Raw genomic sequence first — 57,671 nt, 5'->3', positions numbered from 1 at the left:
AATCCACATGACGATTTGTATAATTGGCCACCTGCTCTGAGATCACATTAGACTTGACGCTCTGAGACATGAGATCCAGCCACTTTAAATAGTGTTTATCACTTTCAGGTAAATAAGTATCAGATGTAGCGCGTAATTTTTCACGATAGTTTTCATACAATGCAACCTTCCTTTCAATCAACGCCGCGCCAAGTAAATTAACAGTTACTCGTGTCGCATTGCGGTGATGATTGTCCATCAGGTAATATTGTCGAGCCGCAATAAAGTATTCAACAGCAGACTTGGAGTCACCCAACACAATTGCAGTATTGCCTTTAACCACTAATAAACCGGCTTTTCTTCTTCCATTGAGTATCGCTTCATCAACACTTTGCAGAATTTGAAAACTAATAGCAGGTTGATTATCCATACGATAAGCGATGGCCAAATTAACCTTAGCAGTCATTTTTTCTACGTTATTTTGACTGTGCTTTAGTGCACACTTATAGGTTTTAATCGCATCATCAAGTTGCCCAATTAGGCGATAGGCTACACCTATCACATTTACTACAGTGAACGTGTAAGGCTGGCTGTAAGGCACGAGTCGCTCGTCTGAAAGGTGTTGTGCTAGCTCTTCAATTAATTCTATATCCTGAACCTTACTCGCCGCAGCGAGTAAACTACTATAAATAGAAAGAGCCTCAGCACTGTTTAATTGCAACAATTTCGCTGAATTCTTTTTATAGTATTCAACTGCTTGAGTTGGGTAATTTAGTGCAAGGTGTTTCACTTCTTTGGGTTCGACTTCAAATTTTGAAGCCGATATTTCAGTGGCGAATACATCACTGTGTGTGATCAATAACATCGCCAGCAGGTAATTTAAGTACTTCATTCGGTTTGTCGAATCGCTTTAATGAGTTAACCATAGTACAACATTGCATTTTTAGAAACATTGATTTAAATACGAAAATCGACTAGAAACCCTAAAAACTGCGGGCAAATAACGAACTAAACTATGGCGAATATGACACAGCCACGCAGAACAGTATATTCAATTTGTAGATCTCTCTTATGAAGTCAAACGTTTAGAATCAAGTTACCAACGCTCATCAACTCGAGCATAAGCTATCGTACAACCAGTGGTGCCTTCTTTTACTCGAAGTTGCACACGCTCTCGCATAGAGTATGCAGTCAGCAACAAAGAGTATATTTCTTGCCTGTTCGTACTACTATTTGAAATCGTAAAATAAGTCCCTTCTACCGGACTACAATTTGCCAGCTTTTCGTTTCCAGGCGTTCCAACGTATATCTGACCACCCTCGTTGACAAACAAAGTTTCCACAATATCAGTACATCCACTTTTAATACATGTATTTGCCTGTGAAAAAAAAGCGGCACTGCCAAGTACCATTGCAGCAGCGTGTTTAATCATATTATTTCTCTATTTTATTCCCAAATATAAAAGGAAGTGGGTTTGTACCATAAATGGAACAAAACAGCGACCAACTCTTTAATTTAAAAATAAAAAAAAGCCGCACTAGGTGCGGCTTTTTGGGTGTGATTCGCTTTGTTTTAGGCGTGTCTCCAAAACTCTGCGATTACGTTACCAAGGAACTGTTCAAGCAGCGTTGCAATAACACTGCTTTAAATTAAATTGATTCTAATGCAATTTTAACCATTTCATTGAACGTGCTTTGACGCTCTTCAGGTGGCGTTGCTTCGCCTGTGATTACGTGGTCACTTACCGTAAATAATGCCATTGCTTTTGCACCGTATTCCGCTGCAACACCGTACATGCCCGCAGTTTCCATATCTACAGCTAGGACACCTAACTTGTCTAACTCTTGATAGAAACTTGCGTCAGCTTGATAAAATGTATCTGTTGTAAATACGTTACCTACTTTTGCATCAATACCTAGCTTTCTTGCTGCATTAACGCCATTTTCAAGTAAGCCAAAGTCAGCAATAGCAGCCATATCGTAGCCACGTACACGTGCTCTGTTTACGTTTGAGTCCGTACTTGCACCTTGTGCAAAAATCACATCGCGGATTTTTGTGTCTTGGCTGATCCCGCCACACGTACCAATACGTATTAGGTTTTTAACACCAAAGCTTACAATTAACTCTCGAGCATAAATAGACATTGATGGAATGCCCATACCTGAGCCCATAATGCTCACTGGTTTACCTTTATATGTACCAGTAAATCCAAACATGTTACGAACGTCAGTAACTTGGCGAGCGTCTTCTAAGAAGTTCTCAGCAATATACTTTGCACGTAGTGGATCACCAGGCATCAATACCGTTTCAGCAAAATCACCTGGGTTTGCATTAATATGCGGAGTACTCATAACATGTTTCCTTTAACTTAAGCTGTAACCAACTTGTCGGCAAAGCCGTCACCATATTCTAATGCTTCAAGGTTAAACCACTGGGCAAGCGTTTGACCTATGTCTGCGAAGCTGTTTCTTTCACCTAATGGAGTATTGTTCATTCCATTACGGTATGCCAATACAGGCACATATTCTCTTGTGTGGTCGGTACCAGGTGCTGTAGGGTCGCAACCATGGTCCGCAGTTATAATCAGCACATCGTCATCTTGTAGTTTGCCCAATATCGTCGGCAAATACGCGTCGAATTCAGCTAACGCCTCGGCATAACCGACGGCATTGCGTCGATGACCAAACTTTTCATCAAAGTCCACTAAATTAGTGAAGATCAAACTGTTGTCTGGCGCTGAGTCAATCACTTCACTGGTTTTATTCAGTAAATTCATTAAACCAGGCGCTTTATGTTTTTGAGTGATACCTTGGTGTGCATAAATATCTGCAATTTTACCAATGCTGATCACCTCACCACCATTGGCAGCTAACTTGTCTAACACAGTTGGCGCCGGTGGCAACACAGAGTAATCGCGACGATTACCTGTACGAATAAAGTCGGCACTCGAAGTGCCTATAAACGGCCGCGCAATCACTCTACCTATGTTCATTTCATCAAGCAGTGCCCGTGCGATTTCACATACTTGATAAAGCTTTTCTAGGCCAAATGACTGCTCATGAGCGGCTATTTGAAATACACTGTCAACTGAGGTGTAACAAATTGGCATGCCGGTTTTGACATGCTCCTCACCCAGTTGCTCTAAAATCACTGTGCCAGAGCCGTAACAATTCCCTAAAATGCCCGGGATGTCTGCTCTTTTACACAGTTCTTCTATGAATTCTTGCGGGAAACAAGGCTGAGTATTTGGAAAGTAACCCCAGTCAAATAAAACCGGTACGCCTGCCATCTCCCAATGACCAGACGGTGTATCTTTACCACTCGAAAGCTCTTTTGCATAACCCCATGCAGCTGTAGGTTGCTGACGTTCAGACACTTGACAAGTCTCACCACCTGCGGCTTCACAGGCATCAACCAATCCTAGTTTGCTCAAATTAGGGATTGCTAACGCTTCTCCTTTTTCCTCTTTATATGCTTGCAAAAGATGAGCTAGCGTATTGGCGCCTACATCACCAAATTTATCTGCATCTGGTGCTGCTCCAATTCCAAGGCTATCTGCCATTAATATAATTGCTCTTGCCATATATCACCTCTCATCTTTTGTCTGGGCCGTATTTTGTTTTTATAAAGCACTTGTGCTCCCAGAGGTCGTTACTTTATTGCTACCTAAATATATCGTACAGGACATTAGTCCGCTGTCACAAAACCATAATAAATCTTCTTAGTACCCATTTTAAATAAATAAAAAATCTGGTTATACCAGAGGACATAAGTCCTGTTTTGAATAGACCAAAACATTTAAATTTGATCCTTAAGCGAGGCAAAAGAGATTAATCGTGTCTTTTTTGCTATTGTGATCTTCCAACGTTAACAATAGCTGGGTGTGAACTTTAGTGACACGAACAATTATAGCCATAGCTGGCGCTTCTGCGTCCGGTAAGTCTCTTTTTAGTCAAACTATATATAACGAGCTAGTGAATGAACTTGAGTCAGGCACTATTGCTGTTATAGAAGAAGATGCTTACTATAAAGATCAATCGCATTTGCCATTTGAGCATAGAACTCAAACAAATTATGACCATCCGGATGCGTTTGAGCATGCGTTGATGAAAGAGCACCTTGGACAGTTACGTCTAGGTAAATCAGTACAAGTCCCGACTTATGATTATGCTCAACACACACGCAGTAGTGAGACGCGTACAGTGAATCCGGCAAAAATTTTAATTGTCGAAGGGATTTTACTGTTAAGCGACCCAGCATTAATAGAAGAATTTGATATAAAGGTATTTATTGATACCCCGCTTGATATTTGTTTATTACGTCGTATGCAGCGTGATATCGAGCACCGAGGCAGAAGCATTTCTTCTGTTGTTGAGCAGTATCAAGCAACGGTAAGGCCGATGTTTTATCAATTTATCGAACCATCGAAGCACAATGCCGACTTGGTCGTGACCCGTGGCGGTATGAATCGCGTTGCGATTGATATTATTAAAAGTAAAATAAAATATTTGCTGCAAGAATAAAACGGGAACATTTTGGCATGACAACAATAATGAGCCTAGTCGGCATGATGATGCTACTAGGTATTGCTTTCGCGGCTTCAACGAACCGCAGCGCAATAAACAAAAGAACTGTAGGCATCGCATTTTTAATGCAAGTCGTTATCGGCGGCTTTGTACTATTTATAGAAGCAGGTAAAAACGCACTGGCGGCAATGTCCGCTGCTGTGTCATCGGTTATTGGTTATGCCAATGACGGGATCAGCTTCTTATTCGGCCCTCTGGCCGCTCAAGAAACAATTGGATTTGTATTTGCAATTCAGGTGCTACCTGTAATTGTATTTTTCTCTGCGCTGGTTGGTGTTTTATACCACGTAGGGATTATGGAATGGATAATTAAAATTTTAGGTGGTGGATTACAAAAACTGCTTAAAACATCACGCCCAGAGTCTCTGTCTGCAACCGCGAATATCTTCGTGGGTCAGACTGAAGCACCTCTGATTGTGAAGCCATTCATTCCCAAAATGACTCAGTCAGAATTATTTGCCGTCATGGTAGGTGGTCTTGCAACCGTAGCAGGCTCAGTTATGGCTGGTTATGTTGCGATTGGCGTAGATTTAAAATACCTAATTGCAGCAAGCTTTATGGCCGCACCAGGTGGTTTTTTAATGGCCAAGATGATTGTGCCTGAAACAGAAAAAACCAAAGAAAATCTAGCTGAAGTAGACAGTGGCGAAGACAAGCCTGTTAACGTCATTGACGCAGCTGCGGCTGGTGCTTCAAGTGGTATGCACTTAGCACTGAATGTCGGTGCGATGCTATTAGCTTTTGTAGCTTTAATCGCGCTGATGAACGGTTTACTTGGCGGCATCGGCAGCTGGTTTAATCACCCAGAGCTGACGTTGCAAGAGATTTTAGGCTATGTCTTTGCACCGGTTGCTTGGATGATTGGTGTACCATGGGCAGAAGCTGTAACTGCTGGTAGCTTTATTGGCCAGAAATTAGTAGTCAACGAATTTGTTGCTTACTTAGACTTTATGAATTATCGCGATGGGTTATCTGAACATACTCAAGCAATTGTCACATTTGCGTTATGTGGATTTGCTAACCTGTCGTCGATTGCAATTTTACTAGGTGGACTAGGCGGTATGGCCCCTAGTCGTCGAAAGGATATCGCACGCTTAGGGCTCAGGGCGGTTTTAGCAGGGTCAATGGCTAACCTAATGAGCGCAGCAATAGCAGGTTTTTTCCTCTCGCTAGCTTAGAAACTTAACGAGATATGCCGCTTTTGCAAAACAATTGGTTGGTTGCCTTAAGGGGTTAGGGTAACCATACTAACTTGAACGATACTTCACCAAAGGGCCTATATGGCCCTTTTATCGTTTCTATATATCATTTTTTCTTATCGCATTACTTCTGAAAAATACCTTCTATATAAAAACACCCCAAACATGATTACGCTCATTTTTCTCATCTTAACGCACTTTTAATTCACATTTAATAAACATATAATTATAAATTAATAAACAGTTGATAGATTGCAATACGATCTCTTGAGTCATGGATGTTGAGCGTGTTGCCATGTACATCGACTCAATGTTTGATTTTTTACTGACTAATTTGTGTGATTAAGGAAGTTTAGTGTTATCTAGTAAAAAACCTAACATAGCTGCTTTCTCTATGGCGATAGGCGTAAGTTGCATATGTAAAGCAAGCGATATATCTGTACCTGAACTCTCCTCGACAATCAAAAGGCAGGGTCATACAAACCATACCGATATCGAGCGCATAGCTGTCATCGGCTCTCACCTAACGCAGGGGCGAAACCACAGTACACATACACTCGTGACTATTTCAGATAACGCGATTGATCATTCTGCATTTTCCTCACTATCAGAAGTTTTAGTCAGTGAAGTACCGCAAATAAATGAAGGGATCAGTCACTCTAATTCTCAAAATAGTACTCACAACACCGGGCTCTCTACCATCGACCTACGCGGTTTAGGGCTCAACCGTACACTTACATTGATTGACGGCCGCCGGGTCGTTTCTAACAGCTATTCCGGAGATTTAGTCAGCCTATCAACTTTGCCCAAAGGCATAATTGAACGAGTTGAGATCATCACCGGAGGTGCTTCCGCTGCCTATGGTTCAGGCGCAATATCCGGTGTTGTCAATATCCTGACCAAACAGGCGAAAGACGACATGTCATTTTCGGTGCGCTTCGGAGAAAGTACATCTGGCGGCGATCGTGAAGTCGCCTTTAATGGAGATATCGGCACGCACTTCGCGGATGGACAAGGTATGCTATTGCTGAGCACCTCATATTTGGAACAATTTGGCTTAGATTATTGGGATAGGTCTCGCGCACAACAGCAAGATGATTGGCGTTATGATCATAAAAGAATGTGCAATACCATGCTTACAGCCACATATGATAACCATCATCGAACTGCTTATCGGTGTATGCGTGACATCGAACAATCAGAATGGACTTCACTAAGTGACGCATTACCCGGCGGCGTGTTCAATGAAACCAGCAGCTTTCAGCCAAACTCTGGCTTTTGGTATGACGGTCAAACTTTGCGCCAAGACTGGCAAGAAGAAGCGCACGGTATACACTATAATCAATTTAATAAATTAAAAATCCCAAATAAGCAGCTCAATATAGCTATAAAAAGCGAGCTTGATTTTAATTTAGACAATCGCGCTTACTTGCAAATACACCACAGCCAAAATGATGCCCACAATATAAAATCACCGGAAAACGAAGATGAATGTGATACGGTCATCACCTTCAATCCATCCCAGCAGCAGTTCGGTTCTGATTGTATTGGGGCAATCCCCTTTGATAACCCTTTTGTTCCTCCCCAGATCCGTGCACAAGCCAACCAAGTCGATATCAAGTGGGATCGCTTATTTCACGAGGTCGGTTTCGTCACCAATGACAACACGAGGGAAACCACTCGTGCTTGGGCTGGTCTCAATGGTTTTTTCACCAATGACTGGCAGTGGGATGCAGCCATCGGCTACGGTATGTTTAAGCAAAAGCAAACTCGATTTAATGAGATAAGAGTTGCCAATGTTAGGCAGGCCTTAACTGTCGAACAACTCGAAGATGGTTCAATACGTTGTCAGGACCCAGAAGCAAGAAAGTCAGGGTGTGTTCCCATCAATTTATTTGGAGAAGGGGCAATAAGTGGCGCAGCGGCCGATTACATTAGAGCTAATCCAACCCTAGACACTGAGATCTCTCTAGTTTCGCTTTCAGCAAATGTCTCTGGCCCCCTTGCGGTATTGCCAAGTGGTCCAGTAAATGCGGTTTTCGGTTTTGATTATCGCAAAGACACACAATCAGTGTCGACAAATGTCCCAAATGGCGGCGTTACATTCAATTATATACCGAACTTTTCAGGCGATGTTTCTAGCTATGAAGTATTTACCGAACTATCCGTCCCACTTCTCAATGATCTCCCGTTTGCCAAACATTTAAATCTATCACTCTCAGCACGTGCTGCAGATTACAGTTGGGCAAAAATGGGGTTAATTCAAAGCTATAATCTTGGTTTGAACTATCAACCCACATCAAGCTATTCATTCAAATTAAACTGGGCAAAAGCAATGCGTGCCCCTACCATCACCGAGTTAATGTCGCCCATTAGAGGTGATTACAACGCGTTTTATGATATTTGTGATGGCGTGACAGCCACTTCAATAAAGGCTGGACACGAAAACTGCCGAAAAAACGCAGGAATACAATCGGCCATCGCGCGAGACGGCGTGTTCCATGACAATAACAATAGCTACTCACCTAACATAGGTAATCCGTTTTTAAAGCCTGAAACCGCATACACATCTACTATAGACGTTGTTGTAACTCCACAAGCCACCCCAAATTTGACCCTCAGCGCCAGTTTATATCAGATAAAAATCGAAGATGTGATCACCACGTTGTCACATCACGATATCATGATGCAGTGCTATCAAAGCAATGATTCAAATAGTACCGAAAACCACCTGTGTCAAGATATAAAGAGAGACCAAGACGGGCAAATTATTGAACTAAAACAACGCTTGACCAATGCCAATGAGCTGATCACTAAGGGCTATGATGTAACCGCCCAATATATTTTCCCACTCAACAATCTTGGGCAATTTAATTTCAATCTCACTTGGAATCATGTTATAGAACACGCTCTAGTGTCTTCAAGCATGCAAGAGAACAAGTATGAAGCTCACGAAGGTTATTTAGATCACAATATATTTGAAGATACGGCTACTGCTTCTGTTGTTTGGCAAAAAAAAGATTGGCGAGTTCGTTGGAGCACATATTACAAAGGGCCGATAAAACGTAGCAAACGAGTGTATCAAAATTGGCTCAATAGTATGGCCATTAACACCGAAAATTGTATGAGAAGTATAGATTCTTGTGTTGAAGCCCCTGAATTGCTCTGGGGTAATGATCTCCCTTCATTCACCACTCACGCGCTCAATGCCTCATATCGACATCAGCTCAGCTCAACGAGAGTGTTAACCTTTACCGGAGGCGTTCATAACCTCTTCGATAACAAAGGGCCCTTTATTATTGGCGGAAATGGTAACTTTCACAGTGCATACGGCGGTGGGCGTGGGCGCTATGCCTCCCTCAAAGCACAATATTCATTTTAATGTATCGCAATAAAAGCCTTTTTAAGCGGTTTTTATTGCGACAACAAGATGGACCCAAATAGGGCTACTTGTTCAACTGCGCTTTTGCAGCTTCGACTTTCGAATAATCAAGCCCTAGCTCAGCAACCGCTTCTTTAATCAAACCCGGGTTTTGCATAACCAACCCCATGAGCTGCTGTAACTTTTCAGGTGGAATAGCAAGCTGCTGCACAGTCGCCATAGCCATCAAAGGGTTTTCAGTTAATGCCTGAAATACCTCTTTAATTTGTTCATCAGAAATATTGTGCTCTTTTAGCAATGAAATGATTGGATTCATTCTCAAACCTTTAACGAATAAAATGTTGGCAGTACTCACATAGCACATGCTTAATAACTTGTATTTATGTCTGTTGGGTCAAACTATCAAAACTTCAACCCAATGCACTATGAATTATCATTTTTAACCAGCAATGCGCCGTAAAAACCGTCAAACGCAGAGCTAACCCCGGGCATTAAGCTCAGTTCTTTTTCTAGACGCCAATTTGGGTTATTGGCTAAAAACCTTTCAACCTGATTCGCATTTTCAGATGGTAAAATGGAACACGTTGCATAAACAAGCTTGCCACCCACGCGACACATTTGACTATAACGTTGTAAAATATCTTGCTGCAAAGCGACTAGGTTTTCGATATTTTTTTCTGTTAAATGCCATTTCGCATCTGGATTTCGTCGAAAAATACCAGTACCAGAGCATGGCACGTCCAATAATACACGATCGAACTTTTCCTTTTGTCGCTTTATCGTTTTACTGTTTTGGATCAGACGTGTTTCAATGACATGGGAGCCTGCACGTTTTGCGCGCTTTTTTAAAGTGTCTAACTTGTGTTGATGAATATCTAGTGACAACACACGCCCTTTATTTTCTAATAGTGCCGCAATATGTAAACTCTTGCCCCCTGCTCCCGCACATGCATCAACCACTTTCATACCAGGTTGTACATCAAGCAACGTAGCCAATTGTTGAGATCCAGCATCTTGCATTTCAAAGTGCCCTTGTTGAAAGGCATCAGTACGGAAAAGGTAACCCATTTGTTCGACTTTGAGCGCATTTTGCAAACCGTCTACTGGCACTGCTTTGATCTGCTCTTTGGCTAAACTCTTTGTCAGTGACAAGGCATCACTTTTAAGAGAATTGACTCGGATAAAATGCTCCGCGCTCTGATTTAATGCGGTCGCTACCGTTGGCCAGATATCACCCAGCTCTTCGTTTGCTCGCTCATGTAACCAAGTAGGCATACTTAACATTACATCTTGCGGTGCAGATGACAATGCCGATTGGACCTCAGCTAAGTTTAGAGAAGATACTTCAGGAAAATCCGGTAGCGATTGCTCATTCAATAATGTATACGCCCCCCATATATTCCATACATCAGCAGCAGTTAACTGAGAGAAGGAGTCCATTAAATCGCTGCGCCCGATGGCCCAGCACAATTTGCGACTGAAGCGGATCATATTGTAGAGAGTTGTAACAAAATATGCGCGTTGTTCAATAGTCCAAGCAGCATTCATCATTAAGTGCTGTTGTACCACTTTGTCGGCATATTGCTCCAAAGTTGAAGCTTGTAGAAATGCACTATTCAAGCACTCTAACAGTTGACGGGATGCAGTCACGGTGATTCTCATCTTGTAATACAAAGCGCGAATTGTAGCTTGTTTACCTGTCTTACACCACTGCATTAAGAGCGACTTTAGACTTTAACTGATCACAATTAATTACATCCTTTGCATTGCAGAAAATATAGCCCTCAAATAGCATCTCATTCAACATAGATAGTATTGAATGTAACCAACATACTTTACTTTATAAAAACAAAAGCATGTCATGTTAGTGATCTATATCTGAATAGATAATGTACTCATAAAAGTCTTTTAACCGTGACAACTGAAACAGGATTTGGGAGATAAAAAATGAAGCAAAAAGCCATCTTTGCGCTGAGTTTGCTGGCCGCCAGCCAAGGCTACGCCACTGAGTTTGCACTTAAACTAGATACCAAAAACCCACTTATACTCACTGAATCTCCAGTTGTATTCGCGGTAAATGAGGAGCTAAAAGCGCTCGAGCGAATAGACCTTAGCCAAAATAAGTCTCAATTACTGCACATTACCCCAGAGTCCAAAGGTTTTCATTATGGAACCACCGCGAACTCAAAAGAAGTACAAGCCTTCATTTTAGATAGTAAAGGCGTCTATGTTACCACCCAAACAAAGACCAAACGCTTAGTCAGCTCCAACAGTCTACTTACGCGATTAGAGACTGATGACTTTGAAAAGATTGAATTCGTTTTAGATGTAAATAAAGATGGGCTCAGCGACATATATTTACCCGGTTTTACGCGAAGTGAACTCTATATCCAGCAGGAAAATGGCCAGTTTAAACAACACTTTTTTGACTACAACCTCCCCCTTCGCAGTCATACATATAGTGAAAGTGAAGAACTAGAAATCAGTACAAACTTCACATCGTTACCAATTGTGCACGACTTTAACGCTGACGGTATAAACGATCTGGTCTTTCGTACGCGCAAACAAGTTGCCGTTTTATATGGCGCAAAGAATGGCTTTGCTAACGCGGTCGACCTTGTTCACCTCCCAACAGACTTTGGTAAACTGAAAGGAAAAAAAGTACGCACGACTCAGGAGCTAGTCGATATCAATCAAGATGGTCATCTTGACTTAATAACCAGAACGAGACCAATCACAGAAGGGATTTCTGCACTTGAAGCCAAAGTTGAATACGATTTATATCTAGGACAACCAAAAGGCTTTAATTCCGGGGCAATTAAACTACCACACACTTTAGGCGTTGGTGGCATGCGAGTGGAGTACGACTTCGATGGAGATGGACTACTGGACTTGCAAACCATGGATGTCGACATCGGACTAACGACTATTGCTGCAATCGCGCTTGGCGGCGGCAAAGCAGATGTCGATGTTGAAATGCGCTTTTTCAGGCAAAAGCCACATACTTTATTCGATAAAAGCCCTAGCACTGAAAAGGAAGTTGAATTAGAAATTGATATGACTCGCTCAATGAGAGGCCTGCCGTTTTATACCGGAGACCTCAACGGAGACAATAAACATGATATTGTTTTTAAATCGAGTAATAAGTCACTTTATATTTACTATGGTTCAACTGGAAAATTACTAAGAAATGAATATAAAAAAATCAGTCGAACATTACCAGATAACCCACATGACATTGCGCTAATTGATGTAGATCGAAACGGTAGGAAGGACTTTGTATTCAAGTATGAAAATAAGCAAGGCCCAGCTCGAATTGAAATGATATTAAACTAAACTATATAAAGCCTATTCATTTTATGTATAGGCTTTACCACATTAAGTTAAAAATAGAATTTTTACTTCATGCTTTTATTCATAACTTAAATCATTAAGTTTAAAAAACACTCAATAAAATATATAGTCTTCTTTTGGGATACTGTTTGTCTATTAAAGGAACTATATTATGAAGCTTAAGTTTAGTGGTGCATTTCTCGCTGTTTTCGGTATATTAACCCTCTCTGGATGTGGCGGAGGCAGTGGAAGCGATGCCAACACAAAGAACGACCAGCCAGACGTTATGAAACAGCCTACACCATCCCAAATTATATTGCCTAGTGTGTCACTTAAAGCAATTAAAACAAATGCGTGTAGTAACGAGCCTATCATTGCGGATGTCGTTTATCACACAGTAGATGGTAATTTTATTTCTTCAGATAAAACCCTTATCGATGGCAAGCTCAACTCGACATTGCCTGAAAATACGCAGCATATTTCGCTTTTATACCACTCTACTGATAATAACGGAAAAAAGTATTTGCAAATTCAAACGCTGTTAAACGTGCAAGCTGGATTTACTGTAGATTCACTTAGCTTCGAGAATAAAAGCAACTGTGCTTGCAACAGTATTAAATACCAATTGGCATCTCTTAAGGCCGAAGCTCCAGACTCAACGATATTTAATATCGGTGCAACCCCTATGCTTTTAAAGGATGCAGAGAATACGCATTCCTCTTGCGTTATTGAAAAGAAAAAACTGATATTTACACAGTCCAAGTCAGCACACATAGGTACGTTAATAGACACATCTGAGCAGGCGACTGTTGAGTTAACAGCTGCTCAATTCACAGAACAAGGCACACCACTAGACTTATCTGGCTTAGATATACAAGCAAGAGGCGTCATTAGCTTATCATCGTATATTGGCAATGATGAAGTCCATGCAACCGTGGTCAATAACGCGGCTTACAACCATCCATCATACCAAGAGCAAAATCAACTGGTCATTTACAACGGGCTCAACACCACCAGCTATTTGTCTATCAGTCAGACAGGATCAAGCCTTGATTTTAGCGAGGACGTAAGTACACACTCATATGTTTTAACGTCAGTAGACAACACTGGAAAAGTTGAAAACGTACAGCCTATCAATGAAGATAGTTCACTCACTTCTGCGTATAAGGGGCTTTCAGACTCTTTTGGAGGCCCAAATAACAACCATACTGCAGTACTGGATTTTAGCGCTATTGATCCACGCGTTAATATGGCAACCTTAACTTACTCTTGGGAAAACGACTTGCAGGGAGAAGTGAGTTGGCAGATTATCACAGATGGTCAAGAAACCATTCCATTGTTCACGTATGGCGACATATACCAAGCGGTCGAACCTGAAAATCTATCGATTAAACTGACGTTAACTGCATTAAATAGTGAACAGGAATTCAATGATTTAAGAAGCGCTTACTTGAGTAGTTTGGAAAGTTTTGAAAAACGCGCCGAATCAAAGCTATTCGATACTTTTGCTAGCTACAGTATTTCACGCCGTCACTAAATTACACACAGAGGGAGCGGGGAAAGCAATTTGCTTTCCCTGCCCCCTTTAAGACTAATTAATCAACTTCCAAGGACCATTGGTGTTTGTAGGGCTTGGCGTATTGCCTTTTGTCCACCATTTTGCTTCATAGATTTTATCTTGGTAGCTGGCTTTGTCGCCTTTGAGATAAACTTTATTGCTGTCCCATGCTTTAACACCCCCTACAGGCGGTTTCACGTCAATCGGAGGTAGGGTATCAACAGCTGTAACACTTGGCCAACCAGTATGAGATTGATAGAAATTGGTTACGCACTTTTCATAATCTCCCGGTACTAAAGCGGAATATGCAGTTTGATAACCAACCAGCTTACATTCAAATGAGTGGCCGCCAGGTCTGTCAGAATAATGTGCCCAGTTAGCTTCCCAGTTTGTATACAGAACGCCACTAGCGCCATCTAAATTCAAGCTACCAAATGGAGTTTGCTGCCAACATGTGTTCTCTTCGTCCGCTTCAATTGGAATATTATAGTAGTGCGAAAGTCCTTCCCAGTAACGAATGCGATTTACCGGTTGACCTTTGTAGCGGTTGTGCTCACCACACTCGATGCCACCATTGATCACGTTGATAGTCGTACCAAAGCCGTAACCAATACCTGCATTTAACTCAACTTGAGAAGGCACCCAAGTTCTATCAATAACATGCAACATAGCAGGCTTAGGCGCTTGTGGCGTTAAGAAAAACCAAATGGCGGATGCGAGGTTAAGCCATGAATCAGCCACTCGGCCGGGATCGTTTAGCAGCACGGTTGCATCACCATCAAACATGACTTCAGAGAACATGCCATAGTTAAAATGGTAGGAAAGCTGCTTAGCACCTCTACCAAAATACCCTTGCCCTTCACCACAAGGCCAACGGCGATTTTGCCAATCATTTTGGCCACAGCCCGTTCGATAACCACCTTGGCCTTCTGACCAACCCATTTCTCGAACATGAACAAGTGCTTGCTGCCACTCTTCTAGTCCATTAGGGTTGTCTGACGTATTGTCCTTAGAAATATGACCGCCAGTTTCTTGCGCAAAATGCGCAAACGCTGTCACGATAGACTTTTTACAGATGGCATCTGCATCACGCCCATCCGTGTATTCACCACAAAACGCAGGAAACTTACCAATTGCTCGTAAGAAGCGAGTATAGGTGTATTCTGGTGCAGCCATCTGAGTTAAATAGTCCCACTCAGTCTGGCCAAAAACACGCTCTACACGCTTTACGTTGCTCGGATTTGCCGCAGCCCCAGGCACAATTGCTTCAACAACCACATTATTGCGAGTTTCAAGCGCTTTTGACCAAATTGCGTACATAGGATCTGCTGTAAGAGTCTGTTCAGCCGCATTTAAATCAGCTCGTGAAACGAGGTAACCTCCGGGGTTATTGGGATCCGGCTGTACGTTCATTCCGTGAGAGAATGGACTAGCACACAATACAGTCACACACAGTGCAGCGAGTTTGCTGACCTTTATTTTGCAGTTATTCATAATTTACCTTTACATGTTGTTGAATTAAATAGAATTAGAATTCAATTTCTCTTTATATGTTGTATCTAAAAAGCAGTAACCAGCTGCTTTTATCTTGATGAATATCAATACTCATCAAATTAACAAATATTACACATTGACATCGCTGTCAATGTGAATTACCTATTTTTTGAACAATTGCAAACTTGATTATCACACGATGTTCTGCAAAATAGGGAAATATTATTAGAAAAAAGAACAAGTAAGATGATCAAACTTACACAACTTAGTCATGATTATTTTTCTCAAGTTATTTCATTGGGAAATTTGGTACATGGCGATAACTACCTTGATAGCGAACGGCTAGAGCAAATTTATCAAATGGGGCTCAAGAAATCGCTCAACGCCTCCTTTGTTGCAATCAATGAGTCAAATCAAGTAATTGGCTTTCGACTAACTTATTGTGCTGATCAATGGCCTATCGATAAATGGTGCACACCCGCAGATTGGCCTGTCGATATCGAACAAATGGCTTACTTCAAGTGCATCGCGATAGATCCAAGAGCACAAGGCCAAGGGATAGGCCCTAAATTATTAGCGGCATCAATTGAAGTATTGAAAAAACAGGGGGCAAAAGCCGGCGTGGCTCATTTATGGCAACAAAGTCCAGGCAATGGTGCTGTAAAATATTTTACTAAATCGGGAGGGAAGCTCATCAAACTTCACGATGATCGCTGGCTAGAAAACTGTATCAACGATGGCTACGAATGTCCTATCTGCGGTAACGAGTGCCACTGTCAGGCAGCAGAGATGGTGATCGAGTTCACATGAATACATACGACCCGCTATACAACAATCATTGCCAAGGGCAACCTTGCCCCGACACCTATTGGGCAAGCCTAGGTGTATTGGACAATACAATTCGCCAACCGAGGCAATCAGACTGCTATGACGTCATCATAGTTGGCGGCGGATTCACTGGGTTATTAAGTGCTTACTTTCTTTCAAAGCTATATGATCAGAAAGTATGTGTACTTGAAGCCAACCAAGTTGGTTTTGGCGCCAGTGCTAGGAATGCAGGATTTGCGCTGCCAACTACTGGACGCCTAGGTGCACTAGACATGTGTAAAAATTGGGGAGAGGACATAGCACGACAAGTATATCAAGAATACCAAAGTGGCGTTTTAAGGTTAGATGAATTAATACATGAGCACAAAATTGATTGTGACAAACAAGAACACGGCTATTTGAAAATTGCGCATTCTGAAAAAGCGATGGCTTCATTACAAGCTGGACTTGAATTCGCAAAACGGACCTTTTCAGATACAAAGCTCTCTTTTATCAGTCAGCATGAGTTAAAATCAAAATACATCGACATGCCCAACGTTTATGGCGCAGTTCGAAATCAGCATGGGTTTGGTTTAAATCCATTAAAACTACTGCAAGCCTATAAAGAAATTGCCATATCTGCCGGCGCTGACATCTTTGAAAATAGTCTAGCTGAACGGGTGTTCAAAGATCGCGAAACACATGTTGTATCTGTTCACGGTCAACAGCTTAGAGCCAATAAACTGCTAATAACAGGCAATGCATATAATAGTCAAAATTTTCACTCTACCATCAACAAAAAGTACATCCCCATATTAAGTAGTATTTTAGTGACACGACCACTTACTGCGGATGAACTAGCCGCCACGGGGCTCAAAACTCATCAAGTGATGATGGATACTCGTACACTCAAATACTATTACCGTTTATTACCAGATAATAGATTATTGTTTGGCGGTAGAGGCGCTGTATACGGTAAAGATCAAAACAAAAAAAAGTATCAAGAACACCTCACTAGTGCCATGCACGCAGGGTTCCCATCGTTAAGTGCACTGCGTGCTCAATACTATTGGCATGGATATATCGCAGCAACACTGGATGACCACCCGCATATACATTTCAATGACAATGTTGGTTATGCAATTGGCTATTGCGGCGCTGGCGTCGCTTTCAGTGCACAAGCGGCATTTCGCCTATCTCAAATGACAGTTACTAAATCAACGCCGACATTACCAATCTACCGAAAAGCCGCTCCCAGCGTGCCATTTGCCCGGCTCAGTCGCATAGGACAGCTAGGTTATTATAACTACGCTCAATTTAAAGACCGCCTGTTTTAATAGCAGGCTCTCTTAGCATCACATGCGCTCTGTGTAGAAAATTAAAACTGAATAAAAAATACACAAAAATCACATCTTAATTCAATATTTGAACCGTTTAATGGAACAGGCAATTAAAATCAAATAAGGAAAATAAAATGAAAAAGTTAGTGAGCGCGAGTGTTTTTGCTGGTCTTTCGGGTGTAGCTGCAGCTAATACAGTTGAACTTGAAAGCGCTGAAAATAGTAACGTAGCATTTGAGAAAGCAGAAGTAACAATTGCAGCAAGCCAAGGCGTATTCGCTTCAGGCGTTGTGACTTACTACAGTCCTCGCGTATGGGTAAATGGTCGCCTACAACAGTTCTTTGTTGGTCCAACAAACGGTAACCAGTTTTGTGAAGAGCGCGGCCACAATCAAGAAGTAAGTGGTAGCACAATCACTTGTGGTGAAGATGAGTCATCATACGCAAATTACGATTGGTATGGAAAGTCATGGACTTACAAAAGCACTGGTAGTAAAAACCAGTGTTATCAGCTATATGCAACAATTAAGTGTCAGTAATTACGACGTTTAATTAAAAAGCCCGCATCATCTTGTGGGCTTTATCTTTGCTATTTTGGTATCAATGCTTACCAGTAGTATTAAACCCAAATCATCAAACAAAACTAAGCTGATTAGGTTACTTTTTTTCAACCTGATCAAAGCCACGCAAAAATCGACAATAATTGTCTATTGATGACCCGCAAATCATTAATATGTCTAAAAGTTTTATAAATGGGATTGCTGTTTTTCCACTGTCCCAATTGCAGTTAGTGACTTGGTTTTCAAAGACCGCCATCGTTTTACCCAACTGCGCTTGAGAAAGCTCTGTTTCATTTCTTAAAGTACTCAGTCCATATTGCACTTTTAGCTGAGCTTGATTTGATCGCAGCTTCCCTTCTTGATTACATGTGCTCAAAGTGTGTCCCATCATAGATAAGCTTTTCTTAAATGCAATGCTACACAAACATCAACTTCGTGTAAAACAAAAGCTAATATTTCTTTTAAATATTAATGAGTTACAAATAAATATTTTTATAAAAAACGTCTAAACACACATAACTAAAGGCGAAAATAATTTCTAATTAAATTTTCACTTTGGTAAAGAAATTTCTAAAAATTGACGGCCTTATTTGGGTTTTTATTAGGTACGCCATATTACCCTTCACAAGTTTACCAAGGGATATGGCTACCATCGAAACTTAAGAAGCCTCCACTGTCGGAATCGGATAAGTTATCTATGACACGTTTAAGTCCCAGAGCTGACTCTTGTGCTGATATAAGTGCATTTGGCCCACCCATTTCTGTTTTAACCCAGCCGGGGTGTAGTGCAACAGTTTTGATCCCCTCTGGTAATAAATCATTTGACAAACTTTTAACGACAGAGTTTAAAGCAGCCTTTGAGCTACGATAAATATAACCGCCACCTTTGGTATTTTCCGTATGACTGCCAACCCGTGAAGAAAGTGCCGCAAAAATTTTACGCTCACCCAAGCGTAAATTCGGGTAAAACGCTTCAGCAAGCTTTGCTGGGGCAATCGCGTTGACCTCCATGACACTGCGCCACGCATCCACATCACAGTTGCCAAAACCATAGCCTTTAGGCCCGTACAAACCTGCATTATTGATTACTACGTCAATAGGGCGATCGGCTAAAGATAGGGCTAGATGACGAAGCTGTTCGTAATCGGTGACATCTAAAGGGAAAATATCTAACCGCTCGTCTTTTTGTTGGGAACGTAATTGCTGTAACTCTATAGCTGAAGCTGGGTTTCTTACCGTCGCTAATACATGCCAGCCACACGTTAGATAAACATTCACCAACGCCAAACCGATCCCTCGATTTGCACCGGTGATCAATACACTTGCCATCGCAAACTTCCTCTATACCTGTAATGTTTTTGCTATTTTGGTCGGAAAAAGTATTCTAAATCAAGAGCGGCGCTCTCGAAAATCAAAATACCTTTCAGCGGTGATTCAACCACTTTTGCGCGGCGTGTACTTCAGAAAAATAACGGGTTTTTCCTCCTAAAATCCAGCCACCCAGAATAGACGTGACGCGCTGCCATTTAGTGCAGCCGATCACAGCTGTTTTCTTAAACTGGTCACTGTATTGAAAGGCAAGACGAATGTCAGTCACAGCCTCTCCCATTTCCCACCCGGTCAATTCAGTTATATCTATCAGCACGTAAATTTCGCCACTTCTATATTGCGATACGACTTGATCAACAATAGGTAAAACGACGACATAGTCTTTGTGAGTCAATCGACCAACCGCCTTAAAACTGAGTAATAGTCCAAAGTCCCGGCGTTCCGTGCCCACTGAAATACCGTGGAATTCGCTCATTGCCCGTCCCAACTTGAAAAGTAAAAATTAAGTAAACAATGTCCTTTTTACAATAGTTCATAATGGACTATCACGCACATTTTATTAAATGGACTATCACGCACATTTTATTAAATGGACTATCATTAAAGTTAAACGCTCTCATCAAACTGTACATTAAACAAAGTATAAGAAATGGTAAACTCTTTGAAATTACTAACAATTATTTTCTTAAGTATCGTGACCTCGTATAGTTATGCGCAGCCGGAGAAAACATGGTTTAATCAAGCAACATACACAAAATTGGAAGATGCTGACACGCATACTTTACAGGTGAGTACACACTATTATTTCGCGCCACAAGCTTATTTTTGGGTTTGGGACGATTTCGGCTATCTAGATACAGACTCTAATATTCGGCTCACATACAATAATGATGAACGCAATGTATTTTCAGGCGTGGAGGGTGAGCTATTTATTGCCAACTGGTTTGCCACTGCGAGCATTGAAGATTTAGGTGATACCAGCGACAATAACACCCTAGGCCTAGGTTATTTGTTCTACGATAGTTTAAAACTCAGTGTTCGCCATCAACGTCAAGCTAGTGGTGACGATATAACTTGGCTGCAAAGTCAATTAAATATTGATATCGACACCAATTCATACGTAGGCACCACACTCGTCAGTGATGACGAATTTGAAAACTGGCAAGTTGAAGTGCGTTACTTCCGACATTTAGGGGATCAAAAGTATTTCACGCTGGATTTGACACATGAAAACTCTAATAGCAAAAATCACAACAACTTTATCGCAAACTACTATTTTAACCAGCACTTTGCCTTAGGTTTGGGCAGCAACGAGTCTCATTTGCTCGTTGAAGGCAAATACTTTGTCAATCATAGCTTTTTTGTCAAAGCACGCTATCAAGAACAAAGTGATGATGAACAGTCTCTTGAAATGTCTATGCAAGCTCAGTTTTAGTTCTGTTCTAACGCTTCCAGTTTCGCAAGAAATGCAGTGTTGATTGTTTGAGTTTGCGTTTCTGACAGCTTGCCCACCTGCGCCCCTATCCAAGTTTCGAATTCGTCATAATTTTCTAGTTCATACATTTTTGACGACACTTGAGCACAGCTCAGTCCCAGCATTTCATACAAGCCTAATTCAGCATGCCACTCATGGGGGGCAATAGTAAAACGCTCTCCTCGTTTTACCATATACGCTCTTTGAAACGTCCGTTTTAAATGCACTAACCCCAACTTACCCAGTTCACTGCTGTCAGGTAAAGTGTAACTGCTAGCTTGCCATTGTGCCTTTGGAAATAATATCGAAAAGTCAGGGGATTGCGGAGCAACATATTCAAAACAAATGGGGTGGTTTTGCTCAAGGACAACATCGTAGGGACTAAAGTTAAAGGCGATATTCAAACTGCAATCCCCTTCAGTGAGAGTCAAATTACGATAGACTATAATATCCGTCGTCAGTTTAACTGTGTAGCCTGACCAATCTCCGTGTGGGATCGTCAGGTTTGACTTAAAGCTCCCGTGATCCCCTTGGCTCAAAGCAAGCGAGGTTTGCTTATCAAGTCGAAAAAACTCACCTAGCAATTGAGTGCCTTGCCGCTCACCTTCGACCTTAGTCAACCAAGCTTTAAGACTCACGTCTTCCGGGATCATTACCCCACAAGGTTTCAAATACCGTACTAGGTGTTTGAATATATAGACCTGCGGTTCTCGCTTAAGTAATGCCGTCATCGTTTCCGATATCACAATATCAAAGTCGCTCTGAGACGGTGGTTTTTGCCATAACGTCGCATCTCCCTGATTTACACTGATATTGTAGTGTTCTAAATCAAAATGGTTAATTAGCTTGTTTACAGCATTGATATTCTCCTTGTGAATATCAATTAAAGTTATTTCCAAAGGTAAGTTATCGCTTGCTGCCAACAAAGGCAGCAAAAGTGTTGCATACGGCCCTGTACCTGCGTACAAAACCCGAACCGGGGATATATTCTTGGTAATTTTATCTTGTATTGCTTGAGCAACTCCCTGACAAAATATCTGGGTACGTACCGTTTCTTCAAAGCATTTGGCGGCTTGAACTGGTGAAATAGCAACTCCTGATGCAGTTTGTGCTTTTTCAGAAGCGTTCATATCTGTACTACTGAATACTCCTGTCACCTTTCCTAAGTAATCCACCATGGCTTTGATTTCAGCCTTGGCAACTGTGCTTTTTTTTGCTCTGAGAAGGGTCTTAACGAAGCCGATAAACTGCTCTTTAGATATACCCATAACTTGCCGTTTTTTATAAAGTTAAGTTAAATTTGAGGATAGAATGACATACACTAAAAGTAAAACTAATAAACTCGCAAAAAATAGTCTTAAATACTTAAGTTGTTGCGGTGTTTTAACTACACGATGTAAGATCCCACCAAAATAAAGCCACAAAGAATCAGCAATCGCAGCGACCAGAAACAATACTAAAGCGGCTATTGCACTTGCTTGAACCTGAGACGCCGCAGGAATTGATGTATTGGCGAATATCGCAATACAAGCTGCGTATGCTTTGGGGTTAAATAAATTTAGAATAAACCCGTCTAAAAACCCGACTGGTTTGTCTCCTGCACTAGATAGACCACTGCGGTTGGTCGCAATTTTATACGCAACATAAAATAGGTAAAGTAACGCTGCTATCTGCAAGCCTTGTGTCAGCTGAGGGAAACTGAGCAATAGTGCCCCAAGCCCTGTTGCAGCGGCCGCAATAGCGACGGAGAGACCAGTCAAAATACCTAAGAGAAAAGGTGCTCCCGCTTTTACTCCTGAACTTGCGCCAACTGCTGCAAGCGCTAAGGGGGCAGGACCTGGTGAACCTAAAAGTAAAAAAGCGGTGACTGCGAGAGAAATAACTGCTTCAAGCATAAGATCTCCAAACGTTTTTAAATTTGATTAATTTTTAATTTGATAGGGTGAGGGGAAAGTCAGGGTCTAAGACTTGTCGCCTTAAACCCTTGAGCATTACTCTGGATCTGGGATACGAACAACCCCCTCCATTAATACTCTCGCACTGCGGCTCATAATGGCTTTCTTCGCCAACCACCTCTGACCGCTTTGCTCAGCTTCTGCGCCAACCTTGAGCGTGCCCGAAGGGTGTCCAAATGTAACTTGGTTTCGTTCACCTCCACCAGCAGCTTCATTAACAATAGTCCCAGGAATTGCGGCCGCAGTCGCAATTGCAACCGCCGCAGTCCCCATCATAGCATGGTGCAGTTTCCCCATAGATAAGGCACGCACATTGAGGTCTATCTCTTGTGCATCAACTACCTTACCACTAGATGCAGTGTACCCTTGAGCACCACTCACAAAAGCAATTTTTGGAGTATGCTGTCGAACCTTAGCTTCTTCAAGGTCCTTGATTAAACCCATTTTTAACGCACCATAAGCGCGGATTTTTTCGAGCCTCTGCAATATTTTATCGTCACCATTTATCGCTTCTTGCAACTCAACACCTTCAAAGCCTAAATCATTTGCCTTGAAAAAGAGCGTTGGAATACCTGCATTTATCATGGTCACATCAAAAGCCCCCTCATCCGGCACCTCAAGCACATCTATCAAGTTACCACTTGGGAACATATCTGCATCGGCATCTGCCGGGTCCAGAAATTCGACCACAACTTCAGCTGCGGGGAAAGTCACACCATCAAGCTCGAAATCCCCCGTCTCTTGCACTTCGCCATTTGTCACAGGGATATGAGCGACAATAGTTTTACCAATATTGGCCTGCCAAATACGTACAATTGCCACACCATTTTCCGGTACTCGCGCTCGATCAACTAATCCATTACTGATAGCAAAAGCACCAACAGCAGCAGTTAAATTGCCGCAATTACCACTCCAATCAATAAACGGTTTATCAATTGCGACTTGGCCAAAAAGGTAATCAACATCGTGATCAGCTTGTGTGCTTTTTGATAAAATCACTGTTTTACTCGTGCTAGACGTAGCACCGCCCATCCCATCGGTTTGCTTACCATAAGGATCTGGACTACCAATAACCCGCAGTAAAATATCATCCCGCAACTTACCAGCAACCTGTGCCCCTTTTGGTAAATCTTCTAAATTAAAAAAGACGCCTTTTGACGTACCACCGCGCATATAAGTTGCGGGTATTTTGATTTGTGGTTTGAAACTCATAGTCCTTCCTAACAATAAACCCAAGCTAAGCTTGGGTTTAATTTGATGATTTTAATTAAGCGTTAGCCTCTAAAAAGTCCTTTGCAAAACGCTGTAACACGCCACCGGCTTCGTAAATTGATACTTCTTCAGCGGTATCTAATCGGCATGTCACTTCGACTTCAACCCGCTCACCATTTTGGCGGTTTATCACCAGAGTTAGTGTCGTACCTGGTGTGCGCTCACCAATCACGTCATAAGTTTCAGTGCCATCTAAACCAAGCGTCAGTCTTGTCGTGCCCGATTTAAATTCAAGCGGTAGTACACCCATACCAATCAAGTTAGTTCTATGGATACGCTCGAACCCTTCAGCGACAATCACTTCAACACCCGCAAGACGAACCCCTTTGGCAGCCCAATCGCGCGAAGAACCTTGACCATAATCTGCACCTGCAACAATGATCAGCGGCTGCTTTCTGTCCATATAAGTTTCAATCGCTTCCCACATTCGCGTAACCTGCCCTTCAGGCTCGACACGAGCTAAAGAACCTTGTTTCACTTCCCCGTTTTCCTTAACCATTTCGTTAAGCAATTTCGGGTTTGCAAAAGTGGCGCGCTGAGCGGTTAAGTGATCACCCCGGTGGGTTGCGTAAGAGTTAAAGTCTTCCTCAGGCAGCCCCATTTTGGCAAGGTATTCGCCTGCCGCACTACTTGCCATTATCGCATTAGAAGGAGAAAGGTGATCTGTTGTAATGTTATCGCCTAAGATAGCCAAAGGTCTCATCCCTTTCATTGTTCGCTCACCGGCAAGCGCACCTTCCCAATAGGGTGGACGACGAATATAGGTGCTCATTTCACGCCAGTCATACAGTGGATCATTATCCTCTCCGTAATCAACACTCAAATTAAACATCGGGTCATATACTTCTCTAAATTGCTGAGGTTTAACGCTCTTAGCAATTACCGCATCAATTTCTTCATCGCTAGGCCAAATGTCTTTCAGTGTAACCGGATTACCTGCTTGGTCATGACCCAATACATCTTGCTCAATATCAAAACGCACACTACCAGCTATCGCATACGCGACAACCAAAGGAGGCGAAGCTAGGAACGCCTGTTTAGCATATGGGTGGATACGACCATCAAAGTTACGGTTGCCAGATAAAACGGCTGTGGCATATAAATCTCTATCAATCACTTCTTGTTGGATCTTCGGGTCAAGTGCACCGCTCATGCCATTACAGGTCGTACATGCAAACGCAACGATACCAAAACCAAGCGCTTCTAATTCAGGTAATAGATCTGCCTCTGTCATATAAGAGCGCACAGCCTTCGAACCTGGAGCAAACGAAGTTTTTACCCAAGGTTTACGCTTCAGGCCTAGCTTATTTGCATTTCTCGCCAGCAGGCCCGCTGCAACAACATTTCTTGGGTTACTGGTATTAGTACAACTGGTGATAGCCGCGATGATAACAGCACCATCTGGCATTTTATCTTCTGTTTTTTCGTAATCTGCCACTATGCCTTGTTTAGCTAAATCTTGTGTAGCTACACGGCGATGCGGATTTGAAGGACCAGCTAAGTTGCGGCCCACACTCGACAAGTCAAACTTAAGTACACGCTCGTACTTAGCCTCTGTCATTGAGTCTGCCCATAGCCCGGTCAGCTTTGCATACTGCTCTACTAACTCTACCTGATCATCATCACGGCCAGTCAGTTTTAAGTAGTCTATGGTCTTTTGATCGATGTAGAACATTGCCGCCGTCGCGCCATATTCTGGTGTCATATTTGAAATAGTTGCACGGTCACCTAGGGTAAGGTCATTGGCACCTTCACCGAAAAACTCTAAATAGGTCGAAACGACTTTTTCGTTTCGTAAAAATTCAGTGATCGCCAGTACAATATCTGTTGCTGTGATCCCCGGTTGACGCTTGCCAACCAACTCAACACCAACAATATCAGGTAAACGCATATAGGACGCACGTCCTAACATGACGCTTTCAGCTTCAAGGCCGCCGACACCGATTGCAATCACGCCTAACGCATCGACATGCGGTGTGTGACTGTCAGTCCCCACCAATGTGTCAGGGAATGCGACACCATCGCGAGCTTGAATAACAGGAGACATTTTCTCTAAATTGATTTGATGCAAAATGCCATTTCCAGGCGGGATCACGTCCACATTTTTAAACGCAGTTTTGGTCCAGTTAATGAAGTGAAAGCGGTCATCGTTGCGACGATCTTCTATCGCGCGGTTTTTTTCAAACGCGTTTTCTTCAAAGCCCGCATGTTCTACGGCTAAACTGTGGTCAACAATTAACTGTGTCGGCACAACTGGATTCACTTTCGCCGGATCGCCTCCTTTGGCCGCAATCGCATCGCGCAAACCAGCCAAATCAACAAGGGCTGTTTGACCAAGAATATCATGGCAGACAACACGAGCTGGAAACCATGGAAAATCAAGATCTCGACGGCGCTCGACAATTTGCGTTAAATAATCATTAAGTTTTTCAGGATCTGCTCTGCGAACTAAGTTTTCTGCCAGTACTTTTGAGGTATAAGGTAATTCGGCATAGGCACCTGGCTTTATCGCCTCAATGGCCTCGCGCGTATCGTAATAGCATAGGGTCGAATCAGGTAATCGTTTACGGTATTGGGTATTCATAACTGCTTTCCAACTGAAGAAGTGACGGTGTACTCAAGATGGAACACGTCCAAAGTGTTCCATGTTGGCGACTAAAACACGATGTGCAAGTCGCGAGTATTAACGCTCTGCAATAGCAGGCACTGGGCGAAGCTCTTCGCCGGTATACTCAGCTGAAGGACGGATAATACGGTTGTCAGCACGCTGTTCCATAACATGCGCAGCCCAACCTGTTAAACGAGACATCACAAAAATTGGCGTAAATAATTTAGTTGGTATACCCATGAAGTTATATGCAGATGCGTGGAAGAAATCCGCATTACAGAACAACTTTTTCTCACGCCACATCACTTCTTCACAGCGCACTGAAACTGGGTAAAGCACCGAGTCACCGACATCCGCAGCAAGCTTTTCAGACCATGTTTTGATGATTTCGTTACGTGGATCAGATTCTGAATAAATCGCGTGACCAAAGCCCATGATTTTTTCTTTACGCTCCAACATACCCATCATTTCTTGTTCAGCATGCTCTGGTGACTCAAAACGTTCAATCATTTCCATTGCAGCTTCGTTGGCACCGCCGTGAAGAGGACCACGTAAAGAACCGATTGCACCAGTAACACAAGAATGCATATCAGATAACGTTGAGGCACAAACACGCGCTGTAAACGTCGACGCATTGAACTCGTGCTCAGCATAAAGAATAAGAGATACGTGCATAACGCGCTCATGAAGCTCAGATGGCTTTTCACCGCGTAACAGGTGTAAGAAGTGAGCGCCAATTGAATCATCATCAGTTTCAACATCAACGCGCACGCCGTCATGGCTAAATCGATACCAGTAACAAATAATACTAGGGAAACAAGCAAGCATACGGTCAGTCACTTTACCCTGCTCATCAAAGCTTGCCTCACCCTCTAAGTTACCAAGCATTGAACAACCCGTACGAAGTACATCCATTGGGTGTGCATCAGCAGGGATACGCTCTAATACATCTTTTAACGCAACTGGCAAGCCGCGCATTGATTTAAGCAGTGCTTTATATTCATCTAACTCACTTTGGTTAGGTAGCTTGCCTTTTAGAATTAAGTACGCAACCTCTTCGAATTGACAATTTTCGGCAAGGTCTTTTACGTCATAACCACGATAAGTTAACCCTGAGCCTGATTTTCCAACTGTTGATAACGCAGTTTTCCCTGCAACTTGACCACGCAGACCTGCACCACTTAGTACTTTAGCCATAACTTTCTCCTGAAATTTTTACCTGCTGAATTTTAAATCTTTATTGTGAGCGCGCTTGTGCACGCTCTTTATACTGTTAGTTACTTGTTCTTGCCTTCGGCGAACAGCGCATCGAGCTTTTGTTCGTATTCGTGGTAACCAAGGTAATCATATAAATCCATACGAGTCTGCATGGTATCGACCACTGCTTTTTGATCACCGTCGTTCAGTAATGTTCGATACACCAGCTCCGCAGCTTTGTTCATCGCACGAAATGCACTTAGCGGATAGAGGACCATTCCAACGCCCCAATCAGCTAGCTCTTTTTTATTCCATAATTCTGTCTTACCAAACTCAGTCATGTTCGCCAAAATAGGCACATCTAATGCCTCTGAAAAAGCTCTATAATGCTCTTCAGTTTGAATCGCTTCTGCAAAAATGCCGTCTGCACCAGCTTCAACATACGCTTTAGCACGTGCTATCGCCGCATCAAGCCCTTCTTGTGCAAATGCATCGGTACGCGCCATAATAAAAAAGTCTTTATCTGTGCGAGCATCAACCGCTGCTTTAATGCGATCGACCATTTCTTCAGTAGACACGATTTCTTTATTTGGTCTGTGACCACAGCGCTTTTGCGCTACTTGGTCTTCAATATGTACGGCTGCAGCACCCGCCTTTTCCATGTCTCTGATTGTTTTAGCAATGTTAAACGCACCACCCCAACCAGTATCGATATCTACCATTAGAGGCAGATCACATGCCGACGTAATACGCTGTACATCTGCAATCACATCGTTGAGTGAAGTCATCCCAAGATCAGGTAGGCCATAAGAAGCATTAGCTACACCACCACCAGATAAGTATATTGCTTGGTGACCAATTTGCTTTGCCATTATTGCGCTGTAAGCATTGATAGTTCCCACAATTTGTAAAGGCTGATTTGCATTTAATGCGTCACGAAATTTTTTTCCTGCACTCATGATGGTGTATTCTCCTGTGATGTTTACTTCATTTTAGTTAGCTTGACGGCAATATTATTTTTAGAATATTGGATATGGCGTCGCATCAATATTTCGGCCAATTCGCCATCTCGATTAGAAATCGCTCTTACAATATGCTTGTGCTCGTCATAAGCCGTTGTAACTCGAGGCCCAGTCATTCCCAACTGAACTCGGTACATCCTAGCCAAGTGGTAAATACCATTACTTAACATGGTGATTAGTTGCTGATTTTTACTGCCCACAATGATTCGATAGTGAAAATCTAAATCACCCGCTTCTTGGTAATAAGTGTGGTTTTGTCTGACTTCATCTTGCTGTCCCTCCAATAAGCTACTGAGTTCATAAATCTCAGCCTCAGGCATATTTTGCGCAGCAAGCCTTGCAGCCATGCCTTCCAATGCTTCACGGATCTGATATAACTCAAGTAGACCGTCTTCCGTAAGCGTTACGACACGCGCACCTACATTGGCTTTGCGCTCAACAATGTTACATGCTTCTAAGCGGTTAATAGCTTCTCGAATAACTGCTCGACTGACCTCAAATTTTGTCGACAATTCAACTTCACTGAGCTTAGCTCCAGCAGGGATCAAACCCTCTACTATTTCCTCTCTCAACTGAAAATATGTTTTATCTGAAGAGGTTACAGCTTGCTCTTGAAAAAAAACCATTTAAAAGCCACACAGTTGTATTTACCGAATGCCAACAATATAGATACACTTTACGTTAACGTCAACCTGCAAACCGATAAATTGTCGACAATCTAGATATCTACATTATTCATCATATTTATGACACTAAAATAAAAGCGCAAACTTTGATGGAATAAAAAGGTACAAGGGGTCATTTAAAAGGGTTCAGATGTAGATGTAGATGTAGATGTAGATGTAGAAAAGATAGTTTTTTGTAAATATTTAAAAAGTGTCAACTTTGTTTAGGACGGGATACGGGCAATAAAAAAGGCAAGCTAAGCTTGCCTTTTTTACTTGTTAAAACTGTGACAGTTACAGCTTAACGATTTCCTCAGCTTGAGGACCTTTTTGGCCTGTAGTAAGTTTAAATTCTACACGCTCGCCTTCAGCTAGAGTACGGAAACCATCGCCTTTGATTGCACTGAAGTGTGCAAATACATCTGGGCCATTTTCCTGAGCGATAAAACCAAAGCCTTTTGACTCGTTAAACCACTTTACTGTACCTGTTAAAGTATTAGACATAATAATAAATCCTGATAAAAAATATAAATGCCAATCCTTAAAAGCAAATTCTACACTGCTTAAAGAGAATCCATTTTTATAAACTGGCAAACCTATGCCCTTGTGGGCGCATAGACCTAAATTTTGCCGGTGATAAAACTTCAGGACGGTACTACTACAAGCTAACACTTATACAACAACGTAATGGAGATTTATAAACACTGACCGAAATTCTGTCTATGTTCATCTTATAGGGATGCCCCTCTAAGTCAACTAATTTTTAAACATATTTATGAATGCTTAATGACATAATCTCATAAGCATTGTGAACAATTAAAGACAGCGCTATAGGCCTTGTAAAAACACGGCTTTTACCCATATCTATACCAAACAATAATTATTGATTTTTACGCACAAAAAACAACATTAAGAGCGTACCTAGAGCAATATTACTAACTTAATAAATGCGCCTAATAATCTATGAAATAAAGCATAAAGCGAGCTTACAAATGCGTACTTTTCCGGTTTAAAAATTGCACATATTGCAACAGAAAGATTCCTACTTCTTTTTCTATAATTGCATTCGCTCGTTACTGCCATTTTCCCTTTCTCATTACAAAGAGTTTTTCAATTTTTTAGAGATATCTGCAGTAGTGAGTAAAAAGGATTATGGTTCTCTTGACTGTTTAAAACTTTTTTCCAGTAGTAGGTTCACTTCCGAGCTTGGCACTGGCTTAGAAAAAAAATGCCCTTGTAATTGATCACAGCCATTAGCCGCCAAAGCTTTGGCTTGCATTTCGCATTCGACACCCTCCGCTATACAATTTACACCAAGGCTCTTTGCAATATTTATCATCACCATCGCAAGATCATCTTGGTGCTCTGCACCTCCAATCTCATTAATGAAGCTTGGATCTATTTTAATCGAGTCAAAGTGTAGCTCCCTAAGCAAACTTGGGTTTGTATGCCCTACACCAAAATCATCAATGGCTAGGTGAAACCCCTGCTGACGCAACGAGTCAAGCGTTGCCTTCAGTTCATCAGCTCGCTCTAGCAATGGTTGCTCTGCAATTTCTAACTCGAACTGCTGTGGTTTTAGCTGATGCTTATCCAGCAGGGCCATTAATTGCTCACTAAACATGCCATTTAACAAGTGTTTTATCGATAGATTTAAACACAGCTGCAGATCAGGGTAACGCTCTAACCAGATCACAAATTGAGGGATGGCCAACTCGAAAACATACATGCTTAAATGGCCGTTTATTCCAGCACTTTCTGCTACGTCTACGAACTGCTCAGCAACTATCAACTCATCACCACACTGCCAGCGAGCCAGCACTTCCAGCTTTTCAATCACTAAAGTCTGCGCATTTAATATTGGCTGAAAGTGCGCTAAGAAAGCTTTTTGATGCAGTGCTTTTATCATCGCAGTTTCTTTTTCAAGATAAAGCTCTGCCTCTTTATCTAATTCGGGACAATAAAATTGATAGTTTGAATGCCCCACTTTTTTTGCCCTATACATGGCGGTATCTGCGCTTTTCATCAGTGAGTCTGCGTTCTCACCATCATCTGGGTACAATGCAACTCCAGCACTAAATGACACATTGACTTGGGTCGCTCTCAGTTCATAATGACCACCAGATGCCTGAAATACTTTGTCTACAACAAGACGAACGTGTCGCCTATCTTCCATGCTATCGATAAGCAGAACAAACTCGTCTCCGCCAATACGAGATACGGTATCACAAGCTCTAATACTGGCAGTTAACCGTTTAGCTACTTGCTTCAATAATTCGTCACCATTATCGTGTCCTAACGAATCATTTATTGCTTTAAACTTATTTAAGTCTAAGAATATGAGCGCAAATTGGTGCTTATGCCGCTTTGCCCGTTTACACGACTGCACCAGCCTATCTTGCAATAATAATCGGTTTGGTAAACCGGTTAACGCATCGTGGTGCGCCAAATGGTTCATCTTTTTCCTCAGTAAACGGGACTCAGTCACATCCTGAAATACCAGTACGGCACCTGCTATTTTATCGCCACGCAAAAAGATAGGTGAGCAACACACCTCGATAGCAAAGTCTAGCCCCAGGTGATTACGAAAGCAGATTAGTTCATTTAAACAGACCGTTTGTAATTCCGTCATTGATTGGCGCATTGGATCATCAATTGGTTCTTTGCTGTCTTCTTGATACAATGGCACCACTTCTTCAAAATCCTGCCCTTTTACCTCATCAGTTAACAGTGCCAGTACAGCTTCCGCCACAGGATTCATAAAAGTAATGCGATTATTGATATCTGTGCAAATCACACCATCGCCCACTGAACTTAGTGTAATTGCCAATAATTCATGCTGCTTTTGCAACTCGCTTTGTTTGTCGACATCCACTAGCTGACCCAAATAAACACCTGCTAAATGGGTGTGATTTAGACTTACTACCAATTCTTTTTGCTTGCCTTCAAAATTGCTCAATTTAAAAGAGAGCAGTTCAAAATCTTCCCCCTCACTTTGCCACAGCATAAAACGCTCAAAGCTTCGCTCATCAATTAAGCCTTTTAAACCAACGGCAGTAAGATCTTCCTCTTGTACTTCAAGTTGACCACAAAAGCCTTGGCTTACCGCGTACAAAGTGCCATTTTCACACACTAAAAACTGAGCATTTAAAGATTCTCTAAATACTTCATAATAGAGTTCACCATGCTCTCCAAAACCAATTTCCTGTTGCTTTTTACGTGCCAAGTAAATTACGCCAGCCCCCAACACCACAGCCATTACAAAGCCAGTTATCGCAAGAGAAAAATAATTAAATAGCTCAATCAATGACTCATTGCCATAGTGCCCAGCTTCGGTGAATAACCAATTTTCAACAAATTGACTAATTTGGATACCAAATGACAAACCGACTAGGAGAAAAAAAAAGCTAAGTAAAAGTTTTTGAGTGAGTCGATTCATATGCGTTCGCGCGAAATCACTAAGTTAGAAATGAATTTGCAATATTCACTAAGCGTAGACACTGTTGTGCAACTTTTACAGTAAGAGCCAACAAATAGATTATTTATATTTCTGGAATTTAACTGGCTTTTGTCCTAAATCTAATAGGGGTGAGAATATCGGAAAAAGTCTATGATGACCTTAAGCGACGACACAAAAGTTGTTGAAAACTTTGTTCGGGTGGCACAAATAATCGCCAATTTAGAATCCATATTAACGCAAGCCAAAAATCTTTCATTAACCGCAAAAAATGCACGAGTAGTTGCATTAAGAGCGGGTGATGCTGCGCTTGGATTTAAACCCATCACCAACTTTATCGATGAGTTTTCGGAGCAGACCATAAACTCGACAACTAAAATAGCAGACCTATCTAATCAGCTATTTAATAAGGCACTTAAGTTGGTTCGTAGTAGTCAATACTATCATCAAATGACCACTCTAAAATCGCAGGTGAAATCAAGCCAGGTAGAGGCCATGTACCAACAGGCGTTGAAATCACAGCGACGCGCTGCATCGCAATTATCTCATGCACTGAGCGAGCTTGAGAACCACTTCGAAGACATTCAAAAACAAATGCAAAGTGCAGAGTACATTGCCGTCACCAGCCGTGTTGAAGCGACTAATGCCGGGGATTTTAGCGACAGTTTGCAATCTGTATCTGACTTTATCGCCAGCGCTGCCAAGACGATTAAAACAGCGGTTGTCTATAACTTAAGTGAAATCCATACACTACGGGGAGTACTAAGGTGAAACTAGCGGAATTATACAAAGCCAAAACACACAGCTGGATGATGCTTGAGTGCAATGGTTCAGCAATAAACACTCAGGGATGTGTCAATCAGTACTTTGTTCACACTCAACACGAATCCATGCTTATGGACCCTGGCGGAATAGAGCTTTTTTCTCCGATGTTAGCGGCTATTTTACAACATACTGAACTCGACAAATTAACGACCTTGTTTGCCTCCCACCAAGATCCCGATATCATTGCCACGCTCAGCCTATGGGATAAGGCTATTTCTAACGCGACATTATATGCGCCGGCACTGTGGGATCGATTCATAGAACACTTTGATCTCGACAACCTGCACTTCGAAGGAATAAATGATGAAGGCGGTGAAATTCAACTAGGCGGTGTGCGTTTGCGATTGCTTCCCGCCCACTATTTACACTCAGCAGGCAACTTTCAACTTTACGACCCAGCTGCAAAAATCCTTATGAGTGCCAATGTTGGCGCAGCAATCAAAGCACAAAATGATGCCAAATATGTAGAAGATTTCTCAAAGCACATCAAAGAAATAGAGCAGTTCCATAAACGCTGGATGCCTTCCAACCAAGCCAAATCAAACTGGATTGCACGAGTCAAAGAGTTAGATATTAATATCCTCGCACCAAATCACGGTAAGCTGTATCAAGGGGAACAAGTGCAAGAGTTTTTGGAGTGGTTCGACAAGCTGGATGTTGGTAGTGCTGCAAAATAACCCAAACTGACATTCTTAGCACTTCTTTACATGACCCAACGTATACTGGAGGCTGCGCTCAACAGCAGTGAGCGCACAATATGGGTAAGCTGTTATTGCGCGAACCTTAAACTAGAGTTGTAAAAATCAATATATGTCAATTTGAAGGCTTCGCTCTCTCTTATTAGGCTCGCTGAAGTAGTTTATTCCAATCTGAAGAACACCTGTTCAGACCCCGCACTAATTGAGTAAAAGCACGTGAAATTTAGCGAGTAAAACTCTCAACGAATATGTTTGCATGGTAAAGTAGGCAAAAAATTTATAATTTGATGCCGTGCGTATACTCAACTTTCTCAAACAACTAGGTTTAATTAGTATTATGACAATCAGTACAGCAGTCAGTGCCAGCGACACCCAAATAGACTTTCGCAAAGTAATTGGACAAAAGCTCATGCTGGACTTACGTTATTTTTGCCAAAACACCGCACCAACACACTGTCGCCAACCATTGACAAAATTGCCGCCCGAATTAGCGTCATTACTCAAACAGTACCACATCGGTGGCGTGATTTTGTTTGCCGAAAACGTACAACAAACCGAACAAATAGTGTCTCTGACCAAAGATTTACAACGAGCAAGTGACACGCCCTTGTTCATTTCTATCGATCAAGAAGGGGGTCGCGTAGCCCGAATTAATCGAGCTGAAGCCACTTCTTTTACTGGCAATATGAGTATTGGTGCCACCTATAAAACACATGGTGAGAAATATGCGACGAGTGTCGCTACAACTATTGCCAAAGAACTGAGTAGCCTTGGGATCAATGTAAACTTTGCCCCGACCGTAGATGTCAACGCCAACCCATTGAATCCCGTCATCAATGTGCGCTCATTTGGCGAGAATCCAGGAGAAGTCGCGATATTAGGCGCTGCACAGGTTAAAGCATTTGAACAGCACGGCGTCATTTCTGCGCTAAAACACTTCCCTGGCCACGGTGATACTCACGTCGACAGTCACACCGGATTGCCAAAGGTTGCACATACTCTTGCACAGATAAAACAACAAGATTTGTATCCCTTCGAACATATTATTAGGCGACAGCAGCCGGGCATGATCATGACTGCCCACATCCAATACCCAGCCCTTGATAGCAGTACAGTGACAAATAAGCAGGGGGGAAAAATGCTCCGTCCAGCAACCATGTCTAGGGCAATTATGCATGATCTGCTCAGAGGGAAAATGAATTATCAAGGTGTCACCATCACCGATGCACTTGATATGGCAGGGATCAGTGATTTTTTCTCACCGCTAGATGCTGTAATCGAAACGTTCAAAGCTGGGGTTGACATTGCCTTGATGCCAATCCAAGTACGCACACCTGAAGACATCAAAGCATTTCAATCTTTTTTCAGTGCACTGCATGAAGCTGCACAGTCAGGTCAACTGGACCAACAAGAACTATTGCTATCCAAAGCACGCATAGACAAATTAAAAGCGTCATTCATCAATCATAATTTGACACCCAGTCCAGCCATCGCAAAGGCGACCCTTGGCAACCCACAACACCGAAAAATAGAAGCAGATTTAGCGTTGGCCGCCATCACTGAGGTTAAAAATAAGGCATTGTTACCTTTGAATATCAAAGACGGTGCACATATTCATTTAATAATGCCTGATAGGCAAAAAGCCACAGCCCTAAAACAAGCTTTACTCAGTGAAGTCGACAAAGATATCAAGATCAGCCTTACCAGCTTACAAGCATTCAAGCCTGAACGAGCAAAAAATGCGATTTTAGCAGCCGACTGGGTGATCAGTGCGCATGCTTCACCACAGCAAAGCGCTGCCGAAATTGGAGGGATGGATGACCTTGTTGAACTTACCGAATATGAAGTATCAAAGCAGCAGCAACCCAAGGCACTATTAGAGCTCATGCAATATGCTCACTCTCACCAAAAAGCGAGTATATTTATAAGTTTGCGTGCACCGTACGAAATTGCAAAATATGCACTATACAATCAGGCGATTTTAGCAAGCTATGCCTATAATGTGGATGTAGCAACAGAAAATGATGTGCGCGGGCCTGCCTATACTGCACTTGCAAAAGTGATTGTCGGTAAAGCTAAAGCGCTTGGGCAATTGCCAGTGAGCATTAACCTTGAGTGATAGGCAATGTCCAAGTACAAGCCCCGCGTAAATATAGAGACTTCTACAATTTAGTGAGGGCAATATGGATCCAAAGGCGTCCTTAACGGCACCTAACGCGATTCGTGAAATGATCAGAGCCGGAGACTACTCAGGTCCAACAAATGGGTTTGTGCCCGGCTTCACACAATGTAATATTGTGATTTTACCTAAAGCATATGCTTTTGATTTTCAAAAGTACTGTCAGAACAACCATGATTGCTGTCCGTTACTTGCAACCAGTATCAATGAAGGGGATTTTCGCTTAGATCCGCTAGGCAGTAATATTGATATACGCAGCGATGTGCCAAAATATCGCGTGCTAAAAGACGGTCAGTTGGTTGATGAAGTCACCAATATCACAAAAATTTGGCGAACAGACTTTGTGACATTCGCGCTTGCAAGTTATGTTGCATTTGATTACGTTCTCAATACATTTGGCTTTGATACCTCAACTTCGAGCCCCGCACATACTTTACCCATGTACATCAGTGATATTCCAAGCCAGCCCGTTGGCCCTTTTAAAAGTAACAAAGTCGTTTGCTTAAGACCAATGGACACCAAAGAGATTATTCGGGCAATTCAAGCAGGCAGCATCAGTCGCGTACCACATGGGATCCCTGTCCACTTTGGCAACCCCGCCGACATCGGTATCAACAATCTCAGCAAACCCAATTTTGGTGACCCCATCTTTATCCCTGAACACAAACAGCCTGTATTTTGGACAACCAGTTTAACCGCTCATCTCGCAATTACCCGCGCAGCGCCAGAATTGTGTATTATCAATAGTCCACAACATATGTTGGTCACTGATAGGCCGGATATGGATCTGTTAATACAATAATTAGAAAGTAGGTTGGCATGTTATTAAACTGCGATTTGGGCGAAAGTTTTGGTGCTTGGAAAATGGGGCTTGATGTCGATGTCATGCCCCATATTGATATGGCAAATATTGCATGTGGCTTTCATGCAGGCGACCCAAGCGTTATGGCGCAAACTTTGGCACTTGCTAAGGAGCACTCTGTTAGTATTGGTGCACACCCAAGTTACCCAGACTTACAAGGATTTGGTCGGCGCTCATTGAATATGGCAAAACAAGACCTGATCCATTGCATTCACTATCAAGTTGCTGCACTTGAAGGCATGGCCAATATAGCTGGCATGCAGCTCACCTATGTCAAACCACATGGTGCCCTCTATAACGACATGATGCGCGATACATCTATATTGGAAACATTGCTCGAAGCGCTAAGCCTTTATCCTTCAAATCTCAAGTTAATGCTACTCGCCACAGCACAGGCAGAGCAGCACCAAAACTTAGCAAACCAGTATAAAGTGGATCTTCTGCTTGAAGCCTTTGCGGATAGGCTTTATACCGATGATGGATTGCTTACACCCAGAACACAGCCCAATGCCGTGCACAATGAAGAAAAATTGCTGGAGCAAGTTGCCCTACTTGCTTCAAAACAGTCTGTTTTAACAGCCACAGGGAAAACACTATTCTTACCCGCTGATACACTTTGTGTTCATGGCGACAATCTGCATGCGATCAATCAAATTCAAAAAATTAAAAACATTCTCAGTGCCCGCACCTAGATAATTCAAACAATTAAGGACAAATATGGAGTTGTTAACTTCGCGCCTAAGGCTAAGACCTTTGAGCCAACAAGATTGGCCGCTTTTCCAAGCATTAAACCAAAACCCTGAAGTCATGAAATTTGTCGCAGATATTCAACAGTTAAACGAGATTAAAGCCAATTTCGATCTCCGTTGTAGCCCATGGCACAAAAATACAAACGCTTGGCTCACACTAGTTATTGAGCGACAAGATACGGGAGAACCCATTGGTTTACATGGGTTTAAAACGATTTCTGACCCCCCTGCTATTGCTGAACTTGGTTTTATGCTTTGCCCCAATCATCAGGGGCAAGGGTATGCCTATGAGGCGTCAATGGCTGTTATTGAAAACGCATTTAAAGTACACAACTATGACACGCTCATGGCTACAGTGACAAAAGGAAATGCCGCATCAGAGCAATTACTGTATAAGCTGGGGTTTAAAGTACACCAAGTCATTGAGAGAAACTATATGATTGGTGGTAACTTGTTGGATGATATTGAACTTGTCTTACACAAACCGGCTGCAAAAAAGCGCCACCCTGCGTAATTGGGTGGCGCTTGGTCCCTCAGAGATTTCGCTCAGAGGCTTGATATGTGCGAGTTAAAACGGGCCCGCATTTATGTCAGGAGACTGCCATAAACTAGACCAGACGAAGTTACCATGGATATAGTAGATCGTATCTCCATGGATAACGCCTCTGTCGTCCGACGCTCGCACATAAGGAACGCTGTTTGTCGGATCATCATAAGTTGCAATACTGCTACCAAGATAGGTCAAAGATCCGGAGTTTTCGGTATTCACTTCAAATGCAGCCAATTCATTGATGTTACCCCAAACACTTGAGTTATCGGCTAAAATAGTGGCTTCCCAAGATTCTACAGGTAATGTCATGCGAAACTCTTGGTCGCTCACCTTCACCCAGCTAAATGCGTGATGATCAAATTCAACTGGCGTATAACCGCCTGCAAATACATGCTCTTTAATCAAGGTTGGTGACGTCATGTTGCTGACATCAAACAAACTAACTTTTGCACCGATTTCAGGGAATACCGTATTTGATGTATCGTCATTGTCGCTGTCGATAACCGCAGGCTCTGATAGAAATGCGAAGTCTCCTACATTTTGACCAACACCAATTAATAAATTGTCTGATACAGGGTGAAGATATGCAGAATACCCAGGTATTTCCAGAGCGCCGGCTATCACTGGCTCAGCCGGCTTCGATAAGTCAATAACATACAGCGGGTCAATGCGCCTAAACGTCACCACATATGCTCTTTCACCCATAAATCTTACCGCATAGATATTTTCTTCAACCATGCCATTTTCTTCAACTTTACCTATCGGGGTTGGCTGGCTTTCATTGGGCAAATTGGAAATTATCTCTAGGTTAGCGCCCTGTTGCTCCAACACAAATAGCTGATGGATCATACCTTTTGTTTCACTAAAGCGAGTTGTGACCAAACGAAGCTTGTCTTCAAACTCACTAAGTCTAAAGGCAGCATCACTCACGTTTTGAACAATTGCAGGTTCAATCATGCCACCAAAGTTACTGCCAAAACCTAGCGATCCTGCAACTGCCCCTGATGCACTATAAGTGATATTGCCATCTACTATCGAAAACTTATGTAGCGCTGTTTGAGACAAGTCATCAAAACTTACAGCATCACTCGGCCAAAAACGTTTATGTAAATAAATACTTTGCTGAGATGCATACACACCATCTGTTGGTACATTGATACAGGTCGATTGAACGCTAGATGGATCTTGCAGCGAAATTTTAGTGATTGTAGTGATGGTATTGGCACTGTCTGTCACCACGGTATCTTCTGGAATATAACACGAACTAGGGTCAAATAAAGGCGATACCGCACCTGTTTTTAGGTCTGTGATCTTGGGCAATAATTCAGATACGTTGAGCTGATATAATGCTTGATAAACCGCCAAATCATCACTTAGCTCCGAACTGTAATTGGCATCAAATTCACTAATTACATACAACTCGTTATTGATCACCCTGCTATCTAGAATGTTGCCGTCAACACGATACTGCTTAAGTACTTGGGACTGTTCAGGCGTGGTTACGTCTGCAAAACTTAACTCAAATGTATTGAGAAAGGTGTTCGCTACCACTGACGTATCAGAAGATGTGCTGCTCGACGCAGGGGAGGAGTCCAAAGTCAGCACTGGATATTTAAATACAGAAGCCAGTCGCCCGTCGTTTAAGTAGAGCTCTTGCTGGCTATATAAATTCTCAGATGCCTCTATTCTTTCAACTTCTTCAATGCCTTGTTCAGTGCGTTTCATTACACGGACATATTGCTTAAATACTGCGTTTTGAGACAAATCTTGCCCAGAATGGGCAGCAATATACAAATAGTTGCCGTCGTATTCGATACGGTCCCCTTCATCTACACCCGATTCAACAACATTCGTAGATGAAAACTGATTACTTGACTCTCCTTCAGAGACTGGCGATGCATTGACAGGAGTTTCAAGGCTAGAATCATTTTTATCACTTGGTCGGCTATTCAAATAGACACCGTTTTTCAATAGTGAGCTAAACTCACTCGATGACGCTTTTTTCAGCTTTGCTGATGACTCACCCAACCAAGTTAATTCTGGTACACTTGTCGGTAATTTGGTCTCTCCCTGATCTACCTTGTTATCACTATTACTATCACTACCTCCGCCACATGCAACCAAAACAGGCAAAACAGCTATCGCAACGCCCGCTTTTGCCAGTGAAAGAGTAAATCTAGAGTAAAACATAGTTGTGCTCCTTGATTAAAAGTAACTTTACTTTAATACAGTGACACCATTCTTCTGTTATTTCGCTCGATCTATTTGTTATTTAATGTAACCAGTTCTGGTAATTACTAAAATTGCTGGTAAATTTAGCCCTAGGTTTTACAGGAGTAAATTGATTGAAACAGTTTTCTATTTTGCTATCTATCTGTTTTTACTTATTTAGTACTTACAGTGTTGCAAACTGCAATGAAAATGACGAACAATGCGCCGAAATTGGACGCTGGGAGTTTTCTGTTGCAGTTGGCGGCGGGATTGCGACAAACCCAGTGCGTGGTGGGGACAACATCCCACTTGTCATACTGCCCTACATTAACTATTACGGCGACAAGTTTTTTTTCGACAATACTACCTTGGGGTTCACTTTTACTGAGCAAGAGAAGTTCGATGTCAGTCTAATTGCACAGCTCAATACGGAGCAGGCCTATTTTGAGCGCTTTCACCCAAGTAATATCCTAGTAAAAAATACTTTTACAGCTGAGTCAAATGCCCCTCCGGTCACACCTTCACCTGGTAACCCGACAACAGATCCCAATAACTCTGATGAACCAGGCATCGGGACCGACAATGGAAGCGAAAATGGCGGAGATAGCGATGATAAAGAGGACAAGGAGCCCACTCCTAAATCCATTACTATCGATAAAATAGCAAAGCGTGACTGGGCAATAGACTCCGGGATACTTGCTCACTGGTACTTCAAAAATGATGCAAAGATCACTTTTTCATGGCTCCATGATGTTACCAATACGTACCAAGGCCACCATGGCAGTATAGATTACAGTTTTGTTGTTCCGACAAATACGCAAAATCCATCTCGTCTGAGAGTTAAAGTCGGCGCAGAATACAAAGATAAAAGCCTTGTTGATTATTACTATGGCATCAGTCAACAAGACACTCAGTCTGAGCACTTCCTCTACGAGGGAAAGGCGACAGTAAACCCGTTTTTAGCTGTGGCTTTCAATTATAAGCTAAACTCAGATTGGCAATTAAAATTCAGTGCAAGGCACACTTGGCTGGGCTCTGGCATAAAGAACAGCCCACTTATTGAGCGTGATTATACCTCCAATATCTTTATCGGAGGGCTGTATGAATTTTAAATGGTCATGTGCTTTATTTATGTCTTCTTTGTTACTGATTGTGATCAGTGTCAAAGGCCATGCTCAGCAGTCTAATAAAGCAACTCTTAAGATTAAACCTGTGGTGTGTATGGTAAAGTCCATAGGCCAAGTCTGTGAGATGACAATCGCTGTTGATTGGACTATACCCAATGCGCAAGATGTTTGTTTATACAAAGATAATGCACCATTGCAATGCTGGAAAAACCAGCGTAAAGCAAGAACAAATATCAGTATCGCCATATCTGAAGACATGTCATTTTCACTCAGAAATGAAAACATGCATGTTTTAGCTGAGCAAAAAGTAAAAATCAATGCGGCGGCAAGTCGAAAATATAGACGAAAATTAAAATCTGACTGGAGCTTTTTTTAATGGCTAAGGTAATCCTTGTTGAAGACGATGAAAGACTCGCAACACTGACTGGGCAATTTCTTGAAAGTAATAACTTTTCAGTGACTTTGGTGAATGATGGTGCAAAAGCTGTTGACGCAATTATACAGCAACAACCTGATATTGTTATTTTAGATATCATGCTTCCCAACATGGATGGCTTTTCCATTTGTCGAGAAATACGCCACGGTTACTCTGGACCCGTGTTATTTTTAACGGCAAAGGACAGTGATTTCGACCATGTTAGAGGGTTGGAAATTGGCGCAGATGACTATGTGATAAAACCTGTTGAACCCTATGTGTTACTAGCCAGAGTAAACGCCCTATTAAGACGTGGCGGAAAACAAGACGAGGGCTCTGACAATATTAAACTTGGCCAACTCGAGGTAGACAAGGCTGCTCGAAAAGCTTATTTGTCAGGCCAAGAAGTGGAGCTAACCAGCTACGAATTTGACTTGCTTTGGGAGCTTGCTAACAATGCAGGACAGACACTGAGTCGCGAGCATATTTACAACCAAGTTGTAGGTAGAGAATACGATGGTTTAGATCGCAGTGTCGATGTGCGCATTTCTCGATTACGTAAAAAGCTTGGTGATAACCCAGACCAACCATTTAGGCTTGTGACTGTGTGGGGTAAGGGATACCTATGCTCTAAATCTGCGTGGGATTAAGGCGATATGGTCCGCCTATTAGCGAGTCTCTATTTCTTTATTTTTGTCAGTATCATTGTCATAAACCAAAGCAGTGAATACATATGGCGAAATTGGGGCAACCAAGCCCCAAGTGAGTTGAGCTATGCAACACAGGTCGCGATTAATCTAAGAGATGTTTTAAACTCAGTAGGCGTTGAACATTACGACCAGAAGGAAACCCTAAATATCATCAACATCAATGATGTAGCTTGGTTTCCAGAGCAGCGCAAGGCACTTGAAAACGATGAGGTCGTGATCTCATTTGACAGCAATGATAACTATCAATTATCCATGCTGCTGTCCGACGATGAGAGTATCGTACAACTCGGTCCTTTCGCTCCTAATCGCGCTTCTTTTTTCACCAAATATGGCTTTAGATTAATCTCTTTCTCTGTTTTGGGCTTGCTATTAATCCTTTGGTTGCGACCGCTTTGGCGAGATCTTGAGCAACTAAAAGTGATCACAGAACAATTGGCGACGGGTAAACTCGATATCGCGACAAAGCCTTCGCGATTTTCTGCCATTTCTACACTAACTCAGCATATACAAAAATTAGCACTGCAAACGGCAAGCCTGATGCAAAATCAAAAACAGTTAGTGAATGCTGTATCGCATGAACTCAGAACTCCCCTTGCGAGGCTAAAGTTTGCACTCGCTATGCTTGCACCCAAAGATCCTCAGCAAGTACATGCAATGAATCAAGATGTCGTTGAAATGGAGCTATTGATTGATGAAATGCTCAGTTATGCCAGATTGGAATTTTCAGAACGTGAAATGACCAAAGAGCACGTCAATTTGAGTGAACTTGTACAGGAGCAAATTAATAAATCTGCCGCAACGTCCAGTAAAAAGATCACCCAAGCTGTTGAGCCAAATATCATTGTCAATGGTAATGACCACTACCTCGCTCGCGTATTACAAAACTTGCTGCAAAATGCAGAAAAATATGGCGATAAGCAAATATTTATTGAGTTAAGGTCTTTGCACCAAGGAGAAGTGATTTTATCAATATGTGACGACGGACCAGGCATACCAATAGACAAACGCGATAACGTATTTAGTCCTTTTACACGACTTGATACCAGTCGCAGCAAAGAAACAGGTGGCTTTGGACTAGGTCTGGCAATTGTCGCTAAAATCCTTGGCTGGCATAATGGCAAATGTTGGATCGAAGATTCACAGTTTGGCGGTGCCGCGTTTAGTGTCTCATTGCCGACTATACTGAAACTTAAAACTTAACCGAGCGTCTTAGCACCTTTGTTTGTGCTCTTTTATTTTTGGTATCTAAACGGCGCTTTTGAGAACTTTTAGTCGGTTTAGTTTGTCGGCGCGTCTTTTCTACTTTGATTGCGTCTAAAATTAATTGTTTAAGCCGATTGAGTGCATCCTCTTTGTTCTGCTCTTGAGTGCGAAAAGTCTGTGCCTTTATCACAATTGTACCATCTTTATTTATCCGGCTATCTTTTAATGCCAACAAACGCTCTTTGTAAAAATCGGGTAAGGTTGAGCGCTTTATATCAAACCGCAAGTGTATTGCAGAGGAAACTTTATTAACATTTTGACCCCCAGCACCCTGCGCACGAATAGCCGTTAGCTCAATTTCCCAAGAAGATAGCTCCACATTGTTTGATAGTCGTAACATCTCAATCAACTAACCTTATTTGATACCTATTTATAAACGTGACAAATTGCGGCTTACATAACCATAAATAACCACAGCTTGTTATTGTTACGGCGGTATTATAGCAAAACAAATACGATCGAATGGACTATTTGTAGCAAACTTAGGTGCTAAATGTAGGGTATTTAATCTGTGTTTCAGTAAAAATTAAATACCCAGATACACTTAAACAGTGCGTGTGGCTATAGCAGGAGACAACTGAGCAGCTCTAATTGCTGGATATAAAACAGCTACTTGTCCCAAAATGATGGTGCAGATACTGCCATAAAATAGGTAGCTTAATGGTATGGTGCCAAGCTCAAACGCATTGCTGAATACATTGTTTAATACAATAGCTGCACAGACGCCAATTAAGATGCCTACCAAACATAGAACTACATTTTCCAAGACAAAATACCGGATAATCTGACCTCGACTAGCCCCCATTGCCCGCCTAATACCGATTAGTTTAGTGCGCTTGACAATGCTATATCTGGATTGCCCATAAATTCCCAGAGCAGTGACAATCAATAGACCAGTGATAACACCAAATAAGGTCTTACTGGCGGCATTTTCAGCGCTATATGCCCGTGATTTAACTTCCGTAAAGGTTTCAAAATTATCAACTTTTCTGCCGTGTAAAGACATCAGATACGCTAACGTTTGCGTCAAAATATCATCTTGTTGGCCCGGCACAGTTTTAACCACATAGTGAACTATGCTATCAGCCTCTTTTACTGGGGCCAACACAGCATGCTCAACTACAACCCATGAAGGCCAGGCTGCTTGTAGTGTGTCTATCACACCAACAACGCGCTGAGGCAGGTTATTGATGTAAATAGTCTTGCCAACTATTTGCTCCCACTGCTCCGAAAACAGAGATCTGGCAAGCGCTTTAGTCACCATAATATCAATCGCATTTCTGTAGCCTTCAGTGCGCACACTCAACTCTGCGCTGGGGCTAAACTCACTTCCCGCCACCAGCTCTAAACCAAACGCTTTTAACAGATTCAAATCACCTCCATAGTAACCCGAAAACGTATCGTATTTGGTATCAGGGTTTACTGCTACCTCAACCAATCGACCCCAGCCACTCAAAGGGATCCCCGATGATACTGACGCATTCTCGACACCAGGAAAAGCACGAATGTTGGCAAGATCTTGATCTAATAATGCAGGTTGCGCAGCTTCCTCTACAGGCAAGTTAGCGGCAACATAAAACACATTTTGTTCATCCAGTCCCGAAGCTCGCGCGATAAACTCTCGCTTGTCAAAAGCTAGATAAATCGCATTCACGAGTATTGTAAAGGTAATCGCCACTTGTAGAATAAAAAGTAAAGCAGCCGTATAGTTGCTTTTCAGTGACTTGATAATAGGTAATAAGTCCTTCATTTTTATTATCTCCTTTACAAGCTCTTTAATTGCGTTGCCGGCTGAACATTAATGGCCTTAACTATGGGAAACATACCAAAAACTAAGCTTGATAAAATAGATAGCAATACTGTAGAAGCCATCAACTCGCCACTCATAGTCATAATATCTTTACTCAAATGCGTATAAAGCTGGCTAGAAAGAAATAAACAAATCTGGGTAAAGACTAATCCCAAGATGCCGCCAAATAACCCTATCGCTCCGGTTTCAATAGTATATTGATGAACCAAATCCAGGCTACTTGCCCCAACAGCACGACGCAAGGCGACTTCACCAGCTTTGCCCTGAAACTTGGTCATAATAATGCTCATGGCGTTTAATAAACACAGTGCAAAAAAACATATCGAAAGCCAAACCGCTATCTCGCTATCAGTCGAAAATGCGCGTCTTTCCTTTAAATACTCAGTGGGGGACTGTAATTTGTTTAAAGTGGGTCTTTGAAAGCGCCCCAACGCTTTTTGCTGTTCAACATACGACTGTAAGAAGTCCATATACTCTTGCTTTTCTAGCTCATTATTCAATTGAACCCAGAAAAACACCCACACGCATTCAGATGCCCACAACGCTTTCACTGACGCATTTTCGGGATCTTTCCAGCACTCAAATGCCTGTACATTTGACGACCAAAGCTCCAAATTTAACTGTGTTTGAAACGGGATAAAGATATCTCTTGGCGCTTTAAACGCACGCATGGACTCACCATAAAAACGAGGCAGAATAGCCCAATCGTCTAATACACCGACAACTGTGTATTGATGTTCGCCAAGTTGCACAACGCGCCCCACAGAGTTTTGCCCATCAAACAGTTCAGCGTTGAGCTTTTTAGAAATCACGACAACTTGTTCACCACTGTCGTCACTGCTTTTAGGCCAACTTGAACCATACAAAAAAGGCACTTCAAATGACGAGAAAAAGTCTGTCGTCGAGCTTCTGACGAAGGTCATTTTTGCATCAACGGCACTTTGCTCTGGCAGCTTTAACATGTCCTTAAATCCCGCAATCGGGATATGTGCTTGCGCTTCATTGTGATTAATTAAGTTAACAGCATCTTGCACTGACATATAAATAGGCGGGTTTTCTTCGTTTCGGTTGCGATAGGCAGCTTCCGGACTCCAGTTGTTTAACCTTACCAGAAATACTGAGTCCGACTTTGAAGGCAAGGGATCCTTGGTCATCATATGATTGATGGTATAGGTTGTCATTGTCGCAGCAATACCGACGGCGATTACAATAACCGCCAGTAGACTCATATAGCGCGTTTTCCACAAGCTCAAAAAGGCAAGTTTGGTGTAGTAAGTTATCATAACAGGGTCACCTTTATGCGATTTCTTGAGCGCAGTGTTCTACTTCACTAATGACACCATCCTTTACTTCTATTATTCTGCTGGCTTGTGTTGCCTGGTCTAGATCATGCGTTACCATAATGATGGTAGTCCCTTGCTTATTTATTTCTTTAAGCAATGACATCACTCCATCAGCCATTTTGGAGTCCAAATTACCAGTCGGCTCATCGGCCAAGAGAAACGCTGGAGAGCCAGCCAACGCTCTAGCAATTGCAACGCGTTGCTGCTGTCCCCCAGATAACTGAGCGGGAAAATGCTTTTGTCGACTAACAAGCCCTACCTGTTCAAGGGCTTCTTCTACTCGCTGCTTTCTCTGTGCGGTCGAGAGCTTTCTATAGCGCAAAGGCATTTCAACATTGTCGTAAATATTAAGTTCTGGTATTAAATTAAAGCTTTGAAAGATAAAGCCTATTTTCTCATTCCTGAGTTTTGATTTAGCTTTATCTCTCAATGTAGAAACTTCCAAGCCATCCAGCCAGTATTCACCTTCACTGGCGGTTTCGAGTAACCCAGTAATGTTAAGAAAGGTTGTTTTTCCTGATCCCGATGGACCAACAACAGCGACAAACTCACCTTGTTTTACTTCTAAATCAAACGGACACAGCGCCCTCGTTTTGATCGTATCTGTACGATAAGTTTTAGCCAACTTGCTCATTCTTAACATACCTACCCCCTATTGAACGATTCTCACACTTCCTGCTTCATTGAATACGCTTAGGTCAGAAATAACCACTTTCTCGCCCATTGCCAGACCAGAAATAACTTCGACTTGTCCTAAACTCCTTGAACCCAACTTTATGGACTTTTTCACTGCCATGTCATCTTGCACAACGTAGACATAGCGTCCACCTCCAGATTCGGTAAACTGACCACGAGGTAAAAAATGTACATCATTTTTTTCCTCTAAGACGACTCGGCTGGTCAACCTTTGATTTTGCCTCAACCCTTTGATATTTTTGTCTTTAAAGCGAATTTTCCCCTCTACTTGACCACTGACAATTTCTGGAGAAATGGCGGTGAGTTCACCTTGATAGGTGGTGCCATTGAGCATCAGCTCAGCCCCCATGCCTAACGCCAAGTCATCGGCATAATTCTCAGGGATATTCACTTCCACTTCGTATTGAGACAGATCGACAACACTCAGCAACGGTTGGTTTTTAGTCACCGAGTTTTTTTGTTCAACCGTTAAATTCCCTACAATGCCTGATACGGGAGACACAATAGATAAGGCTGCCACCTGCCTTTGCAATTCGTTCACAATCACCTGCTGCGCCTCAAGCTCCAAGGCGCGCGTTTTAATTTCAAACTTTTGACTTTCTTTCAATAATGCGACTTCTTTAATTGCTAAGCGGTGTTCTCGCTCTGCATTTTCCAAGTCATCTTTGGCTTTTTGATAATCAATATCGCTGACAACCTGATTTTTTTGCCCTTCTTCATTTCGGCGCATTTCCCGCTTAGCAGCGTTTAAGGCTACTTGCGCTTTTCCAATATAATTTTCTTGTTCAAGATCCTGCTTTTTTACTTGAATTTTTTCACGCTCAAGCTGCGTTTTCAGGCGCGTTAGTTCAGATTTTTCTTGTGCTAATAAGCTCGTCAACTCAGGGCTATCTATTAAAGCGAGCGGCTCCCCAAAATTAACGGTATCCCCGGGGGTCACTAGGTAAGTCACTGTACCTTGAGCGGGGCTATACAATGTGGGGCGTTTTGCAGCAACGACGCGCCCTTGAACAGAGATATCACGTACGAATTGCCCTTTTTGAACTTCTGCAATGCGAATACTTTCAATACGCACAGCACTCTTTCCACTAAACCAAATTGATAGTTGAGGCACTATCAAAGTTAAAAAAATAACGATACCAACAGCGATAGCCAAATAGAGCTTATAGTTCCTTTTTTTCTCTATTTGCGTGTCCTGGGCACTAGTATCCGATATATATGTCATGTTACTTCCTTGAGCATTATGTTACTGCTTTTCATTGATTAAAATACACAACCAGCCCCAAAATGTCACTTAAAATAAACATTTTATTAAAATATAATATATGTAAGGGGCCCCCTTCATGTCCAAATACTTCTCATTTAACAAATTAATTAAAATAGCTGGGAAAATTTAGACTATGGGAATATTAACATGAACGTCAACGATGCGTAATTAGCATTAAATATTTAATGCAACAAGTTAACAAATTAAGTGTTTGAGTACGTAAATTGATATATGAAGTGATTATAAAAGATGCAGCTTCCATGCCGCAGCAAGTGCTTGGGAGTTTCTATTCGCGCAAGATTATCAGAGGATAAAAATACATCTATTAAACGCTTTTCCGTTACTTGAAGCAGCGTGTTTAATATAGCTTTTGCGTCAACACTGTCTCGCTATTGCTCACTGCTCGGCTGATAGCCTGAGCTAGGTTTTTGCCCTTTGCTTTAACAGATATGCTGGGTAAACCTGGTAGCAACACTTCAATACTGCACTGGGTTAGCGTGCCATGTAGTTTCGAAGGTACGTCATCAATATGTACTTTAACCTTACGTATGTTGGTAACATATTTAGCAAGTTGGGTACTGATCATTTTTGATATTTTCGCATTCGCCACACTACCTAATGCTTTACCTGTCATTCTTAAGTTAAGTTTCATACCTTTGACCTCGCTCATAATTATTCATTTTTCACTACACTCTAGTGAAATTAATGATTGCGCCGTTGATTTAAATCTACTAAGGTGGAAACAAAGATAAAAGCTGATTAAATCTTATTTAGACATCGAAATTAACGAAGTATGATGAATATTAACTACAACCACCTTTATTATTTCTGGCAAGTCAGTAAATTAGGCAGCATTGCCGCAGCGAGTAAGGTACTGCACCTCACACCACAAACCATTAGTGCGCAAATAACTAGCCTAGAGCAACGACTGGGAAAATCGTTGTTTGTCCGGGAAGGAAGAGGGTTAAGGCTTACGGAGTACGGGCAACTTACCCAACAATATGCTAATGATATGTTCAATGTTGCGGAAGAGTGGTTGGAAACAACTCGAGGAGACCTCGATAATTTAAATCGCACTTTGAAAGTAGGCATTTCGGATGCTTTGCCAAAATCCTTAGTCTCAAAGTGGTTGTCTCCCCTCATTAAACATGAGCGCATCACCAATTTGCACTGTATTGATGGACAGCAATCAGAATTACTGGCGCAAATGGCAACACACAAAATAGATTTGGTCTTAGCAGATAAGCCACTTGATAGCTCCACACCGTTCAAAGCATTTTGTCACGAAATAGGTAAAAGCCAGCTAGGCTTCTACGGTAATTCATCATACTATTCTAAACTGAGCAAAAACTACCCTAGCACACTGAAAAATATGCCAATTATCTTACCTGCGAAAGCAAGCCCGGTTACCAATGCTATCCAGTATTGGCTCGAAGATTTAGAGATTGAAATGTCTGTCGCAGGTCATGTAGACGATAGTGCCTTGATGAAGTCACTGGGCCAGCAAGGGTTTGGTATTTTTCCGGCCCCACTGTCGATACGTGAAGAAATTGAACGGCATTATGATGTGACTTTTATCGGCAGCATTGAAAATGTCTATCAACATTATTATGCCTTTACACCTGATAGGCTGATTAAAGACAGTATTTATTCAGAGTTTGTGCAAAATGCTCAGCGTGAAGGTGAATAATGATATTTTACCCTTGTTCCTGTGGAAGTTGATAAAAAATGAATAAACCAAAAATCACAATTCACTACTGCGTATTGTGCCAATGGCTACTAAGAAGCGGCTGGCTCGCTCAAGAGTTGTTATCAACATTTGGCCAAGATTTAAAAGAAGTTGCACTTGCGCCAGCGAGTAAAGGTGTTTTTCAAATTTACTATGACAACGATCTGATATGGTGCCGTGTACAAGATAGTGGTTTTCCAGAAGCCAAAGAACTTAAAAGACGGGTAAGAGATAAACTCGACCCAAGCCGAGACCTTGGCCATATTGACAAGTAGCAAGACTCACTTAACAAACAACGCCCTTGTGTTGGTCAATTAAGAATAATAGCAAATAGCTTATTGGGGTGTATTCAATGAGCAAGGATTAAGTTATCAAAATTATGGCTATTTCACTGAGTTAAACTCGTTGAATTTACTGTGCGGTACAATAATTAAGGACCGCACAGGGAATGACTAATTGGTAGTCAAGGAGCGTTAATTACCTTCCCGCATCTCTTCGGATCTGCTCTAACAGCTCACCGTCTCTGATCAAACGCTGCATCACAGCCTGTACTTCTGAGCTACTGGCATTGTCGTACATAGCTAAGATTTCATTGGCCAATTGTTGCTTCATTTCTGGATTGCTTTCACCTGCTTGGTAATACTGCCCCATTAATCCTTCAGCCGCCATTGTCTTCATATATTTGTTTGGTTCTTTTTCGATAATATCCTGCAAAGATTTTGCTATTCGACTATCCACCACTGGAGAGTGAGCGACAACTTCGAGTGCTTGTACTTTTAATTTATCGTCAGCGCTGTTTCTACTGATCTCAAGTACCGCGTCGACAGTCTCATAATCGAACATTTCATCTTGTGTGCGATTTAAAATATACATATTCATTTGCAGTTGACCCATTGCCGACAGGCGCTCCTGTGGTGTGAGGGTTTGATCCAGCACCTTACCTTTTAAATCTTGACTGACTTTACTTGCGAACTCCGGATCAGTTTTTAGCTTCAGATCATAGTCTTTAGGTAAGTCTTCATAGAATCCATATACAGGATTATCTTCATTTCTCTTTTGGCGCTCTTTGCGCTCTTTTTCTTCCAGCACCGCTAGGATAGTTTCTTCCATCACATCACTGGCAGCCCCATTGCCGTAAGCTTGATTCTCGATATCCAACAGACGCTCTTCTAAATACTCAATACGCGCGATCAATGCACTGCTGTCCATTTCATCATAGCTTTTACTTTTAGAAGCTTTATTTATATGAGAAGGCTCAGTAGACACCTGACGCGTATTTACTGATGGTTGATGCTGTTCAACTTGAGCAGCCTCAACGTTAGTTTGAGAAGAAAAATGACTATACAGCGTCAATGCGAATGCAGCTGATGCAACACCGAGTGCAATATTACTTTTTGTTTGAGACATCTTGTACCTACACCTACCTTTTAGGTCTAAAATTAACACGCTTCCTTGAGCCAACGAATAACGTTGTAATCTAATCTATATAGACAAGACAAACTGTTAAAAGTTGTACACTAAATTTAGCCATACATCGAGGGTAAATTGCAAACTTTGGATAATATTAAAGCATTTCACTAATGATATAAGCACTTACCGCCACTCTGCATTTACTCCTCTAATATACTTAACATAATGAATTCACTACGTAGAACAATATTTCATGCAATCAAATAGACATAGAAGTTAGCATCCACTAGGGAGCGATTAAAACCACTGAGTTTATTCGTCACAAACAACACATGGGCGCGAATCTGCAAATTGTAATTGCAGCCACTGAAGCAAACATTGCAACGCGTTGCTTTGATGAGTTTGATGGGGTGTTACCAGAAAATAGGAGAATGGCATCACGATGGGTTCAAACTGCATTTTTTTCAAGGCACCTTGTGTTATCAACTCACTCGCAATGACGTGCCACCCTAACGCTACACCCTGTCCATATTTTGCCGCTGTCAATGTATGCCCTACGTGGCTAAAGCCTCGATTTACTGGTTGGCTTGTCATATTTATTGACTGATGTGAAAACCAATTATTCCAGTCAATAATACCTGGCGCGTCTTCAATACCATGCTGATAGCTCAACAACTCAGCATTTTTGCCTAGCTCTTTTGCGTAATTTGGTGAACATACTGGATAAATCCACTCTGCGCCCAAGTGAGTACAGTTATACCCTTGATACTGCCCATGACCAAAGTGCAAATGCGCATGTACATGGTGACGATTAAAATCAATTAGCTGATCTTGTGCAATTAGTTGCAACTCAATGTGCGGGAATTGTTGATAAAAATCTCCCAGTTTAGGGATCAGCCAGTGCTCCAATAATGAGGGGATCACCGCAAGAACAACACGCTCTGTTGTGTTGGCTCGTTTGGTTGACTCTATGCCAAATTCAAGCAGATTAAAGCCTTTGTTAACATGATCCGCTAACCGCTCAGCTTCTTGAGTTAATGTCACCCCTTTTGACTTGCGATGAAACAGGCTCATCCCAAGTTGGGCTTCCAATAGTTTCATTTGATGGCTAACGGCACTCGGCGAGATATGAAGCACCCCCGCAGCAGCCGTAAAATTGAGCTCTTTCGCCACAATAGAGAAAGTATGTAATGCAGTAAGTGATAAATTTAAGCTGCTCATGATATGAATTTAGCTCACGTCAATTTGAGTTATTATCGCTTCTATTATTCCCCTGTCAATTACATACTTAAGCACATCTTTACTAAACCTTGTGAACCTAATGTGTTCGTATCACTTTTTGAGGAGAATCCATGTCTATCTACCAAGCGACTATTTTTTGGCAACGCCAATCAGAAGAAGTGTTTATTGATGCTAAATACAGTAGAGCTCATAAGTGGTCATTTGACGGGGGAGCCACTATTGATGCTTCGTCATCGCCTTCAGTGGTCCCGTTACCTTTTTCAAAACCAGACAATGTTGACCCCGAAGAAGCATTTGTGGCTTCACTTTCTAGCTGCCACATGTTGTTTTTTTTACACTTCGCTGCAAAGTCAGGTTATATAGTGGAATCTTATGAGGACAGTGCAACAGGTATTATGAGCAACAATGCGCATGGGAAAATGGCGATGACAGAGGTTATATTGAAACCTCGCATTAAATGGCAGCAACCAGAATCCATAGATAAACAGACAGTTGATAACCTGCATCACCAAGCCCATGAGGCTTGTTTTATCGCAAACTCCGTCTATACCGAGATAAAAGTTGAATAGCGACTCGTCTACCACAACACACGCAGCATGTACCTGTCTCCAGAGTGCACTGCTGCTTTCCAGCCAAAACACTCAGATACTTGCATGATAATTTTGCTGCCAAGCCCGTGCCCTGAATTTGTTCGTGTACAATCTCGTGCATTTTCAAATTCTAAGCCATGTTTCAAACACCTAACAATCAACTTTCCGTCACCATGTTGAAGCGCGTTTTTAGCCACTTGAGTTAATAATAACCAGAAGAGTTTTGGTTGGATTGTTTGCTCTGATATCTGCTCAGTTCCCAACAGCTCTATTTCGAGACCCCGTTGCGCCCACTGCTTTTGCCATCGAGATAATATCGGTAAAAGCGCTTTACACTCTAACTTAGCTTTGTTTGGCTGGCACAATAACAACACCGCATCCGCCGTCTCAGCCAACTCACGCTGCCCAGCCTCAAGTTCATCGATCACGTCCAGTGCATCAAGTGGTATATCATCAATTTGTTGGAGCCTACTTATGCTATTGTTTACTCTCGTGAGCGGTGTACGCACCTCATGACTTAAAAAAGAAGAAAATAAGCGCTCTTGCTGCTGTGCATGTAGTTGCGCAAACCTTGCCATTTTAAGTGAGGATTGGATTTCAGCTAACTCAACAAATCTAATTGTGTGCTCATTATCTTTTTCCAAGCTGTACTTTAGCACATTAATATCTAGGCTTATTGAGCGCCATATCCGCCACGCTAAAAACCCCGTAGGGAACAACATAAAGCCACTCAAAATCAAAAAAATAGGCAACAAACTGGGCGAGTTCTGATGAGAGAAAAAATGAATAACGTACAGCGGCTCTCCACTGTGCCCTTCACTTTTGAGTATATACATATCCCCAGTTGCACTTGGCAGGAGAAACGTATGTTCAAACTCCACATCATGTGTGCTCAATATATGTTGAAACTCAACGGGCATATTAGCCAGTATACCAATATACTTCTCGTCGCTTATCACAGGCATTGATAATTGGCCACTCAGCGCTAAATCTAAGTCCTGATACAGGTAGTGCTCAGTCGTGTCATCCCATGCAAAGTGATAAACCCAAGTTGCAACTTGGATCCAAAGGGCAATAAACACTACAAAAAAAATGCCTAGTCTGACTGTGAAATATCGCGCAAAGCTCTGTTGCTTAATCACCTTCGCTCCTTAGCACTACCCCCTGACTCTTGATAGTATGGATCAACTCCACTTCATCATGTTTAGATACATTGCGGCGCAGACGCGTTAACAATGATTTATACATATTATTGTTCACATCTTGATCAGGCCAGATATAGTTCAAGATCTGATCTTTACTTACTGGCATAGGGCTGTGGTTGGCCAGCAAGGATATAAGTTGCCACTGCTGCGGAGACAACACCAAAACTCGTTCGTTACGCTTCGCAATTTTCAAGCTAAAATCAACCTCTAAAGTATCTACTTTAAAAACCTCAGTGCGACTTGATGGCTTTTTTTGCGCTAATATCTTTAACCGAACAGCCAGTTCAGGTAAAGCAAACGGTTTAGTTATGTAGTCGAGCGCACCTGCAGAAAAAGCAGCGAGTTTATCGTCAAGTGATGTGGCAGCAGTACAAAATAATACCGGTACACCTTGACCCAATATCTGTGTAGATAGCAAACTCAAGCCACTGCCATCGGGCAGATCCATATCGAGGATCACGGCGTCATAATTAATATATTCCCTTGTTTTAGCAGCTATTTCTTTTGCACTCGAAATAGACGTGGCATAATCCACCTCGATATCCTCGCATTGCAAAAAGTCAATTAATTGGGCTGCCAAGGAAGTATCATCCTCTACCAGCAAAACGAGCATTAAACCTCTACACTGTTACCTTGTGGTTACCATGCCACTGATATTGTAGTGCCATCAAACAGGAGTCAACTATGCGAGTCACAAATATGTCTTTAATTCCGTTATTAGTAGCTGGCCTATGTATGTCAGGGTGTAATTCAGATTCAAGTTCTGGAGCTAATAGTCCCACAAATAGCAATACAGCAAACAGTACAACAGCTCAGCCTCAACAATCGCAATCTCAATCGCAACCAGAACAAACACATTCGACAATGGTCTTCATCAATGGCCGTATTTATACTGTGAATGAAAAAGCCCCTTGGGCTCAGGCAATTGCAATAACCGATAATAAAATTGTATTTGTCGGAACCAGTGATCAGGCACAACAATATATCGGTGACAATACCCAAGTTATCGATCTCAAAGGCAAAATGGTGATGCCAGGGTTTCATGATGTTCATATGCACCCTCTGGAATCAGGCTCTGACGCAACCCAGTTTACAATTCCAGAAGCAACTTCAGCGCAAACCTACATCAACTTAGTTGCAGAAGCCGCTTTCCAAAATCCGAATGCAGAATGGCTAATTGGTTACGGACACGCTATTGGCACACTATTAGAAATGGAAGATAACCCCATAGCAGTGCTGGACGAAGCGGTCCCTAATCGCCCAGTTATTATTATGGAACAGACGTCACATTCCATGTGGGTAAACAGTAAAGCGCTTGAGTTAGCAGGGCTTCATACCGAAAGTCTAGACCCTATTGGCGGCGTAATTGGCCGGGATGAGCAAGGTAATCTGGATGGTATTCTCTACGATAATGCTGGAAACCAGGTCATGGAGCTTGCCATGCGCTCACTCACCAATACCCAGCAAAACGATTATTTGGGACTGGTAGAGTATACGATGCCGGCACTTAACAAAGCTGGGATCACATCGATTAGCGATGCTAGAACATACTGGCAGCGTGGGCACTTAGATA

Annotated in this window: 53 protein-coding genes (2 of these 53 cut by a window edge); 23 read left to right on the top strand and 30 right to left on the bottom strand. The window is 42.1% G+C overall.

What is annotated here, in order from left to right; translation table 11 throughout:
* The 4 genes from MHN81_RS16830 to MHN81_RS16815 form a co-directional block, all read right to left on the bottom strand.
* A protein-coding gene (locus MHN81_RS16830) for a hypothetical protein (RefSeq protein WP_239426273.1) crosses the window boundary here: on the bottom strand, positions 1-871 show its 5' portion. 149 nt of this gene lie to the left of the window's left edge; the window shows 871 of its 1,020 coding nt (coding positions 1-871); its start codon is at positions 869-871; the stop codon falls past the left edge of the window.
* 204 nt (positions 872-1,075) lie between these two features.
* On the bottom strand, positions 1,076-1,411 hold the full coding sequence (locus MHN81_RS16825; RefSeq protein WP_023398404.1) for a hypothetical protein: 336 nt from the start codon (positions 1,409-1,411) through the stop codon (positions 1,076-1,078).
* Positions 1,412-1,628: 217 nt separating this feature from the next.
* Positions 1,629-2,330, bottom strand: coding sequence for a purine-nucleoside phosphorylase (gene deoD, locus MHN81_RS16820; protein ID WP_023398403.1), 702 nt, complete (start codon positions 2,328-2,330; stop codon positions 1,629-1,631).
* A gap of 17 nt (positions 2,331-2,347) precedes the next feature.
* On the bottom strand, positions 2,348-3,562 hold the full coding sequence (locus MHN81_RS16815; protein WP_239426272.1) for a phosphopentomutase: 1,215 nt from the start codon (positions 3,560-3,562) through the stop codon (positions 2,348-2,350).
* A gap of 310 nt (positions 3,563-3,872) precedes the next feature.
* Here MHN81_RS16815 and udk point away from each other — a divergent pair, with 310 nt between their 5' ends.
* The 3 genes from udk (at position 3,873) to MHN81_RS16800 (ending at position 9,146) form a co-directional block, all read left to right on the top strand.
* The gene (udk, locus tag MHN81_RS16810) at positions 3,873-4,502 is read left to right on the top strand and encodes a uridine kinase (protein WP_023398400.1); all 630 of its coding nucleotides are present in this window, start codon (positions 3,873-3,875) and stop codon (positions 4,500-4,502) included.
* A 17-nt stretch (positions 4,503-4,519) separates the two neighbouring features.
* Entirely contained in the window at positions 4,520-5,743 is a 1,224-nt protein-coding gene (locus tag MHN81_RS16805) for a NupC/NupG family nucleoside CNT transporter (protein WP_023398399.1), read from the top strand.
* Positions 5,744-6,119: 376 nt separating this feature from the next.
* Positions 6,120-9,146: a TonB-dependent receptor gene (locus tag MHN81_RS16800; protein ID WP_239426271.1), complete on the top strand. Its 3,027-nt coding sequence runs from the start codon at positions 6,120-6,122 to the stop codon at positions 9,144-9,146.
* Positions 9,147-9,210: 64 nt separating this feature from the next.
* Here MHN81_RS16800 and MHN81_RS16795 read toward each other — a convergent pair whose 3' ends face one another.
* A complete protein-coding gene (locus MHN81_RS16795; protein WP_023398396.1) occupies positions 9,211-9,462 on the bottom strand; it encodes a DUF2999 family protein in 252 nt (83 codons plus the stop codon).
* A gap of 107 nt (positions 9,463-9,569) precedes the next feature.
* Positions 9,570-10,862, bottom strand: coding sequence for an RsmB/NOP family class I SAM-dependent RNA methyltransferase (locus MHN81_RS16790; protein ID WP_023398395.1), 1,293 nt, complete (start codon positions 10,860-10,862; stop codon positions 9,570-9,572).
* Between the two features lie 231 nt (positions 10,863-11,093).
* Here MHN81_RS16790 and MHN81_RS16785 point away from each other — a divergent pair, with 231 nt between their 5' ends.
* Positions 11,094-12,482, top strand: coding sequence for a VCBS repeat-containing protein (locus MHN81_RS16785; protein WP_023398394.1), 1,389 nt, complete (start codon positions 11,094-11,096; stop codon positions 12,480-12,482).
* Between the two features lie 169 nt (positions 12,483-12,651).
* Positions 12,652-14,016: a hypothetical protein gene (locus MHN81_RS16780; protein ID WP_239426270.1), complete on the top strand. Its 1,365-nt coding sequence runs from the start codon at positions 12,652-12,654 to the stop codon at positions 14,014-14,016.
* A gap of 54 nt (positions 14,017-14,070) precedes the next feature.
* Here MHN81_RS16780 and MHN81_RS16775 read toward each other — a convergent pair whose 3' ends face one another.
* A complete protein-coding gene (locus MHN81_RS16775; RefSeq protein WP_239426269.1) occupies positions 14,071-15,531 on the bottom strand; it encodes a chitinase in 1,461 nt (486 codons plus the stop codon).
* A gap of 249 nt (positions 15,532-15,780) precedes the next feature.
* Here MHN81_RS16775 and MHN81_RS16770 point away from each other — a divergent pair, with 249 nt between their 5' ends.
* The 3 genes from MHN81_RS16770 (at position 15,781) to MHN81_RS16760 (ending at position 18,217) form a co-directional block, all read left to right on the top strand.
* Positions 15,781-16,341, top strand: a complete 561-nt coding sequence (locus MHN81_RS16770; protein ID WP_036975513.1) for a GNAT family N-acetyltransferase — start codon at positions 15,781-15,783, stop codon at positions 16,339-16,341.
* Complete coding sequence (locus MHN81_RS16765; protein WP_239426268.1) at positions 16,338-17,675, top strand: FAD-dependent oxidoreductase; 1,338 nt, start codon at positions 16,338-16,340, stop codon at positions 17,673-17,675. The genes MHN81_RS16770 and MHN81_RS16765 overlap by 4 nt, the downstream gene beginning before the upstream one ends.
* A gap of 137 nt (positions 17,676-17,812) precedes the next feature.
* Entirely contained in the window at positions 17,813-18,217 is a 405-nt protein-coding gene (locus MHN81_RS16760) for a hypothetical protein (protein WP_239426267.1), read from the top strand.
* A gap of 118 nt (positions 18,218-18,335) precedes the next feature.
* Here MHN81_RS16760 and MHN81_RS16755 read toward each other — a convergent pair whose 3' ends face one another.
* The 3 genes from MHN81_RS16755 to MHN81_RS16745 form a co-directional block, all read right to left on the bottom strand.
* Positions 18,336-18,614: a hypothetical protein gene (locus MHN81_RS16755; RefSeq protein WP_155250736.1), complete on the bottom strand. Its 279-nt coding sequence runs from the start codon at positions 18,612-18,614 to the stop codon at positions 18,336-18,338.
* Positions 18,615-18,868: 254 nt separating this feature from the next.
* Positions 18,869-19,567 (bottom strand): SDR family oxidoreductase, encoded by a 699-nt coding sequence (locus tag MHN81_RS16750; RefSeq protein ID WP_239426266.1) that lies wholly within the window; start codon positions 19,565-19,567, stop codon positions 18,869-18,871.
* 94 nt (positions 19,568-19,661) lie between these two features.
* A complete protein-coding gene (locus MHN81_RS16745) occupies positions 19,662-20,042 on the bottom strand; it encodes an STAS/SEC14 domain-containing protein (protein ID WP_023398386.1) in 381 nt (126 codons plus the stop codon).
* A 186-nt stretch (positions 20,043-20,228) separates the two neighbouring features.
* On the opposite strand from MHN81_RS16745, the gene MHN81_RS16740 reads away from it, so the two are divergent.
* Positions 20,229-21,002 (top strand): putative porin, encoded by a 774-nt coding sequence (locus MHN81_RS16740; RefSeq protein WP_172642403.1) that lies wholly within the window; start codon positions 20,229-20,231, stop codon positions 21,000-21,002.
* Here MHN81_RS16740 and MHN81_RS16735 read toward each other — a convergent pair.
* The 9 genes from MHN81_RS16735 to MHN81_RS16695 form a co-directional block, all read right to left on the bottom strand.
* Positions 20,999-22,309, bottom strand: coding sequence for a methyltransferase domain-containing protein (locus MHN81_RS16735; protein ID WP_239426265.1), 1,311 nt, complete (start codon positions 22,307-22,309; stop codon positions 20,999-21,001). The two genes, MHN81_RS16740 and MHN81_RS16735, sit on opposite strands and share 4 nt — an antisense overlap.
* Before the next feature lie 21 nt (positions 22,310-22,330).
* Complete coding sequence (locus MHN81_RS16730; RefSeq protein WP_023398383.1) at positions 22,331-22,936, bottom strand: LysE family transporter; 606 nt, start codon at positions 22,934-22,936, stop codon at positions 22,331-22,333.
* 96 nt (positions 22,937-23,032) lie between these two features.
* On the bottom strand, positions 23,033-24,208 hold the full coding sequence (gene prpF, locus MHN81_RS16725; RefSeq protein ID WP_239426264.1) for a 2-methylaconitate cis-trans isomerase PrpF: 1,176 nt from the start codon (positions 24,206-24,208) through the stop codon (positions 23,033-23,035).
* Positions 24,209-24,263: 55 nt separating this feature from the next.
* The gene (gene acnD / locus MHN81_RS16720) at positions 24,264-26,852 is read right to left on the bottom strand and encodes a Fe/S-dependent 2-methylisocitrate dehydratase AcnD (RefSeq protein ID WP_023398381.1); all 2,589 of its coding nucleotides are present in this window, start codon (positions 26,850-26,852) and stop codon (positions 24,264-24,266) included.
* A 99-nt stretch (positions 26,853-26,951) separates the two neighbouring features.
* On the bottom strand, positions 26,952-28,073 hold the full coding sequence (gene prpC, locus MHN81_RS16715) for a 2-methylcitrate synthase (RefSeq protein ID WP_239426263.1): 1,122 nt from the start codon (positions 28,071-28,073) through the stop codon (positions 26,952-26,954).
* An 80-nt stretch (positions 28,074-28,153) separates the two neighbouring features.
* Complete coding sequence (gene prpB / locus MHN81_RS16710; protein ID WP_023398379.1) at positions 28,154-29,032, bottom strand: methylisocitrate lyase; 879 nt, start codon at positions 29,030-29,032, stop codon at positions 28,154-28,156.
* A gap of 23 nt (positions 29,033-29,055) precedes the next feature.
* Positions 29,056-29,721, bottom strand: a complete 666-nt coding sequence (locus tag MHN81_RS16705; protein WP_023398378.1) for a GntR family transcriptional regulator — start codon at positions 29,719-29,721, stop codon at positions 29,056-29,058.
* A gap of 333 nt (positions 29,722-30,054) precedes the next feature.
* Complete coding sequence (locus tag MHN81_RS16700) at positions 30,055-30,264, bottom strand: cold-shock protein (RefSeq protein ID WP_023398377.1); 210 nt, start codon at positions 30,262-30,264, stop codon at positions 30,055-30,057.
* A gap of 646 nt (positions 30,265-30,910) precedes the next feature.
* The gene (locus MHN81_RS16695) at positions 30,911-33,199 is read right to left on the bottom strand and encodes an EAL domain-containing protein (RefSeq protein ID WP_239426262.1); all 2,289 of its coding nucleotides are present in this window, start codon (positions 33,197-33,199) and stop codon (positions 30,911-30,913) included.
* A gap of 171 nt (positions 33,200-33,370) precedes the next feature.
* Here MHN81_RS16695 and MHN81_RS16690 point away from each other — a divergent pair, with 171 nt between their 5' ends.
* From MHN81_RS16690 to MHN81_RS16665, 6 genes are all read left to right on the top strand, one after another.
* Positions 33,371-33,988, top strand: coding sequence for a chemotaxis protein (locus MHN81_RS16690; protein WP_239426261.1), 618 nt, complete (start codon positions 33,371-33,373; stop codon positions 33,986-33,988).
* Positions 33,985-34,719, top strand: a complete 735-nt coding sequence (locus MHN81_RS16685; RefSeq protein WP_023398374.1) for an MBL fold metallo-hydrolase — start codon at positions 33,985-33,987, stop codon at positions 34,717-34,719. The genes MHN81_RS16690 and MHN81_RS16685 overlap by 4 nt, the downstream gene beginning before the upstream one ends.
* 358 nt (positions 34,720-35,077) lie before the next feature.
* Positions 35,078-36,859, top strand: a complete 1,782-nt coding sequence (locus MHN81_RS16680) for a glycoside hydrolase family 3 protein (RefSeq protein ID WP_239426260.1) — start codon at positions 35,078-35,080, stop codon at positions 36,857-36,859.
* Positions 36,860-36,923: 64 nt separating this feature from the next.
* Positions 36,924-37,721: a DUF1445 domain-containing protein gene (locus MHN81_RS16675; protein ID WP_023398372.1), complete on the top strand. Its 798-nt coding sequence runs from the start codon at positions 36,924-36,926 to the stop codon at positions 37,719-37,721.
* A gap of 17 nt (positions 37,722-37,738) precedes the next feature.
* The gene (locus tag MHN81_RS16670) at positions 37,739-38,473 is read left to right on the top strand and encodes a 5-oxoprolinase subunit PxpA (RefSeq protein ID WP_239426259.1); all 735 of its coding nucleotides are present in this window, start codon (positions 37,739-37,741) and stop codon (positions 38,471-38,473) included.
* Positions 38,474-38,498: 25 nt separating this feature from the next.
* On the top strand, positions 38,499-39,044 hold the full coding sequence (locus MHN81_RS16665) for a GNAT family N-acetyltransferase (protein ID WP_023398370.1): 546 nt from the start codon (positions 38,499-38,501) through the stop codon (positions 39,042-39,044).
* Positions 39,045-39,098: 54 nt separating this feature from the next.
* On the opposite strand, the gene MHN81_RS16660 is transcribed toward MHN81_RS16665, so the two are convergent.
* On the bottom strand, positions 39,099-41,270 hold the full coding sequence (locus tag MHN81_RS16660; protein WP_239426258.1) for a beta-propeller domain-containing protein: 2,172 nt from the start codon (positions 41,268-41,270) through the stop codon (positions 39,099-39,101).
* A 155-nt stretch (positions 41,271-41,425) separates the two neighbouring features.
* Here MHN81_RS16660 and MHN81_RS16655 point away from each other — a divergent pair, with 155 nt between their 5' ends.
* The 4 genes from MHN81_RS16655 to MHN81_RS16640 are packed head-to-tail and all read left to right on the top strand — an operon-like array spanning position 41,426 to position 44,743.
* Complete coding sequence (locus MHN81_RS16655) at positions 41,426-42,403, top strand: MipA/OmpV family protein (RefSeq protein WP_239426257.1); 978 nt, start codon at positions 41,426-41,428, stop codon at positions 42,401-42,403.
* Positions 42,393-42,794 (top strand): DUF3019 domain-containing protein, encoded by a 402-nt coding sequence (locus MHN81_RS16650; RefSeq protein ID WP_239426256.1) that lies wholly within the window; start codon positions 42,393-42,395, stop codon positions 42,792-42,794. The genes MHN81_RS16655 and MHN81_RS16650 overlap by 11 nt, the downstream gene beginning before the upstream one ends.
* Complete coding sequence (locus tag MHN81_RS16645; protein WP_023398204.1) at positions 42,794-43,483, top strand: response regulator transcription factor; 690 nt, start codon at positions 42,794-42,796, stop codon at positions 43,481-43,483. The genes MHN81_RS16650 and MHN81_RS16645 overlap by 1 nt, the downstream gene beginning before the upstream one ends.
* 6 nt (positions 43,484-43,489) lie before the next feature.
* Positions 43,490-44,743 carry an ATP-binding protein gene (locus MHN81_RS16640; protein WP_023398205.1) on the top strand — a complete coding sequence of 418 codons (1,254 nt, stop codon included), beginning with the start codon at positions 43,490-43,492 and terminating at the stop codon, positions 44,741-44,743.
* Here the strand turns inward: MHN81_RS16640 and arfB are convergent.
* The 6 genes from arfB to MHN81_RS16610 all read right to left on the bottom strand — a co-directional run bounded on the left by arfB (position 44,733) and on the right by MHN81_RS16610 (position 50,574).
* On the bottom strand, positions 44,733-45,146 hold the full coding sequence (gene arfB, locus MHN81_RS16635; RefSeq protein WP_023398206.1) for an alternative ribosome rescue aminoacyl-tRNA hydrolase ArfB: 414 nt from the start codon (positions 45,144-45,146) through the stop codon (positions 44,733-44,735). The genes MHN81_RS16640 and arfB overlap by 11 nt on opposite strands.
* A 204-nt stretch (positions 45,147-45,350) precedes the next feature.
* The gene (locus MHN81_RS16630; RefSeq protein ID WP_023398207.1) at positions 45,351-46,556 is read right to left on the bottom strand and encodes an FtsX-like permease family protein; all 1,206 of its coding nucleotides are present in this window, start codon (positions 46,554-46,556) and stop codon (positions 45,351-45,353) included.
* A gap of 14 nt (positions 46,557-46,570) precedes the next feature.
* Positions 46,571-47,899: an ABC transporter permease gene (locus tag MHN81_RS16625; protein WP_023398208.1), complete on the bottom strand. Its 1,329-nt coding sequence runs from the start codon at positions 47,897-47,899 to the stop codon at positions 46,571-46,573.
* Between the two features lie 13 nt (positions 47,900-47,912).
* A complete protein-coding gene (locus MHN81_RS16620; protein WP_023398209.1) occupies positions 47,913-48,602 on the bottom strand; it encodes an ABC transporter ATP-binding protein in 690 nt (229 codons plus the stop codon).
* A gap of 9 nt (positions 48,603-48,611) precedes the next feature.
* On the bottom strand, positions 48,612-49,880 hold the full coding sequence (locus MHN81_RS16615) for an efflux RND transporter periplasmic adaptor subunit (RefSeq protein ID WP_023398210.1): 1,269 nt from the start codon (positions 49,878-49,880) through the stop codon (positions 48,612-48,614).
* 400 nt (positions 49,881-50,280) lie between these two features.
* Positions 50,281-50,574 (bottom strand): hypothetical protein, encoded by a 294-nt coding sequence (locus tag MHN81_RS16610; protein ID WP_239426255.1) that lies wholly within the window; start codon positions 50,572-50,574, stop codon positions 50,281-50,283.
* A gap of 144 nt (positions 50,575-50,718) precedes the next feature.
* Here MHN81_RS16610 and nhaR point away from each other — a divergent pair, with 144 nt between their 5' ends.
* Both nhaR and MHN81_RS16600 read left to right on the top strand, forming a co-directional pair.
* Positions 50,719-51,612, top strand: coding sequence for a transcriptional activator NhaR (gene nhaR / locus MHN81_RS16605; protein ID WP_036975377.1), 894 nt, complete (start codon positions 50,719-50,721; stop codon positions 51,610-51,612).
* Positions 51,613-51,650: 38 nt separating this feature from the next.
* Positions 51,651-51,926, top strand: a complete 276-nt coding sequence (locus MHN81_RS16600) for a SelT/SelW/SelH family protein (RefSeq protein ID WP_023398213.1) — start codon at positions 51,651-51,653, stop codon at positions 51,924-51,926.
* Positions 51,927-52,128: 202 nt separating this feature from the next.
* On the opposite strand, the gene MHN81_RS16595 is transcribed toward MHN81_RS16600, so the two are convergent.
* Both MHN81_RS16595 and MHN81_RS16590 read right to left on the bottom strand, forming a co-directional pair.
* Positions 52,129-53,058, bottom strand: coding sequence for a hypothetical protein (locus MHN81_RS16595; RefSeq protein ID WP_023398214.1), 930 nt, complete (start codon positions 53,056-53,058; stop codon positions 52,129-52,131).
* Positions 53,059-53,373: 315 nt separating this feature from the next.
* Entirely contained in the window at positions 53,374-54,282 is a 909-nt protein-coding gene (locus MHN81_RS16590) for a LysR substrate-binding domain-containing protein (protein ID WP_239426254.1), read from the bottom strand.
* A gap of 131 nt (positions 54,283-54,413) precedes the next feature.
* On the opposite strand from MHN81_RS16590, the gene MHN81_RS16585 reads away from it, so the two are divergent.
* Entirely contained in the window at positions 54,414-54,872 is a 459-nt protein-coding gene (locus tag MHN81_RS16585; RefSeq protein WP_023398216.1) for an OsmC family protein, read from the top strand.
* An 8-nt stretch (positions 54,873-54,880) separates the two neighbouring features.
* Here MHN81_RS16585 and MHN81_RS16580 read toward each other — a convergent pair whose 3' ends face one another.
* Positions 54,881-56,035, bottom strand: coding sequence for a HAMP domain-containing histidine kinase (locus MHN81_RS16580; RefSeq protein WP_023398217.1), 1,155 nt, complete (start codon positions 56,033-56,035; stop codon positions 54,881-54,883).
* On the bottom strand, positions 56,028-56,711 hold the full coding sequence (locus MHN81_RS16575; RefSeq protein ID WP_239426253.1) for a response regulator transcription factor: 684 nt from the start codon (positions 56,709-56,711) through the stop codon (positions 56,028-56,030). The genes MHN81_RS16580 and MHN81_RS16575 overlap by 8 nt, the downstream gene beginning before the upstream one ends.
* 71 nt (positions 56,712-56,782) lie before the next feature.
* Between MHN81_RS16575 and MHN81_RS16570 the strand changes: the two genes are divergently transcribed.
* Positions 56,783-57,671, top strand: partial view of an amidohydrolase gene (locus tag MHN81_RS16570; RefSeq protein WP_239426252.1) — the 5' portion only. 878 nt of this gene lie beyond the right edge of the window; 889 of the gene's 1,767 nt are visible here — the first part of the coding sequence; its start codon is at positions 56,783-56,785; its stop codon lies beyond the right edge, outside the window.

Origin of the sequence: Pseudoalteromonas sp. Of7M-16 (assembly GCF_022347805.1) — a bacterium.
GTDB lineage: Bacteria > Pseudomonadota > Gammaproteobacteria > Enterobacterales > Alteromonadaceae > Pseudoalteromonas > Pseudoalteromonas luteoviolacea_F.
Note: the sequence above shows the minus strand (reverse complement) of the source record. Positions and strands in the feature narration are given on the sequence as shown.

Excerpts from the sequence above, each read along its gene's own strand:
- MHN81_RS16595 (WP_023398214.1), bottom strand. The coding sequence starts at position 53,058 with ATGTCTCAAACAAAAAGTAATATTGCACTCGGTGTTGCATCAGCTGCA.
- MHN81_RS16645 (WP_023398204.1), top strand. The coding sequence starts at position 42,794 with ATGGCTAAGGTAATCCTTGTTGAAGACGATGAAAGACTCGCAACACTG.
- MHN81_RS16700 (WP_023398377.1), bottom strand. The coding sequence starts at position 30,264 with ATGTCTAATACTTTAACAGGTACAGTAAAGTGGTTTAACGAGTCAAAA.
- prpC (WP_239426263.1), bottom strand. The coding sequence starts at position 28,073 with ATGGCTAAAGTACTAAGTGGTGCAGGTCTGCGTGGTCAAGTTGCAGGG.
- MHN81_RS16650 (WP_239426256.1), top strand. The coding sequence starts at position 42,393 with ATGAATTTTAAATGGTCATGTGCTTTATTTATGTCTTCTTTGTTACTG.
- MHN81_RS16600 (WP_023398213.1), top strand. The coding sequence starts at position 51,651 with ATGAATAAACCAAAAATCACAATTCACTACTGCGTATTGTGCCAATGG.
- prpB (WP_023398379.1), bottom strand. The coding sequence starts at position 29,032 with ATGAGTGCAGGAAAAAAATTTCGTGACGCATTAAATGCAAATCAGCCT.
- MHN81_RS16750 (WP_239426266.1), bottom strand. The coding sequence starts at position 19,567 with ATGGCAAGTGTATTGATCACCGGTGCAAATCGAGGGATCGGTTTGGCG.
- MHN81_RS16795 (WP_023398396.1), bottom strand. The coding sequence starts at position 9,462 with ATGAATCCAATCATTTCATTGCTAAAAGAGCACAATATTTCTGATGAA.
- MHN81_RS16730 (WP_023398383.1), bottom strand. The coding sequence starts at position 22,936 with ATGCTTGAAGCAGTTATTTCTCTCGCAGTCACCGCTTTTTTACTTTTA.
- MHN81_RS16585 (WP_023398216.1), top strand. The coding sequence starts at position 54,414 with ATGTCTATCTACCAAGCGACTATTTTTTGGCAACGCCAATCAGAAGAA.
- MHN81_RS16805 (WP_023398399.1), top strand. The coding sequence starts at position 4,520 with ATGACAACAATAATGAGCCTAGTCGGCATGATGATGCTACTAGGTATT.
- MHN81_RS16660 (WP_239426258.1), bottom strand. The coding sequence starts at position 41,270 with ATGTTTTACTCTAGATTTACTCTTTCACTGGCAAAAGCGGGCGTTGCG.
- MHN81_RS16590 (WP_239426254.1), bottom strand. The coding sequence starts at position 54,282 with ATGAGCAGCTTAAATTTATCACTTACTGCATTACATACTTTCTCTATT.
- MHN81_RS16675 (WP_023398372.1), top strand. The coding sequence starts at position 36,924 with ATGGATCCAAAGGCGTCCTTAACGGCACCTAACGCGATTCGTGAAATG.
- MHN81_RS16780 (WP_239426270.1), top strand. The coding sequence starts at position 12,652 with ATGAAGCTTAAGTTTAGTGGTGCATTTCTCGCTGTTTTCGGTATATTA.
- prpF (WP_239426264.1), bottom strand. The coding sequence starts at position 24,208 with ATGAGTTTCAAACCACAAATCAAAATACCCGCAACTTATATGCGCGGT.
- MHN81_RS16765 (WP_239426268.1), top strand. The coding sequence starts at position 16,338 with ATGAATACATACGACCCGCTATACAACAATCATTGCCAAGGGCAACCT.
- MHN81_RS16745 (WP_023398386.1), bottom strand. The coding sequence starts at position 20,042 with ATGAGCGAATTCCACGGTATTTCAGTGGGCACGGAACGCCGGGACTTT.
- acnD (WP_023398381.1), bottom strand. The coding sequence starts at position 26,852 with ATGAATACCCAATACCGTAAACGATTACCTGATTCGACCCTATGCTAT.
- MHN81_RS16630 (WP_023398207.1), bottom strand. The coding sequence starts at position 46,556 with ATGAAGGACTTATTACCTATTATCAAGTCACTGAAAAGCAACTATACG.
- MHN81_RS16815 (WP_239426272.1), bottom strand. The coding sequence starts at position 3,562 with ATGGCAAGAGCAATTATATTAATGGCAGATAGCCTTGGAATTGGAGCA.
- MHN81_RS16670 (WP_239426259.1), top strand. The coding sequence starts at position 37,739 with ATGTTATTAAACTGCGATTTGGGCGAAAGTTTTGGTGCTTGGAAAATG.
- MHN81_RS16705 (WP_023398378.1), bottom strand. The coding sequence starts at position 29,721 with ATGGTTTTTTTTCAAGAGCAAGCTGTAACCTCTTCAGATAAAACATAT.
- MHN81_RS16665 (WP_023398370.1), top strand. The coding sequence starts at position 38,499 with ATGGAGTTGTTAACTTCGCGCCTAAGGCTAAGACCTTTGAGCCAACAA.
- MHN81_RS16575 (WP_239426253.1), bottom strand. The coding sequence starts at position 56,711 with ATGCTCGTTTTGCTGGTAGAGGATGATACTTCCTTGGCAGCCCAATTA.
- MHN81_RS16775 (WP_239426269.1), bottom strand. The coding sequence starts at position 15,531 with ATGAATAACTGCAAAATAAAGGTCAGCAAACTCGCTGCACTGTGTGTG.
- MHN81_RS16615 (WP_023398210.1), bottom strand. The coding sequence starts at position 49,880 with ATGACATATATATCGGATACTAGTGCCCAGGACACGCAAATAGAGAAA.
- arfB (WP_023398206.1), bottom strand. The coding sequence starts at position 45,146 with ATGTTACGACTATCAAACAATGTGGAGCTATCTTCTTGGGAAATTGAG.
- MHN81_RS16825 (WP_023398404.1), bottom strand. The coding sequence starts at position 1,411 with ATGATTAAACACGCTGCTGCAATGGTACTTGGCAGTGCCGCTTTTTTT.
- MHN81_RS16620 (WP_023398209.1), bottom strand. The coding sequence starts at position 48,602 with ATGTTAAGAATGAGCAAGTTGGCTAAAACTTATCGTACAGATACGATC.
- MHN81_RS16625 (WP_023398208.1), bottom strand. The coding sequence starts at position 47,899 with ATGATAACTTACTACACCAAACTTGCCTTTTTGAGCTTGTGGAAAACG.
- MHN81_RS16735 (WP_239426265.1), bottom strand. The coding sequence starts at position 22,309 with ATGGGTATATCTAAAGAGCAGTTTATCGGCTTCGTTAAGACCCTTCTC.
- MHN81_RS16760 (WP_239426267.1), top strand. The coding sequence starts at position 17,813 with ATGAAAAAGTTAGTGAGCGCGAGTGTTTTTGCTGGTCTTTCGGGTGTA.
- nhaR (WP_036975377.1), top strand. The coding sequence starts at position 50,719 with ATGAATATTAACTACAACCACCTTTATTATTTCTGGCAAGTCAGTAAA.
- deoD (WP_023398403.1), bottom strand. The coding sequence starts at position 2,330 with ATGAGTACTCCGCATATTAATGCAAACCCAGGTGATTTTGCTGAAACG.
- MHN81_RS16640 (WP_023398205.1), top strand. The coding sequence starts at position 43,490 with ATGGTCCGCCTATTAGCGAGTCTCTATTTCTTTATTTTTGTCAGTATC.
- MHN81_RS16695 (WP_239426262.1), bottom strand. The coding sequence starts at position 33,199 with ATGAATCGACTCACTCAAAAACTTTTACTTAGCTTTTTTTTTCTCCTA.
- MHN81_RS16610 (WP_239426255.1), bottom strand. The coding sequence starts at position 50,574 with ATGAAACTTAACTTAAGAATGACAGGTAAAGCATTAGGTAGTGTGGCG.
- MHN81_RS16790 (WP_023398395.1), bottom strand. The coding sequence starts at position 10,862 with ATGCAGTGGTGTAAGACAGGTAAACAAGCTACAATTCGCGCTTTGTAT.
- MHN81_RS16785 (WP_023398394.1), top strand. The coding sequence starts at position 11,094 with ATGAAGCAAAAAGCCATCTTTGCGCTGAGTTTGCTGGCCGCCAGCCAA.
- MHN81_RS16680 (WP_239426260.1), top strand. The coding sequence starts at position 35,078 with ATGACAATCAGTACAGCAGTCAGTGCCAGCGACACCCAAATAGACTTT.
- MHN81_RS16690 (WP_239426261.1), top strand. The coding sequence starts at position 33,371 with ATGATGACCTTAAGCGACGACACAAAAGTTGTTGAAAACTTTGTTCGG.